Annotated in this window: 59 protein-coding genes and 1 riboswitch (1 of these 60 cut by a window edge); of the genes, 27 read left to right on the top strand and 32 right to left on the bottom strand. The window is 61.3% G+C overall.

The genetic code is table 11. From position 1 onward, the window contains the following. Nucleotides 1–214: 214 nt before the first annotated feature. The 7 genes from EB809_RS12820 to EB809_RS12850 form a co-directional block, all read right to left on the bottom strand. Nucleotides 215–538 carry a hypothetical protein gene (locus EB809_RS12820; RefSeq protein WP_123635221.1) on the bottom strand — a complete coding sequence of 108 codons (324 nt, stop codon included), beginning with the start codon at nt 536–538 and terminating at the stop codon, nt 215–217. A gap of 96 nt (nt 539–634) precedes the next feature. Continuing rightward, nucleotides 635–1,210: a hypothetical protein gene (locus EB809_RS12825; protein WP_123635222.1), complete on the bottom strand. Its 576-nt coding sequence runs from the start codon at nt 1,208–1,210 to the stop codon at nt 635–637. 86 nt (nt 1,211–1,296) lie between these two features. Continuing rightward, a complete protein-coding gene (locus EB809_RS12830; protein WP_123635223.1) occupies nt 1,297–2,310 on the bottom strand; it encodes a DUF4917 family protein in 1,014 nt (337 codons plus the stop codon). Between the two features lie 117 nt (nt 2,311–2,427). Further along, nucleotides 2,428–2,919, bottom strand: a complete 492-nt coding sequence (locus EB809_RS12835; RefSeq protein ID WP_123635224.1) for a hypothetical protein — start codon at nt 2,917–2,919, stop codon at nt 2,428–2,430. A 514-nt stretch (nt 2,920–3,433) separates the two neighbouring features. Beyond that, nucleotides 3,434–3,769, bottom strand: coding sequence for a hypothetical protein (locus tag EB809_RS12840; protein WP_123635225.1), 336 nt, complete (start codon nt 3,767–3,769; stop codon nt 3,434–3,436). 469 nt (nt 3,770–4,238) lie between these two features. Then, a complete protein-coding gene (locus EB809_RS12845; RefSeq protein ID WP_123635226.1) occupies nt 4,239–5,174 on the bottom strand; it encodes a carbohydrate kinase family protein in 936 nt (311 codons plus the stop codon). Nucleotides 5,175–5,421: 247 nt separating this feature from the next. Then, a complete protein-coding gene (locus EB809_RS12850) occupies nt 5,422–6,240 on the bottom strand; it encodes a hypothetical protein (protein WP_223807955.1) in 819 nt (272 codons plus the stop codon). Between the two features lie 229 nt (nt 6,241–6,469). Here EB809_RS12850 and EB809_RS12855 point away from each other — a divergent pair, with 229 nt between their 5' ends. Further along, entirely contained in the window at nt 6,470–7,588 is a 1,119-nt protein-coding gene (locus EB809_RS12855) for a hypothetical protein (protein WP_123635227.1), read from the top strand. A gap of 21 nt (nt 7,589–7,609) precedes the next feature. On the opposite strand, the gene EB809_RS12860 is transcribed toward EB809_RS12855, so the two are convergent. Both EB809_RS12860 and EB809_RS12865 read right to left on the bottom strand, forming a co-directional pair. Further along, a complete protein-coding gene (locus tag EB809_RS12860) occupies nt 7,610–8,014 on the bottom strand; it encodes a lysozyme inhibitor LprI family protein (protein WP_123635228.1) in 405 nt (134 codons plus the stop codon). A 75-nt stretch (nt 8,015–8,089) separates the two neighbouring features. Next, a complete protein-coding gene (locus EB809_RS12865) occupies nt 8,090–8,857 on the bottom strand; it encodes a helix-turn-helix domain-containing protein (protein WP_123635229.1) in 768 nt (255 codons plus the stop codon). Between the two features lie 392 nt (nt 8,858–9,249). Between EB809_RS12865 and EB809_RS12870 the strand changes: the two genes are divergently transcribed. Further along, nucleotides 9,250–9,519: a YiaA/YiaB family inner membrane protein gene (locus tag EB809_RS12870; RefSeq protein ID WP_123635230.1), complete on the top strand. Its 270-nt coding sequence runs from the start codon at nt 9,250–9,252 to the stop codon at nt 9,517–9,519. A gap of 5 nt (nt 9,520–9,524) precedes the next feature. After that, entirely contained in the window at nt 9,525–10,241 is a 717-nt protein-coding gene (locus EB809_RS12875; RefSeq protein WP_123635231.1) for a PspA/IM30 family protein, read from the top strand. A gap of 341 nt (nt 10,242–10,582) precedes the next feature. On the opposite strand, the gene EB809_RS12880 is transcribed toward EB809_RS12875, so the two are convergent. The 4 genes from EB809_RS12880 to EB809_RS12895 form a co-directional block, all read right to left on the bottom strand. Then, nucleotides 10,583–11,062 carry an acyl-CoA thioesterase gene (locus EB809_RS12880; protein WP_123635232.1) on the bottom strand — a complete coding sequence of 160 codons (480 nt, stop codon included), beginning with the start codon at nt 11,060–11,062 and terminating at the stop codon, nt 10,583–10,585. A gap of 134 nt (nt 11,063–11,196) precedes the next feature. After that, a complete protein-coding gene (locus EB809_RS12885; protein ID WP_190294894.1) occupies nt 11,197–11,721 on the bottom strand; it encodes a DUF4124 domain-containing protein in 525 nt (174 codons plus the stop codon). An 84-nt stretch (nt 11,722–11,805) separates the two neighbouring features. Then, entirely contained in the window at nt 11,806–12,735 is a 930-nt protein-coding gene (locus tag EB809_RS12890; protein WP_123635234.1) for a cation diffusion facilitator family transporter, read from the bottom strand. A gap of 96 nt (nt 12,736–12,831) precedes the next feature. Continuing rightward, nucleotides 12,832–13,161: a TraR/DksA family transcriptional regulator gene (locus EB809_RS12895; protein WP_123635235.1), complete on the bottom strand. Its 330-nt coding sequence runs from the start codon at nt 13,159–13,161 to the stop codon at nt 12,832–12,834. A 197-nt stretch (nt 13,162–13,358) separates the two neighbouring features. On the opposite strand from EB809_RS12895, the gene EB809_RS12900 reads away from it, so the two are divergent. Beyond that, nucleotides 13,359–14,363, top strand: a complete 1,005-nt coding sequence (locus tag EB809_RS12900) for a ChaN family lipoprotein (protein ID WP_223807956.1) — start codon at nt 13,359–13,361, stop codon at nt 14,361–14,363. A 22-nt stretch (nt 14,364–14,385) separates the two neighbouring features. Here EB809_RS12900 and EB809_RS12905 read toward each other — a convergent pair whose 3' ends face one another. After that, nucleotides 14,386–15,057: a glutathione S-transferase family protein gene (locus EB809_RS12905; protein WP_263316990.1), complete on the bottom strand. Its 672-nt coding sequence runs from the start codon at nt 15,055–15,057 to the stop codon at nt 14,386–14,388. Nucleotides 15,058–15,289: 232 nt separating this feature from the next. On the opposite strand from EB809_RS12905, the gene EB809_RS12910 reads away from it, so the two are divergent. Further along, a complete protein-coding gene (locus EB809_RS12910) occupies nt 15,290–15,712 on the top strand; it encodes a DUF4399 domain-containing protein (protein ID WP_123635236.1) in 423 nt (140 codons plus the stop codon). Nucleotides 15,713–15,737: 25 nt separating this feature from the next. Here EB809_RS12910 and EB809_RS12915 read toward each other — a convergent pair whose 3' ends face one another. Continuing rightward, nucleotides 15,738–17,492, bottom strand: a complete 1,755-nt coding sequence (locus EB809_RS12915) for an alkaline phosphatase D family protein (protein ID WP_123635237.1) — start codon at nt 17,490–17,492, stop codon at nt 15,738–15,740. A 416-nt stretch (nt 17,493–17,908) separates the two neighbouring features. After that, a riboswitch (guanidine-I (ykkC/yxkD leader) is annotated at nt 17,909–18,010 on the top strand. A gap of 79 nt (nt 18,011–18,089) precedes the next feature. Here EB809_RS12915 and EB809_RS12920 point away from each other — a divergent pair. The 7 genes from EB809_RS12920 to EB809_RS12950 all read left to right on the top strand — a co-directional run bounded on the left by EB809_RS12920 (nt 18,090) and on the right by EB809_RS12950 (nt 27,012). Continuing rightward, complete coding sequence (locus tag EB809_RS12920) at nt 18,090–19,142, top strand: putative urea ABC transporter substrate-binding protein (protein WP_123635238.1); 1,053 nt, start codon at nt 18,090–18,092, stop codon at nt 19,140–19,142. Nucleotides 19,143–19,210: 68 nt separating this feature from the next. Next, the gene (locus tag EB809_RS12925) at nt 19,211–20,029 is read left to right on the top strand and encodes an ABC transporter permease (protein ID WP_123635239.1); all 819 of its coding nucleotides are present in this window, start codon (nt 19,211–19,213) and stop codon (nt 20,027–20,029) included. Nucleotides 20,030–20,040: 11 nt separating this feature from the next. After that, nucleotides 20,041–20,826, top strand: a complete 786-nt coding sequence (locus EB809_RS12930) for an ABC transporter ATP-binding protein (protein WP_123635240.1) — start codon at nt 20,041–20,043, stop codon at nt 20,824–20,826. Nucleotides 20,827–20,847: 21 nt separating this feature from the next. After that, nucleotides 20,848–21,588, top strand: a complete 741-nt coding sequence (locus tag EB809_RS12935) for an urea amidolyase associated protein UAAP1 (protein ID WP_123635241.1) — start codon at nt 20,848–20,850, stop codon at nt 21,586–21,588. 9 nt (nt 21,589–21,597) lie between these two features. After that, nucleotides 21,598–22,242: an urea amidolyase associated protein UAAP2 gene (locus EB809_RS12940; protein ID WP_411711072.1), complete on the top strand. Its 645-nt coding sequence runs from the start codon at nt 21,598–21,600 to the stop codon at nt 22,240–22,242. Nucleotides 22,243–22,338: 96 nt separating this feature from the next. Next, nucleotides 22,339–25,929, top strand: a complete 3,591-nt coding sequence (uca, locus tag EB809_RS12945) for an urea carboxylase (protein ID WP_123635243.1) — start codon at nt 22,339–22,341, stop codon at nt 25,927–25,929. A 255-nt stretch (nt 25,930–26,184) separates the two neighbouring features. After that, the gene (locus EB809_RS12950; protein ID WP_190294895.1) at nt 26,185–27,012 is read left to right on the top strand and encodes a substrate-binding periplasmic protein; all 828 of its coding nucleotides are present in this window, start codon (nt 26,185–26,187) and stop codon (nt 27,010–27,012) included. Nucleotides 27,013–27,046: 34 nt separating this feature from the next. Here EB809_RS12950 and EB809_RS21175 read toward each other — a convergent pair whose 3' ends face one another. Next, a complete protein-coding gene (locus tag EB809_RS21175) occupies nt 27,047–27,172 on the bottom strand; it encodes a hypothetical protein (RefSeq protein WP_263316991.1) in 126 nt (41 codons plus the stop codon). A gap of 97 nt (nt 27,173–27,269) precedes the next feature. Here EB809_RS21175 and EB809_RS12955 point away from each other — a divergent pair, with 97 nt between their 5' ends. Next, complete coding sequence (locus EB809_RS12955) at nt 27,270–30,125, top strand: HD domain-containing phosphohydrolase (RefSeq protein WP_223807957.1); 2,856 nt, start codon at nt 27,270–27,272, stop codon at nt 30,123–30,125. A 3-nt stretch (nt 30,126–30,128) separates the two neighbouring features. Here EB809_RS12955 and EB809_RS12960 read toward each other — a convergent pair whose 3' ends face one another. Next, a complete protein-coding gene (locus EB809_RS12960) occupies nt 30,129–30,308 on the bottom strand; it encodes a hypothetical protein (protein ID WP_123635245.1) in 180 nt (59 codons plus the stop codon). A 211-nt stretch (nt 30,309–30,519) separates the two neighbouring features. Here EB809_RS12960 and EB809_RS12965 point away from each other — a divergent pair, with 211 nt between their 5' ends. Both EB809_RS12965 and EB809_RS12970 read left to right on the top strand, forming a co-directional pair. Then, complete coding sequence (locus EB809_RS12965; RefSeq protein ID WP_123635246.1) at nt 30,520–31,413, top strand: substrate-binding periplasmic protein; 894 nt, start codon at nt 30,520–30,522, stop codon at nt 31,411–31,413. A 9-nt stretch (nt 31,414–31,422) separates the two neighbouring features. Continuing rightward, complete coding sequence (locus EB809_RS12970) at nt 31,423–31,989, top strand: gamma-glutamylcyclotransferase (protein ID WP_123635247.1); 567 nt, start codon at nt 31,423–31,425, stop codon at nt 31,987–31,989. Nucleotides 31,990–32,013: 24 nt separating this feature from the next. Here the strand turns inward: EB809_RS12970 and EB809_RS12975 are convergent, their stop codons facing one another. Continuing rightward, a complete protein-coding gene (locus tag EB809_RS12975) occupies nt 32,014–32,469 on the bottom strand; it encodes a DUF4124 domain-containing protein (protein WP_190294896.1) in 456 nt (151 codons plus the stop codon). 171 nt (nt 32,470–32,640) lie between these two features. On the opposite strand from EB809_RS12975, the gene djlA reads away from it, so the two are divergent. Beyond that, entirely contained in the window at nt 32,641–33,420 is a 780-nt protein-coding gene (djlA, locus tag EB809_RS12980) for a co-chaperone DjlA (RefSeq protein ID WP_123635249.1), read from the top strand. 20 nt (nt 33,421–33,440) lie between these two features. On the opposite strand, the gene EB809_RS12985 is transcribed toward djlA, so the two are convergent. The 4 genes from EB809_RS12985 to EB809_RS13000 form a co-directional block, all read right to left on the bottom strand. Further along, nucleotides 33,441–33,752: an AzlD family protein gene (locus tag EB809_RS12985; protein WP_123635250.1), complete on the bottom strand. Its 312-nt coding sequence runs from the start codon at nt 33,750–33,752 to the stop codon at nt 33,441–33,443. Continuing rightward, on the bottom strand, nt 33,742–34,464 hold the full coding sequence (locus tag EB809_RS12990; protein ID WP_123635251.1) for an AzlC family ABC transporter permease: 723 nt from the start codon (nt 34,462–34,464) through the stop codon (nt 33,742–33,744). The genes EB809_RS12985 and EB809_RS12990 overlap by 11 nt, the downstream gene beginning before the upstream one ends. 61 nt (nt 34,465–34,525) lie before the next feature. Then, nucleotides 34,526–35,404: a hypothetical protein gene (locus tag EB809_RS12995; RefSeq protein WP_123635252.1), complete on the bottom strand. Its 879-nt coding sequence runs from the start codon at nt 35,402–35,404 to the stop codon at nt 34,526–34,528. Next, complete coding sequence (locus EB809_RS13000; RefSeq protein ID WP_223807958.1) at nt 35,401–36,006, bottom strand: methyltransferase family protein; 606 nt, start codon at nt 36,004–36,006, stop codon at nt 35,401–35,403. The genes EB809_RS12995 and EB809_RS13000 overlap by 4 nt, the downstream gene beginning before the upstream one ends. Before the next feature lie 170 nt (nt 36,007–36,176). Between EB809_RS13000 and EB809_RS13005 the strand changes: the two genes are divergently transcribed. After that, nucleotides 36,177–37,610 carry an amidase gene (locus tag EB809_RS13005; RefSeq protein WP_123635254.1) on the top strand — a complete coding sequence of 478 codons (1,434 nt, stop codon included), beginning with the start codon at nt 36,177–36,179 and terminating at the stop codon, nt 37,608–37,610. Here the strand turns inward: EB809_RS13005 and EB809_RS13010 are convergent. Continuing rightward, nucleotides 37,596–39,458, bottom strand: a complete 1,863-nt coding sequence (locus tag EB809_RS13010) for a diguanylate cyclase (protein ID WP_123635255.1) — start codon at nt 39,456–39,458, stop codon at nt 37,596–37,598. The two genes, EB809_RS13005 and EB809_RS13010, sit on opposite strands and share 15 nt — an antisense overlap. Before the next feature lie 158 nt (nt 39,459–39,616). Further along, nucleotides 39,617–40,039, bottom strand: a complete 423-nt coding sequence (locus EB809_RS13015; RefSeq protein ID WP_123635256.1) for a secondary thiamine-phosphate synthase enzyme YjbQ — start codon at nt 40,037–40,039, stop codon at nt 39,617–39,619. A gap of 169 nt (nt 40,040–40,208) precedes the next feature. Here EB809_RS13015 and EB809_RS13020 point away from each other — a divergent pair, with 169 nt between their 5' ends. The 5 genes from EB809_RS13020 (at nt 40,209) to EB809_RS13040 (ending at nt 44,979) form a co-directional block, all read left to right on the top strand. Beyond that, nucleotides 40,209–42,059: a putative bifunctional diguanylate cyclase/phosphodiesterase gene (locus tag EB809_RS13020; RefSeq protein WP_123635257.1), complete on the top strand. Its 1,851-nt coding sequence runs from the start codon at nt 40,209–40,211 to the stop codon at nt 42,057–42,059. An 84-nt stretch (nt 42,060–42,143) separates the two neighbouring features. After that, nucleotides 42,144–42,740: a GNAT family N-acetyltransferase gene (locus EB809_RS13025; RefSeq protein WP_123635258.1), complete on the top strand. Its 597-nt coding sequence runs from the start codon at nt 42,144–42,146 to the stop codon at nt 42,738–42,740. Nucleotides 42,741–42,788: 48 nt separating this feature from the next. Further along, entirely contained in the window at nt 42,789–43,547 is a 759-nt protein-coding gene (locus EB809_RS13030; protein WP_123635259.1) for an amino acid ABC transporter substrate-binding protein, read from the top strand. A gap of 14 nt (nt 43,548–43,561) precedes the next feature. Then, on the top strand, nt 43,562–44,236 hold the full coding sequence (locus EB809_RS13035; RefSeq protein ID WP_123635260.1) for an amino acid ABC transporter permease: 675 nt from the start codon (nt 43,562–43,564) through the stop codon (nt 44,234–44,236). Further along, on the top strand, nt 44,233–44,979 hold the full coding sequence (locus EB809_RS13040; RefSeq protein WP_123635261.1) for an amino acid ABC transporter ATP-binding protein: 747 nt from the start codon (nt 44,233–44,235) through the stop codon (nt 44,977–44,979). Before EB809_RS13035 ends, EB809_RS13040 begins: the two co-directional genes overlap by 4 nt. Here EB809_RS13040 and EB809_RS13045 read toward each other — a convergent pair. The 4 genes from EB809_RS13045 to EB809_RS13060 all read right to left on the bottom strand — a co-directional run bounded on the left by EB809_RS13045 (nt 44,967) and on the right by EB809_RS13060 (nt 47,682). Beyond that, complete coding sequence (locus EB809_RS13045) at nt 44,967–45,389, bottom strand: hypothetical protein (RefSeq protein WP_148079183.1); 423 nt, start codon at nt 45,387–45,389, stop codon at nt 44,967–44,969. The two genes, EB809_RS13040 and EB809_RS13045, sit on opposite strands and share 13 nt — an antisense overlap. Before the next feature lie 99 nt (nt 45,390–45,488). Then, nucleotides 45,489–46,313, bottom strand: a complete 825-nt coding sequence (locus EB809_RS13050; RefSeq protein ID WP_123635263.1) for an acyl-CoA thioesterase — start codon at nt 46,311–46,313, stop codon at nt 45,489–45,491. Next, nucleotides 46,310–46,918, bottom strand: coding sequence for a 2-hydroxychromene-2-carboxylate isomerase (locus EB809_RS13055; RefSeq protein WP_123635264.1), 609 nt, complete (start codon nt 46,916–46,918; stop codon nt 46,310–46,312). The genes EB809_RS13050 and EB809_RS13055 overlap by 4 nt, the downstream gene beginning before the upstream one ends. 11 nt (nt 46,919–46,929) lie before the next feature. Continuing rightward, on the bottom strand, nt 46,930–47,682 hold the full coding sequence (locus tag EB809_RS13060; RefSeq protein WP_123635265.1) for an SDR family oxidoreductase: 753 nt from the start codon (nt 47,680–47,682) through the stop codon (nt 46,930–46,932). Between the two features lie 129 nt (nt 47,683–47,811). Here EB809_RS13060 and EB809_RS13065 point away from each other — a divergent pair, with 129 nt between their 5' ends. Beyond that, nucleotides 47,812–48,297, top strand: a complete 486-nt coding sequence (locus EB809_RS13065; RefSeq protein WP_123635266.1) for a winged helix-turn-helix transcriptional regulator — start codon at nt 47,812–47,814, stop codon at nt 48,295–48,297. 97 nt (nt 48,298–48,394) lie between these two features. Here EB809_RS13065 and EB809_RS13070 read toward each other — a convergent pair whose 3' ends face one another. After that, complete coding sequence (locus tag EB809_RS13070) at nt 48,395–49,153, bottom strand: pseudouridine synthase (RefSeq protein ID WP_123635267.1); 759 nt, start codon at nt 49,151–49,153, stop codon at nt 48,395–48,397. A gap of 104 nt (nt 49,154–49,257) precedes the next feature. Between EB809_RS13070 and EB809_RS13075 the strand changes: the two genes are divergently transcribed. Both EB809_RS13075 and EB809_RS13080 read left to right on the top strand, forming a co-directional pair. Next, nucleotides 49,258–51,162, top strand: coding sequence for a putative nucleotidyltransferase substrate binding domain-containing protein (locus tag EB809_RS13075; RefSeq protein WP_123635268.1), 1,905 nt, complete (start codon nt 49,258–49,260; stop codon nt 51,160–51,162). Nucleotides 51,163–51,176: 14 nt separating this feature from the next. Next, nucleotides 51,177–51,896, top strand: a complete 720-nt coding sequence (locus EB809_RS13080) for a 3'-5' exonuclease (protein ID WP_123635269.1) — start codon at nt 51,177–51,179, stop codon at nt 51,894–51,896. Between the two features lie 7 nt (nt 51,897–51,903). Here the strand turns inward: EB809_RS13080 and EB809_RS13085 are convergent, their stop codons facing one another. Continuing rightward, complete coding sequence (locus EB809_RS13085; RefSeq protein ID WP_123635270.1) at nt 51,904–52,311, bottom strand: thiol-disulfide oxidoreductase DCC family protein; 408 nt, start codon at nt 52,309–52,311, stop codon at nt 51,904–51,906. A gap of 131 nt (nt 52,312–52,442) precedes the next feature. Between EB809_RS13085 and EB809_RS13090 the strand changes: the two genes are divergently transcribed. Both EB809_RS13090 and EB809_RS13095 read left to right on the top strand, forming a co-directional pair. Further along, nucleotides 52,443–53,408 carry an alpha/beta fold hydrolase gene (locus EB809_RS13090; protein ID WP_123635271.1) on the top strand — a complete coding sequence of 322 codons (966 nt, stop codon included), beginning with the start codon at nt 52,443–52,445 and terminating at the stop codon, nt 53,406–53,408. 116 nt (nt 53,409–53,524) lie between these two features. Next, nucleotides 53,525–55,045, top strand: coding sequence for a methyl-accepting chemotaxis protein (locus tag EB809_RS13095; protein WP_123635272.1), 1,521 nt, complete (start codon nt 53,525–53,527; stop codon nt 55,043–55,045). Nucleotides 55,046–55,450: 405 nt separating this feature from the next. On the opposite strand, the gene EB809_RS20955 is transcribed toward EB809_RS13095, so the two are convergent. Beyond that, nucleotides 55,451–55,618 carry a hypothetical protein gene (locus EB809_RS20955; protein ID WP_190294897.1) on the bottom strand — a complete coding sequence of 56 codons (168 nt, stop codon included), beginning with the start codon at nt 55,616–55,618 and terminating at the stop codon, nt 55,451–55,453. Nucleotides 55,619–55,795: 177 nt separating this feature from the next. Further along, on the bottom strand, nt 55,796–56,044 hold the 3' portion of the coding sequence (gene cynS, locus EB809_RS13100) for a cyanase (protein WP_123635273.1). The gene runs 192 nt beyond the window's last position; only the last 249 of its 441 coding nucleotides appear in the window; the start codon falls outside the window, past its right edge; the stop codon is at nt 55,796–55,798.

Genomic DNA, 56,044 nt, shown 5'->3' on the forward strand with positions numbered 1-56,044 from the left:
GGATTGGGCTTCCTCCAGACCCCACCTCGCGATGACGCCCTTGCCCTTCTCCTAGCCTTCGGCTCTGCGAACACCTGGCAGGAGGACTTTCACCTCCCTAGTTCTGTGCCATGCCCGGCACACACGCTGAAGCTTAGCGGCGCCACTTCAGTGGCGTCCGGTGGACGGCCCCGGGCCGGGAACGGACTACAGTCACTTGTTAGAATTTGATACTTCAACGCCCATGCTTGCCTGCCACCAACAGGTCATAGCCCCATTTGAAAGTTGCAGCAGGAAAAGCCCTCTCGAATTGCTGCCTTACCTTCGGCATATCTTGATCCTGAATCCTGTCATCAGCGAGCTCGATCGCGGCCACATTTATGTATTTTGATAATCTACCTAACAGGTTCTCTATCCCATAGTAGCTGAAGCACTTGGCACCAACCCTTAGTGACGTCACTTCAATTGGATTTACTGTGTACTCTGCCTTCTGAAGATCCTTTTCATCCCAGAGAAACAGCCTTCCACCATTGAATATCTTTTCTGGATCAATCTTCATACTGTTCTAACGCCTCAAACACCGGCATGGTGAAGTTGGCGGCTTTTTTGGAACAAAAAAGGTGACAGCTTTACCATGTCCGAGTGCTTTGACTTGTTACACGGCCACTGCACCGGCCAAGGTTACTGTCTCGGCACACTGCATCACAGGCATCGGGCCGACCTTTTTATTTGAATTTTTCTTTATGAAATTATTTAGCTTACGCGATGCGCTTGAGACAGCTTTCCAATCCCACTCGGATGGCGAACCCATAACATCACTATAATTAGGCTCCCAAGCAGTAGCACGCTTTTCGGTATTATGGTTGGTATGGCTATATTGCAAACCAGCTTTGTTGATGCCTTTTAGCTCAAGAGATATAAGCCCCCAGCCATCTACACGATATCTGTGAGTAGCCCCTCGGCACTTTTTAGGGTTTAGCTCAATTCGATTTACCTTCACATTTAACGATGCTTTAACAGGCCATAGCATGAGAGTTGCAGAGCGATTTTGGCAATTTGAAAACTCATCTAATTGATAGTACTCGACAACTTCTTTTGTGCTTAAAAATTCAACAAGCTCTGTTTCGTATGCGGAGTATGATTCGAAAACTCTGCATCCCATTTCGTCAAAGACGAAATCGAGTATCTCTAAAAAATCATTGTCTATTGCATAGAAATTACAATTTGGCATCTGCTCGATATTTCCTTGCCGTGTAACGCCCGCCACACGGGCAAAGTTGAAGCGTAGCGTAAACTTTGTCCCCGTGCTGGCGATTGTTATGCATCTTCGTCTCGAACATTGAGGCCTGCTGAAGCAAGGGGATGGCTTTCCGAACTGAAGAAATATAGCTCCTTACCTTTCAAATCGATGGTTAGCCGAGATTTCAGGGCGATAATTTCCTCTCCATCTTGATGCGGCCATACGCCGATTGCTACTTTACTGGACTCGCTCTGCAGGATCGCATCAATAATGTGTTGGTCATAATCTTTATGTAAAGAGTGCCCAATTACCACCAATCCATTCTTGCTGCTCGCAAGCTTTTCGTAACAAAATCGGAGATAGTCATTCCGTTTGATCCGCGACAATTTCCACTTAGAGCTGCCTTCGGTGATAAATAGAGGAAACTGCTCTGGATGGTCCAAATCGAAGAGTTCTGATAGCCTGTTCAGACCATTTGCTGTTAGCTTTTTAGTCCTCCCATTCGGAAGCTCTACGAGGTGGATAGCTCCATGCAGGTAATGGAGCTTTGTTCTGTCTGCAGGAACAGCTGTATCAGATGAGTCAAAGCAACCATCTTCACCCCAGAAATAATCTTTAAATCTCCATGTATCAGAATCCATAATGGCCCAATATGGGATTAGATCATAGTTCGTGGTAAAAACGTTCTTGTAACTCCTAAGCCTTGCATTAATCTCAGCGACGTCAGCAAGTGCTGGCGGTATGTGGGCAAAGTTAACAGCTGAACCCAAGGCATTCTTAGCGCCTTCATACAGAGCTGTAATCTCCGCATCTTGAGGACTACCAAGCTGCTCATCTACGAGCTTCGCGTGATATAGGATTCTCAAAACGTCTTCAAAGTTAGCGCTGCCAACATGCTCAAAAAGGGCAAGACTTTGCGCGGTGAGTTGATGGTCTATATCTTCCCTCTGAGCAACCTCAAACAGTGTTCCATACCCAAATCGGCTCCAAATATTGATGCTGAAACCATTTCCAAGAAGCAGGTTTTTCCACTCCAACTCGGATAGCTCTTCCCACTCAACTAAGTTTTGATCAATTTTAATCTCTGGCATCGATACTCCGTTCCGAGAAACCATGAAATGCATAACGCCTGGGCTCAGCGGCCGATTTGGAGGCGCAGCGCGCCGGAAAAGCGGTCCGCTGCAGCCCCTGGTTAGGGCTTTTCGCGTTCATAGTGTTTGCCGGAATTTGGAGATCATGCTATCTGTGCACTCCCTATACCTTTCAAACAAACGCATTAGCCCAGATATGTTTGGCAGCCTTACTTTTTCTGCGAATTCGATTGCTTCATTTATCTCCTTATCTGAGCCGCCAGACTCCCAAGTATGAAGTTCAATCATCATAAATATCGCCTGGTCTATTGAGTCGACCAACTCATACTCATCAGGAGATTCAGTGTAAAAAGAAACTACTTTTTCGGACAACAAATCTAAGGCAAAGATTTCTTCGGAATACTCCCAGAGAGGAAGAAGCTCTCTATTCCCAACCTCGGGCCAATCTCCCGGTTTATCTGGATAGCCCTTTGAATAAAAATATTCTGGTTCCTCAAAATAACGAGAAAAGGGTCCAAAATCGTCATTCTTCAGCAACAGGTCAACGACCTCCGGCCTGAGTTTCAAGCCCCTTATCGTCGCTTCCCTTTCGTGCAGAGGTACGCTCATAATTCCTCTTGGGCCCTAACGCCTGAATTAAGGCGCCGACCGCTGGCGTAGCCAGTGGGCGGTCGGCTTGAATGAGTTGTTAGGCGCCAATGATTGCACGCAAGGCGTCCTCCGCATAAGCATGGCCAGCAGTGAGCTCTGCGCGCACAAGCGACTCAAGAGGGCTTGCGATTTTGCCTAGCATGCGAATAGTGACGAGCGAGCAGTCTACTGGCATGCCCAAACGACGGTAGGCGACTCCAAACTCATTTTTTGCCTCTCCACTGAGAATCGAGCGGAGGACAGGAACAGCGTCCTGGCCATGTGCCGCCAGTTCATGGGTTGCAGCCGCGCGGTCTCGAGGGCTGAGAAAGGCCTCGCAGAACTGGCTAGCTACGACTAGATCTGATTTGGACATGAGGTTGGTCGGCTTGGTGCCTAACGCGGAGCTAAGCGGCCGGTTTGGAAGCGCAACTGCGCTGGCAAACCGGTCCGGTGGAGGGCCGCCAGGCCCGGAACGTACTTGAGCGGCTTGTTATGCGTTTTTGTCATTGAATACTTCAGCCCTCAGATTCTCTTTGACCTCATCTGGCTCAAAGGCATGGCGCAATATTTCTGCCGGGTAAACTCTTCCTGTCTCACGAGCTCGAACTATTTTCTCTATATCCGAGACGGAAGTGTTCTCGTTCACTAGTGCCACAGAGACACTAGATATTTCAGCGCGCTTGGCCATGAAGGTGTGCAGTTGCTCAATGCTTAATCCCGCGTAGTATCCAGCGACAATGCACGAGGCGATATCTTTTGGGAATGCGCCCTCGAACTCAGCCGCCAGCGTTCTTCTATATTCCTCGTAGTATTCTCCAAGTTCCAATGATTTACCTCCGTGACGCATAACAGCGATTAGACCGCGTTCCGTAATATTGAATATACGAGAATTCTTCATAACAGCAGGAACGAGCCAATGCCACCATAAAATTACTCCATAAATATCAAACAGTTATATAAAAAAGCAGCGGGCACCTGCAATATCGCGACTTCTACATTTTGTCATCCCAATATAACTGTATAAAAACGCAGGCAGCCAAGCCGTCGGATTTTTACGTTCAGAATCAGCAAGGCAAACGCCTAAAATGGCGCTCAGAGGGAGAGGTAACAGGCAGGCAATCAAAGAAGGAAAACACCACACTCATCCCTGACCACAACCACCGAGCAACATCCCAGCCACCGGCACACAGACACAAAAACGCCCTGCCAAAAGAGTGTAGCGTTCCGGCAGGGCGTTTCTATGCGCTCTTACAAGCTTTTACAAATTGGCCTGGTCGATGTCATCAAACCCGGATTCAGAGATCCTCAGCCGTCGGCAACGCAACAAACGCCCCATACCGCGACACGGCCACCGCCCCACAGCGGCAGGCGTATGTCAGCGCTTCCTCGAATTTCTGATCATTGACCCAGCTTTCCAACTTGTCCCGGGCGATCCCTTGGGCCGCCATCTGATGCAACAGCCCGGCAACGAAAGCATCGCCGGCCGCGGTGCTGTCGATCATGTCGGCGGCGATGGGGGCGACCTGGGCGTTGCCGTCGGACCAGTAGGCGTTGAGGGGGTTGCCGCCGTCGGTGATGAGGACGAGTTTGACGCCGGCGTCCAGCAGTTGTTGGACCAGTGTTTTCTCGTCGCCGTAGAGGGCTTCGAGTTCTTCCCGGCTGAGTTTGACCAGGTCGGAGGCGACCATGGCGTCCCAGATGGGTTCGGCCGGGGTGGTGCCGTTGGGCCAGAGGTTGTGGCGGTAGTTGACGTCGAAGCTCACCAGGCAGCCGGCCTCGCGGGCCTGTTGCATGAGGTCGAGGGTGGTGTTGAGGATTTCGTCGTCGGTCAGGGTGTTGGAGCCGCAGTGGAAGATGGCGGGGCTGTCGAACACGGTGTCCGGCAGGTACTCCACACGATACAGCAGGTCGGCGCTGCGATTGCGGTAAAACGCGAAACTGCGCTCGCCGTCGGGGTCGAGGCTGACGAAGGCCAGCGCCGTCATGGCGGCCGGCGTCTGGTGCAGGGCGGAGGTATCCACGCCGTAACCGCTCATCGAGCGCACCAGCAGGTCGCCGAACATGTCCTTGCCCACCTGCCCCACAAACATCGCGTCGCCACCGAGCTTGGCGACGCCGACCGCGACGTTCGCTGGGGCGCCGCCCGGCTGTTCGAGGAACTTGCGTTGGCCGGCTTCGGGCAGGGCCAGCATGTCGATCAGGGCTTCACCGAAGGCGATGACCTTCATCATTATTGTTCTCCTGTTGTCTGCAATCCTTTTCCACGCTCAAGCGATGTTGGCACGGTTGGATGGGGAATCCTTTTGGAGGAAAGTCTAACCGTTGGGAGGGGTTGGGGGATATGGAGGGATGATGGGGATGGCGCCGGGCTCCAGCCCCCTCTCCCCAAACCCCTCTCCCGCCAGGGGCGAGGGGCTTAAAATGTGCAAACCGGGAATCTGTTCAGGAGGATCGTGCAGGACTATGCCGCGACGGGACTCAATCGAACTCGTGGTAGGTATCCAGTCGCTTCAGCCAGCCGGGCAGCCAGCGTTCCCGTTCGATCTTTTTGGGCGCGTTCTTCGCGCGCAGGGTCAGCACCTCGGCCGCGGCGTTGCGGAACTGGTCGAGGGGCGTGTCGCCGTCCACGCGGCTCATGCGCTCGAGCACCTGCAACAGGCCCCAACCCTGCCCCTGGTAGCGCTCGGATGGTGACAGGCCTTCGCCCTTGAAGTTGACGTAGTCGATCAGCGCGTAGGCGCCGCCCGGCGTGGCGCTGAGGTTCTTGATGTGCTGGCTGATGGTGCCACGGCGGGCTTCCGGGGCGGCGTCGACCACACGCGCCAGCGCGGACTGGGCCCGCTTGAACATGAAGGCGGCCTGGACGTCCTGGGTACGGTTGAGGAACTGGCGCAGGGATTCGACCCGTTCGCTGTCCTGCTGCGCCAGGTAGGCCTTCCGGTTCGGCCAGGGGGCGTCTTCGGGGTCGCCCTCCGCCAGCCAGCCCGGCAGGGTTACGCCCTGCTCGTCCATGTACTGGACCAGTTGCGGGAAGCTCTCCACAAACAGTCCTTCCACATCCGCCGGGTACCAGATGAAGTGCCCGATCCCCAGGGATGGAAACGCCTCCCCTTCGTTCCAGTGCACCAGGCACTCGACCTTTGCGGCGCATTCATTGCGGAAGATCTGCTGCCCGACCCGCTCGAGCTGGGCATCCGTGAGTTGGAGATCAAAATCCGGGGTGGGCTTGCTGCAGCCGGTGATGAGCAATGTGGCGGTCACGAGCAGGCCGGCGATTTGGGGACGAATGTGGGTCACTGCGCTCTCGGTTAGCGGGTCGGTTGAAAGATGCCGGGAGGATAACGCAATCCGCCCCCTGATTCGCTTGCCGTCTTGTCATACAGACCGCGTCACAAGGCCGAGATGACCTAAGGCATGATCATTTTGCGACCAACCACAGGCTGTGGAATGATCAGCTCAACCGGGCCGCTGCGGCCCTATTCCGGTCCGGAAATGGACCTTATCTTCCCGACAAGGAGTTCAGGGTATGAAGACCCGCCGTCTGGGGCTGCTGGCAATGTCCGCCGTCGCACTCGCTGGTTGTGCATCCACCGATTCCGGTTACCAGCCACCCAAAGTCGACAACACCCCCACCCACACCACCGCCGTCATCCATGCCACGTCCCGCATTGAAGGCAGTATCCTGCCCAATTTCCACGGCACGGAAACCGCCTACACCCGGGCGGACCGGCGCACCATCGACAACGAATCCAAGGTGGATTCCTGGTGGGCCAAGATGATGATGGACGACCTCCATACCGCCGACATGTTCCGCATGGACCAGAACCGCGCGATGAAGGTCAACTACAACAACCAGACATACTACGAGTGCGGCATCAGCCAGTGCCCGAGCGTGATCAACATGCTCAACGCCGCCAGCAACGAGAGCGCGGACAAGGGAGAAGACACCTACGATCCGGAAGGCTCTGAAGCCTGCCCGCTGCAGCTGGTCGAGCATGAGTTCAATGTGGTGGATACCGGCCAGAGCAAGACGCTGCACGGCTACCCGGCGCATCTCTACCAGGCCACCTGGGACCTGATCTACGAGGACGACAACCGCCAGCAGAACACCAACAAGCTGGTGATCGAATTCTGGACCACCCCGCCCACCGGCGAGATGAAGCAGATCTGGGCGATTCACCAGAAGGCGACGGATGCCTATGTCGAGCAGGCCGACCTGGATCACAATCCACTGGCCCGGTTCCTGCCGGAAGACGTCTTCCGCGCTGTGTCGGCCTTTAGTGGCGATACCGACAGCAGTACCCAGCAATGGCACAACGAAGTGACCCGGAAACTGGCCACCATCCAGGGCTACCCGCTGAGTATTGAGCTGGACTGGTATCTGGAAGCCCATGCCTGCGAGGAGGCCGCGCCGCAAACGGCCTCATCAGACAATGCCAGCGATCCGCTGGGCGCGCTCAAGGACATGGCCAGCAACGTGGTGGGCGATGCGGTGAAAGATCAGTTCGCCGGCGACGAAGGCGCCCCGATCTTCAGCTACCGCTATGACGTGCAGAGTGCCAGCATCGCGCAGGTGCATGACAGCGTCTTCACCGTGCCCAAGGGCTTCCGCGAGAAGCCGCTGCCGGACTGGGTGCAGAAGTAGGTTCGTACCCTGCCGGGGCCTTTACTGGGGCTCCGGCAGGTCGGGCGAGGTATTGTCGTCGTCGGCCAGGAACGATGTCCAGATTTCATGGGTGCGCGCCCTGGTCAGGCGAAGCTTGCACTCACCGCGCTTTTGCACCCGTATGGTGTCGTCACCCCACCGGCGGAAGACGGTATCGCAGTGCTTGGTGCGATAGGCTTCCCAGGCTTCCTGGGATTCGTTGATCAGTCGGATCGTGGACTCTTCGTCCTTGTTGCGCTGCAGGCTGGCCTCGAGGTACTTGTCCATCTCCCCTTCCGCCTGGTCCACCGCTTTGGCGTTGCACAGTTCGATGTCCATCGTGGAGACCGGGTTCTTGCAGTCGTCGCCGGCGGCCAGCGCAAGGCTGGACGCCCCCAGTAGCAGCAGTGTGATCAGAAGTCTCATGGTTTCCTCCCTTTCAGTGCCTGTTCATCAAGCCCGCTATGGGAAATGAAATGCCACCCGGATCGCAAGGGCGGATCAGCGTGTGGCATGCCCCGGGTAAACTTTTTCCGCGTCGGGGCGGCGATAGTCGCGGAACACACCAATCTCCCAGGGGCGAATCGCCAACATCAGGCTCATGCCGTAGCGCTCGTCCAGAGGCAACGATAAATCTTCCTGATGACAGTGGCGGAAGTCCAGCGCCAGGCGACGCAGCTTCTGTTGCATGATGTCGTTCGAACGGGGCGACAGCATGCCGTTGAGGAACAACCGCAGCTCACCGGGCCGGTTAAAGCGGCAGTGGAAGAAGTCCCCCTGCACCTGATCCTCGAAAAAGCGCTGGATCGGACCGTTCTTCTGCCAGTGGAAATCGTGGGTGATCAGCGGCTTGATGCGATTGCCCGGCAACAGCTCGATCAACCCCATGCGGTCCAGTTGGGCCAGACGGTTGATGACGTCGTGTTCGCTGAGCGCGTACGCCGCCAGGATCTGCTCGAAATGCCACCGGTTCAGCGCGCAGATCGCCACGATGAGCAGCGGGATGTCCGACACCAGTTGCTGTTCCTGCTCGATCGTTAACGCATCCACCCGGGCCTCCGGCTCCAGTCGGCGCATCAGGTCGCTGATCTCCAACCCCATTAACGCGCAGACCTGATCCAGGCGTTTCAGCGAAAACTGCCTTTCCGCAAACAGCCGCTTCACGCTGGCTTCCGACAACGACAGCTCGGCGGCCACCTGCTGGTAAGTGAGACCGTGCTCCCGCAGGATTTTCTTGAGGGCGTCGATGATGGCGGTGGTCTGGGCCATAGGGTTTGGGTCTCCGGATTGCGAGTGGTTGAAGGCAGCTCAAAGCTACCCGCATGCCTGTGGTTCGTAGGTTGGGCTGACGCAGGAAGCCCAACGATCACCTGTACAGATGCCCCTTCCATGCCGGTTAAACACGGCCACGCTTGTTGGGCTTCCTGCGTCAGCCCAACCTACGATTGAGTCTTGATCGGGCACCTTCGGCGCCTCAGAAGCAGAAGCGTCTGCTACATGGAACGGCGAATCTCTCGGCATATAGTATCGCCAGGTAATACCCCATAGCCAATCCCATGCAACTATTTGGCTTTTTCTGGTGCCCATCGCCCCACCCAACCACAGTGTCTCCAACAGCGGCACACGCCGCATTCAACAAGAAAGCACGAACCGGAGGCTGTATGGATAACGAACTCAGTAGCAACTCGACCGGCTGGTTGTTCTTTGTGAAGGCATCGTTCGCGATTGCCCTGGTGGCCACCGCGGTGGGCATTGTGTTTACGCCCACCGACCTGCTGGTCAAAGGCTACATGGCGATCTGTGCCCTGTTCCTGGTGAGCACCACCATCACCCTGTCCAAGACCATGCGCGACGAGCACGAAGGCAAACGCATCCACAATCGGATCTCCGAGGCCCGGGCCCAGCAGATCCTGAAAGAATACGGGGAGTGAGCGCCATGATGATCTGGAGAAAAGTCGGCACCCTGTTCCGCGCCTCCGCCTGCGAACCGGCGGAGAGACTGGTGGACACCAACGCCCTGCGCATCATGGCGCAGGAGCTTCGAGAGACGGAAGACGCCATGATTGTCGCCCGGCGCGAACTGGCCGGGCTGATGGCCGAATCCAAGCAACTCGCCCGCAGCAACGACCAACTGGCCGAGGGCATTACCCGCCGTGAGAATCAGGCGCGGGAAGCCCTCGATAAAGGCGAAGACGCGTTGGCCGGCGAGTTGGCCGAGCGCATCGCAGATGATGAAAACACCCTGGCTGAACAGCGCCAGCATGCCCAACACCTGGCGCAGCAGGAGCAGACTCTGCGCAAGCAACTCTCCGCAGCGGCCCGACGCCTGCAGCACTACAAACGGGAGCTGAGTCTGGCCAAAGCCAACCGCAACGCAGAGCAGGTGTTGAAGCAACTGGGCAGCCACACTACCGGACTGAACAGCCGGATGAGCGACCTGGCGTCTTCCGCCGACCGCATTAAATCACAGCAGACGCGGAATGCGGATGTGAATGAGAGTTTGCGGGAGCTGGCTGAAGAGGACGAGGGCCAGGATATTGATCGCAAGCTGGAGAGTGCGGGGATCAGCACCGGGAAGCATGATGCGAAAGCGGTGTTGGCGCGGTTGCGGGGTAGTGAGGCGCGCTCGGCGCCACCTTCCGGCCCCGAGTAAATATGGGCGCCTGACGGCGCCTCAGAAGCTGAAAAGAGCGTTGCAAAGTCCCAGTATTCCAAAAGTGGCGTCGTAAACTCCCTCTCCCCTCGAGGGAGAGGGCCGGGGAGAGGGGGAGGCGCCGTCAGGCGCCCTTCAAAAACAGGCGATCATGTCCGGTGAGGCTTTCGCCTCGCCCCCTCTCTCCAAACCTCTCTCCCGCCAGGGGAGAGAGGCTTTTACCCGAAAGCTTTTGCAACTCCCTCCGATGCATCTGCTACATGATCGGGTTAACTGAAAATGTAGCCGATGCTTTAGCTTCGGAGCAGCCTGCAAGGCCGCCAGAGAACGCACGCACCCTCTCAGGGCTCGGGAAAATACGCCTCTTCCTGGCTCAATTGCTTGCGCAACTCCATCAGCCGTTTGGCCGAATCCCGCAGCTTCAGATCGCGAGGTTCCTTGGGCACCCATTCCGGGACCGGGGTGGGATTTCCTTCTTCATCGACCGCCACCATGATGACGGTGCAGCGGGTGGTCAGGCTGCGTTCTTCCCGGGTCGGGTAGCCGGCCCTCACTTCCATGGCGATGTGCATGGAGGTGTTGCCGGTCATGATCACCTTGGCGGCGACCTCAACCAGCTGCCCCACCAGGATGGGTTTGACGAAGCGGATGCCGCCGGCATAGGCGGTGATGCAGTACTTGCCGCTCCACCCGGCCGCACAAGCGTAGGCCGCGAGGTCGATCCAGCGCATCACGGCGCCGCCGTGTACCTTGCCACCAAAATTCTGGTCCCCGGGTTCCGCCAGGAAGCGCAATGTAATCTGTCGTTCAGTTCCCGGCATACCGGCTCCAATCCATCACCCAACAAAAGACTACTGTCTCAACTTCCGGGGCGAATGACGAGCATTTACGGGGCAATTTAGACCAAGAGCTAACGGCTGGCTGACCACCAGGGGTACAACAACGGTCGGCGTGACTAATCCACTCCGGGGTATTTGGGCCGCGGTACGGGCGTGCAGTGCTTGAACGCCTCACCCTTGGTGCCTCCGCCCACGACTTTGTACGGAGCAAAGCAGCGCTGGCTTTCCCGGTAGCGTCTCATTTGGGCTTCGTACCGTTCCTGCTGTTGCTCATGGGTCAGCCGGGTTCCGGGACCGGGCGATTCGGGGAGCGACTGGGGCTCGGCTTGTTGGGGCTTCACTTCAGCCGGTTTTGCGCCAGCTTCTTCGGCACGTTGCTCTTGTTCGTGCCGATATGCCCTCGCGGCGTCGGCTGCCTCGCGAGCCGATTCGGCGATCGCCTCGGCCGACTTCCGCTCGCTGGCCGACGGATGACCGCTATCGATATCGAGCGTTTCACCCTGCGCTTCGTAGGCCTTCGGGATATGATCCCCGAAATGGACGTTGCCATCCTTATCCACCCAGCGATAGACCTCTGCACTGACCAGACCAGGCATTGCGCATAAAAAACCGATCGCGACGACGAATCTCCGGGACCCCATGACCAACATCCTTTTGCCGGGACAACCATTCCGTTATCCCGAACTATAGACCATGGACCCGCTCTGCCCAGCGACCCGGTTCTGTCAACAGCGATGAGACACCGGACAAGCGTCGCTGTCCCGCTCCCACTGGATGGTGACGTGGTTGATGTTGAAGTCATGGCGCAGCTTGCCTTCGAGAGTTTCCAGCAGGGCGTCGTCGGAGGCCGGGTCCGGCTTGACCAGATGGGCGGTCAAGGCATTCTCGGTGGTGCTCATGGCCCAGATGTGCACGTGGTGGACGCCTTCCACGCCCGGCAGGTCATTGAGCACCGTGTGGACCTCATCCGGGTCGATACCGGAAGGCACCGCGTCCAGGCTGAGGTTGAGCGATTCCTTGAGCAGTCCCCAGGTGCCGATCAGGATGACGGCGACGATGGCCAGACTGACCACGGGGTCAATCCAGGTCTGCCCGGTCCACAGGATCACCAGGCCAGCCACCGCGACACCCAGCGACACGCCGGCGTCCGCCGCCATGTGCAGGAAGGCGCCGCGGATGTTCAGGTCTTCTTTCTGACCTGCCATGAACAGCATCATGGTCGCGGCGTTGATCACCACGCCAATCAGCGCCACGACGATCACGGTCATGCCGGCCACTTCCGGCGGATTGGCGAAGCGGCGGATGGACTCCCAGGCGATGCCGCCGATGGCGACCATCAGCACCAGCGCGTTGATCAGCGCCGCCAGGATGGTGGTTTTCTTCAGCCCATAGGTGCGCCATTTGGTTGCCGCACGCTGGGCCAGCCAGGCCGCGCCCCAGGCCAGGATAAGGCCCAGTACATCGCTCAGGTTGTGCCCGGCATCCGCCAGCAGGGCCATGGAATCCGCCAGTACGCCGTACACCGCTTCCACCACGACGAAAAACACATTGAGCAGAATGCCGATGGCAAACGCACGGTTGTGAGCCATCCCGTGCGCGTGTCCGTGGGCATGGCCGTGATGCGAGTGACCGTGGTGGTGATGGGCGTGAGACATGGAAACGGGCTCCTTGATGATGGTTGACGCTATTAAAAACCCTGAAGTGGTTACAGGGTCAAGCCATCACACACGTCGGGAGTCAGCGGCCCGTCTTCAGCCCGTTTGTTCTTCGGCACATTCCACGCAAATGGTGGTCTGGGGCAGGATCTTGATTCGCTCGGGGTTGATGAATTCACCGCAGTATTCGCAGATGTCGCCCTCACCTTCTTCAATGCGACGAAGCGCCCGTTCCACTTGTCGCAACTCTTCACGGGCCTCGACATCCAGTCCGTCGACAACTTCGTCATTCTGTCGCTGGACGGCCTGCTCGGCGAAATCCGCTTCCAGGGGGCCACCGTCGCGGTGTTGGTGGGCGGAATACTTATCGATGCGCGCTTTGAGTTCATGGCGCAGGTCGGTCAGGAATTCGGTGCGATCGGTCATAGGGGTACCTCGCTCAATCGAGAACCGTACTCTAACTATAGGCGTTTACGTATTAACTCACGCAGGACAATAGTTAGACCGTAAGATCGCCGTTTTGTCCCCCAAGTCGGCCTGTCGCTGGAACTGCGCTAAAGTCATCGGGTAACCGTCCCCGCTTTTTGCCCACTGTGCGCATCGCCACGCCAAGGAGTTTGCCCGTGTTCCATCGCCTGCTTCCGATCTGCGGCCTTGTCCCGCTTCTGCTTGTCGGTTGTGCTCACTGGACGCCGGAGCCGGACTCGCCGCCTTCCCTGCCGCCCATGCATTCCATCCTGAATACGCCGGTGATCGACAGTGACACGGGCCAGCCCATTACCGTGGAAGCGTTGGCGGCCAAATGGCGGGATGCCGACGTGGTGGTGATTGGCGAGCTGCACGGCCATAACGGCGCGCACCTGCTGGAGGCCCGCATGCAGGCGGCCCTCTATGCCGAGCATCCGGATCAGGTGTTGTCGCTGGAGCCGTTCAACGTGGATCACCAGCCGGAACTGGACCAATACCTGGCCGGCAAGCTGGGCGAAGCGGAGATGATCGAAGACGCCGAAGCATGGGAAAAGTACCGGGCGGGCTACCGGCCGCTGGTGACTTTCGCTGCGGAACTGGGCCTGCCGGTGGTGGCCGCTAACGCGCCGACATTGGCCGTCCGCTGCGTGGGCCGGGAGGGTCCGACGGCGCTGGACCGGCTGGATCCGGATCTGCAGGCACTGCTGCCGAAGCAGCCTTTCCTGAGCGACCCGAATTATCGCGAGCGTTTCTTCGCGGCCATGGGCGGCCACGGTAGTGGCAGCGGTGGCGACAATCCGCTGGAGAACCGTTACAAGGCGCAGCTCCTGCGGGACAACACCATGGCGAGTCGCATCCTGCAGGCACTGAAAGCCCATCCCGGCGCCCAGGTGCTGCATGTTACGGGGGTATTCCACAGCGAGGGCCGGCTGGGCACGGTAGCGTTGCTGCAGGCCCGGGATCCGGATCTCAAAATACGAGTCCTGACGCCCGTCATGGTGAGCAACCCGACACATCCCACCTACAGCGCCGACGACCTGAGCGGCGGGGATGCCGTTTACCTGCTGGCCCCGCTGCCGCCGGAATACGTCGATCAGTCCCGCATGATCGACGCGATACGCCAACAGTTCGCGGACGCCCGGGACATGGAATGCCCATGACCGGGCGCCCGTCAGCGCTGCGTTAAAGCCGGGCGCCGGGGATATCGCTGCCGGCTTCGTCCTCCGGGACGATCTCGGTTTCGGCGAGGGCACCGGCGAGCCAGCGCTCCATGGATTCATGATGGCGCAGCCGCGCCGCGTACTGCTGGGCGCCGTCCGACAGTGGTGTGCCGTAGGTCAGGAAGCGCCAGGCCACCGGCGCGTAGAAGCAGTCGGCGATGGAGAAATCACCGAACAGCCAGGGGCCGTCCTCTCCGTAACGGGTGGTGCAATCGGTCCAGATACGGTCCACTCTTTCGACATCCGCCTTGGCGGCCTCGGACAGTTCAATCAGGCGACGGGCGCGGCAGTTCATGGGCATTTCCGAACGCAGGGCCGACAGGCCGGAATGCATTTCCGCACAGATCGCCCGCGCATGGGCCCGGGCCCGCAGATCCGCCGGCCAGCCACGGCCGTCCAGGTAGGCTTCGGACACGTATTCGCAAATGGCCAGCGAATCCCAGACGGTCAAATCGCCGTCGATCAGGACCGGCACACGGGAAGTCGGTGAATAACGCCCGAGCCGAACCTTCAGGCCCTCCTGCTGGAGCGACTCTTCGATCTCTTCAAACTCAAGACCGAACGCCGACATCAGGAGCCAGGGTCGCAGGGACCAGGATGAGTAATTCTTGTTGCCGATGACCAGTTGCATCATGACCTCCCCTTTCTGATCTGCCGAGTGAGCCCCGACAACAGGCCTAACGCCATCCATGACCGCTGTTGGAGTCGTCTGAATATAGCATTGATCCCCGTATCAACCCATGACCCCTGGTCTCCGTTTGGGGACCGTCCGATGGGCGGCGATCTGTGCAGGAAATCGATATGTTCAATCCGGTGGAGGCTTCCTATGCTGATGGCTGAACCCTCAGCAAAAAGGAGATTGCAGAATGGGCGTTCAACCCAAGTGGTTACCCGCATTCGCGCTGGTGATGGCAACCGGACTGGCCCAGGCAACGCCGGCACCCGACGATGCATCGGTCTATTTCATCACGCCCGAGGATGGCGCGACGGTCAGTTCCCCGGTGACCGTGCGGTTCGGTCTGTCAGGTATGGGCGTGGCGCCGGCCGGCACCGACAAGGCGGCCACCGGCCACCACCACCTGTTGATTGACGCGGACAGCCTGCCGCCGAAAGGCCAGCCGATCCCCGCCGACGACCACCACAAGCACTTCGGCGGCGGTCAGACCGAAACCCGACTGGACCTCTCACCCGGCCAGCACACACTCCAGTTATTGATGGGCGACCAGAATCACATTCCCTTCGATCCTCCGGTGGTCTCGAAGAAAATCACGATCACGGTGACCGAGTAACCCTTGGCCCCATCAATCCAGTCCGTCAACTGACGGGCTGGAGAACCCGGTTTGATGGTGTGGTTTTGAACGCCGTGTTGCTGTCGGCATCGATGGTGTAGCTGTCGGCTTTCACCGTGTCGACAAAGCGCCAGTCGGAGCGAGCCTCGTCCTGGGTCAGGGTGAGTTTGAGGTAGCCTCGCTGGTTGGCGTTGCTGTATTCAAGGTCGTCGATCAGGGTGACGAGTGCGGCCTCAACGTCCTCAATATTGTCGGACGGGATCTGCAGATACGCTTCCAGTCCCGGCGAGCTAACTGAGGCGGTGGCAAATTCCACCCCAACCGCGGCACCGCCGTTATCGTCGTCCAGATGCAGGTTGTTCGCCCAGGCATTGTGGGTGTCCCCGGCCAGGACGACCAGGTTCTTGTCGGCGTCATTGAATATCTTGAGCACCTGCTCCCGCTCGTAGTAGTAGCCGTCCCAGGCGTCGAGGTTGTAGGGCAATACATTGGTAATGCGAGTTTCATCATCAGGGCTAACGGAGCCCGGATCAGCTTCATAAGCCAGCTTGATCTCTACCAGTTGTTTAATGGCCTCCACGATCGCCAGCGTATCCCCACTTTCATAAGCCACCAACAGCTCCGCCGGGAACAGCATTCGCCCCATCAAAACCTGCTGGCCCAGAACCTGCCAGCGGGCGTTAGATAGCTGGACTTTATTGCTTAACCAGCTGAACTGCTCAGCCCCGATCATCTCCCGGTTCGGATCTTCGACGGCCGCCTCGAACGCCCCCTCATCAATGCCGCCAGAACCATCCAGATAGTTGTCGTAGTCCAGTTGCTCATCCCGGGCAATCAGCCGGGTATCGAGCATATAAAGGCTGACGAGGTCGCCAAACTCAAAGCTGCGATAAATGGTTTCCGTGTTATCCGCACTGGCCGGGCGCACCGGCATCCACTCGAAGTAGGCCTGGAGCGCCTGCATCTTGCGATCCTGATAGTCGCCTTCCGTGGAGGGCTGGTGATTTTCGGCCCCGTTCTCCCAGGCGTCGTTGGCCACTTCGTGGTCGTCCCAGACCGCGATAAGCGGCCAGCGGGCATGCACGGCCTGGCAGTCGCTATCGGCCCGGTACAGCGCATAGCGAGCCCGATACTCGTCCAGGGTGATCGTTTCCGTGTTGCTGCTGTCGGGCAGCGCGCGACCGATGGCTTCTGCACCGTCGGTGCCGTACTGACCCTCACCGTACTCGTAGATGAAGTCGCCCAGATGCAGGACCGCATCGAGGTCGGTTTCCTTGGCGATTTCCGCGTAAACGTTGAAATAACCCGCCGGGTAGTTGGCGCAGGAAACGACGGCAAACGCCGCCTGGTCGACGACGCCTTCCGGCAAGGTTTTGGTCTGTCCCACCGGCGACGTACCGGCGTCATTGGACTTGAAGCGATAGAAATAGGTGGTGCCGGCAGACAGGTTCAGTACGTCCACCTTCACGGTGAAATCGTTGTCCGCCGTGGTCGTCGTGGTGCCGGAATGCACCAGTTGGTTGAAGTCCTCGTCCTCGGCCACTTCCCAGCCTACGGACATGGCGCTGGTGTTGCCGTCGTTCGGGGTCAGGCGGGTCCAGAGCATCACGCGGTCCTGCAGCGGGTCGCCGCTGGCCACGCCGTGGTCGAAACTGATCGCGCGTTCACGATCCTCTTCGGTGGACCCGGACAGGCAGCCCGACAGACCAGTGGATACGGCAACCGCGCCGGCACTCAGGGCCGAAACGCGCAGGAACTCGCGACGGGTCAAACGCTTCATGACAAATCCTTTTGTAGTGGAGTCTGTTTATTGTGAAGTCTTTTATTCGAGGCCGAACTTACGCTCGAAGAATGACAATCCGATGGCGACCGCTTCCTGCCATAGTTCGCAAAACACAAAGAATACCCAAGCCGTCCCCCGCAAAAACAGTGCCGTATCCGGCGTCAGTCATTGAACCTGACAGGTTGGCACCGCACCAGGACGGCCAACGATGCCCACTTACGCACCAAACCAGTGCATTTATGACCATCAGGCCAGCCGGAATCCAGCCGCTGACTTCAACGGGCAAGGCGGCCTGCGGGCATTTGGATGAGGTTGGCACTCACTTTGCTCTCTCGTGAGTGTGAGGAATCAAATGGCCAGTCGCCATTGAGGGAGGCGGCAGCGTCCCCGATTCACGACAATCTGACGCAACACCAATAGACAGCTAGGGTTCCGGTCGGCCACAAGCCGACGCCTGGTCCGAGAGCGGTCGACCTTCTTGCAAGGTTACACGGCGGGACAAAAGCCCGGGAGGACAATCAATGGCGCGCTCGCCATCTGATTCCTCTCGCTGCTTTACGAATCACTCGACACCCGCTTGCCAAGGAGGTCACGATGACCCGTAAGCTGTACACAACGATCACCCTGCTCTTCTCTCTCGCGTTCACACCCGTGGCGTTCGCCAAGGACACCTTCAACGTCTGCTGGTCGATCTACGTCGGCTGGATGCCCTGGGGCTATGCCGAGGACTCCGGCATCATCGACAAATGGGCGGACAAGTACGGCATCGACATCAACGTCGTGCAGATCAACGACTACATCGAGTCCATCAACCAGTACACCGCCGGCCAATATGATGCCTGCGCCATGACCAACATGGACGCGCTGACCATCCCCGCCGCCGGCGGCGTGGACTCCACCGCCCTGATCGTGGGCGATTTCTCCAACGGCAACGACGGCATCGTGCTCAAGGGCAAGGACAAGCTCGAGGACATCAAGGGCCAGAAGGTCAACCTGGTGGAACTGTCCGTCTCCCACTACATGCTGGCCCGTGCCCTGGAAACCGTCGGCATGACCGAGCGTGACCTCACCGTGGTGAACACCTCCGACGCGGACATGGTCTCCGCCTACACCAGCGACGACGTCACCGCGGTCGCCACCTGGAACCCGCTGCTCAGCGAGATCAAAGCCATGCCGGACAGCCACCTGGTGTTCGACTCCTCCAAGATTCCGGGCGAGATCATCGACCTGATGGTGGTGAACACCGACGTGCTCAAGGAGAACCCCAAGCTGGGCAAGGCCCTGACCGGCGCCTGGTACGAAATCATGAGCAAGATGCAGGGCGACGGCGATGAAGCCATCAAGATCCGCAAGGCCCTGGCCGACGCCTCCGGCACGGACCTGGCCGGCTACGACAGTCAGTTGGACAGCACCCGCATGTTCTATGACCCGGCCAAGGCGGTGGACTTCGTCAACGGCACCGAGCTGAAAGAGACCATGCAGAAAGTGGCGGAGTTCTCCTTCGAGCACGGCCTGCTGGGTGAAGGCGCGCCGGATGCCACGTTCATCGGCGTGGAAACGCCGGCCGGCACCTATGGCAACAGCGGCAACACCCAACTGCGCTTCACCCCGGACTACATGAAGATGGCCGCGGACGGCGATCTCTGATCCCGCAACTCTGAACCGGCCAGTCCTTCGGGACCGGCCGTCATGAACCCGACGCCGGAACCTGTCCCATGAAGAAACTGATCAACCGACATCCGGGCATCGTGAGCCGCTGGGCGCTGGGATTGCTGCCCTTCCTGCTGATCGCGGTGATCTACACCGCCGCCTCGACCGCACGTCTGGAAGGGAATCCCAACGACAAGCTGCTGCCGTCGGCCAGCGCCATGGCCGACGCCATGCAACGGATGGCTTTCGAGCCCAGCAAGCGGACTGGCGATTACGTGCTCTGGACCGACACCGTCGCCAGCCTGCAACGCCTGGCCATCGGCGTCGGCCTGGCGGCGCTGGTGGGTCTGGTGTTCGGGATCGCCAACGGCGCCATTCCCCTGTTCCGGGCCGGGCTGTCGCCGTTGATCACCGGCATATCGCTGGTGCCGCCCATGGCGATGTTGCCCATCCTGTTTATCGCCTTCGGCCTGGAAGAGCTGGCCAAGGTCATGCTGATTTTCATCGGCATCACGCCCTTCCTGATCCGCGACCTGCAACAGCGCACCGAGGAAATCCCGGAAGAGCAGATCATCAAGATGCAGACCCTCGGCGCCAACACCTGGCAGATCATCGTGCGGCTGGTCTGGCCCCAGATCATGCCCCGCCTGATCGCCGCCGTGCGCCTGTCACTGGGCTCCGCCTGGCTGTTCCTGATCGCCGCCGAGGCCATCGCGGCCACCGACGGCCTGGGCTACCGGATCTTCCTGGTCCGGCGTTATCTCGCCATGGACGTGATCCTGCCCTACGTGGTCTGGATTACGCTGCTGGCGTTTGTCATCGACCTGGTGCTGCGCCGCTACTCCGCCTGGCGCTACCCCTGGTTCCACGGCCGCACCGCCTGAGGAGAGGACCGATGGCAACGCTTGAACTGAAAAACCTCTGGAAGGAATACGGCGACGACGTGGTGCTCGAACGCCTCAACGCCACCGTGGAAACCGGTGAATTCGTCACCATCGTCGGCGCCTCCGGCTGCGGTAAGACCACGTTCCTGAAAATGCTGCTGGGTACCGAATCCCCCACCCGCGGAGAGCTCTTGCTCGATGGCAAGCCGATCCCGGACGAACCGGACGAGACCCGCGGCATCGTGTTCCAGCGCTATTCCGTGCTGCCCCACCTGACCGCCGAGCGCAACGTGATGCTGGCCGGTGAGCTGGAATCCAGCCGATTCCTGGGCCGCGCCTTTGGCCGGATGCGTCTGGCCCTGCGCAACGAGGCCCGACAGATGCTGGAAGACGTGGGCCTCGGCCACGCCATGCACAAGTACCCGCACGAGCTGTCCGGCGGCATGCAGCAGCGGCTGGCCATCGCCCAGGCGCTGATGAAGAAGCCCCGCATCCTGCTGCTGGACGAGCCCTTTGGCGCGCTGGACCCCGGCATCCGCCGGGACATGCACAAGCTGGTGCTCAAGCTGTGGCGGGAACAGAACCTGACCGTGTTCATGATCACCCACGACCTCGAGGAAGGCTTTTTCCTCGGCACGCGGCTGTGGGTGTTCGACAAGGATCGCCTCGACCCCCAGGCCCCGGGTGCCTATGGCGCCCGCATCACCTACGACCTGCCGGTGGGCCGGGACGACGCCCACACACTGGATTCGATTGCGGACCGGGTGGACTCCACCGCCCGGGCCCTGAACGACTGATCACGCACGAGGAGAGACACGATGAGCGACGCGCTGATCTACAACACCACCCTGCCGGGCGGCCATCACTGGTCGTTCCGCATGCGCCGCGGGACCCGCCTGCGCCTCACCGATCTGGACGGCGGCGCCAACGTGGCCCTGCTGTTCTACAACCCGGAAAACCTGCTGGAGCGCTACAACGCGCCGGACACCCTCAAGGGCCAGCACACCTTCAAGCTGACCCGGGGCAACTGCCTGTATTCGGACATGGGCCGCAGCATGGCGTCCATCGTCGAGGACAGCTTCGGCTGGCACGAAACCGTCTGCGGCAACCTGAGCGACGCCGCCTGCCTGAAAAAGTACGGTGAGCACGGCTACCAGGCCAACCGTAACGACTGGTTCCTCAGCGGCGAGCAGAGCTTCCTGACCGAGCTGGCCAAGTACGGCCTGACCGAGCGGGACATGGCGGCCAACCTGAACCTGTTCTCGAAGGTCCACACCGACGACGCCGGCAACCTGGCCTACGACCCGACGGCCTCCGAAGCCGGCGCCCAGGTGACCCTGCGCTTCGACATGGACACGCTGGTGCTGCTGCACACTTGCCCGCACCCGCTCAACCCGGCCCGTGATTACCCGCGACATCCGGTGCGCGTCGAGTTCCTCACCGGCGAGCCGATGACGGCGGACGACATTTGCCTGAATCACCGGCCGGAAAACCGCCGCGCCCTGGAAAACACCCGACTTTACTACCTGGATCCGATCCAGAGCCTGGACAACGCCTGAGGAGACCGTCTGATGATTCGAGAAAGCCAACGCCAGATGGACGACGCCCACTTCCGCCAGGTGGTGCCCGCCGGCGATTACTTCATCCACCGGATCAAGGCCGGTGAAACGTTCCGTATCCTCGACCTGGAAGGCAACCAGGCGGCGGACACGCTGTTCTTCAACGCCGACGATCCGGCCGAGCGCTACAGCTTCATGGACACCACCCGCGAACAGGGCAATGTTTACCTGTCCGCCGGCACGGTGCTGATGTCCAATCGGGGTAACCCGCTGCTGGAAATCGTCGCCGACACCTGCGGCCGTCACGACACCCTCGGCGGGGCCTGCGCCAGCGAGAGCAACACCGTGCGCTACGCGCTGGACAAGCGCTGCATGCATTCCTGCCGGGACAGCTGGATGCTCGCCATCAACCGCCACGACGAGTTTGGCCTGGCCAAGCAGGACATTACCCACAACATCAACTTCTTCATGAACGTGCCGGTGACCGCCGACGGCGGGCTGACCTTCGAAGACGGTATTTCCGGTGCCGGGAAATACGTGGAGCTGGAAGCAAAAATGGACGTCACCGTGCTGATCTCCAACTGCCCTCAGCTCAACAACCCCTGCAACGGCTACAACCCGACGCCGATCGAAGTGGCCATCTGGTCGGCCTGACGACCAGCGACCCGGCTCCCCTGCGAGCCCCGTGAGGGACGACCCTGACGGCCGGATTATTCAGGCGGGACGACCCGCCCGTCCAGGATCACCACCATGTTCAACAAGGTACTGATAGCCAACCGGGGGGCCATCGCCACCCGCATCATCCGCACCCTGAAGGCCCTGAATCTCACCAGCGTGGCCGTCTACGCCGACGCGGACGCCGATTCCCTGCACGTGCGTCAGGCCGACGAGGCCTATCCGCTGGGCACCGGGAACGCCAGCCAGACCTACCTGGACCAGGACAAACTGTTCGCCATCATGCGCGAGGCGGGCGTGGATGCCGTACACCCCGGCTACGGGTTCCTGAGCGAGAACCCGGGCTTCGTGGAACGCTGCGACGCCGAAGGCATCGCCTTTATCGGCCCCACGCCGGACCAGATGCGGGACTTCGGCCTGAAACACACCGCCCGCCAACTGGCGGAAGCGGCCAACGTACCCCTGCTCCCCGGCACCGGCCTGCTGACCGATTGCGACCACGCCCTGTCGGAAGCCAACCGCATCGGTTACCCGGTGATGCTCAAGAGCACGGCCGGCGGGGGCGGCATCGGCATGCAGGTGTGCGCCGACGCCGAGGCGCTGACCAAAGCCTGGGACAGCGTGCGCAGGCTCAGTGCCAACAACTTCGCCAACGACGGCGTGTTCCTGGAGAAATACATCGAGAAGGCCCGCCACATCGAGGTGCAAATCTTCGGTGACGGTGCGGGTCAGGCGATCGCGCTGGGCGAACGGGACTGCTCCGCCCAGCGCCGCCACCAGAAAGTCATCGAGGAAACCCCGGCCCCCAACCTGCCGGACGACGTGCGTGCGACTCTGCACGATACCGCCGAGCGGCTGATGGCCTCGGTGAATTACCGCAACGCGGGCACAGTGGAGTTCATCGTCGACCAGGCCACCAATGCCTTCTACTTCCTGGAGGTGAATACCCGCTTACAGGTGGAGCACGGCGTGACCGAGCAGGTCTTCGGCGTCGACCTCGTGGCATGGATGGTAAAACTGGCCGCCGGCGAGCTCACAAACCTGACAGAGTTGGCCGAAGGGCTGGCACCGGAAGGCCATGCCATTCAGGTGCGCGTCTACGCCGAAGACGCCAACAAGGACTTCCAGCCCTGTGCCGGCCTGCTGACCACCGTGCGCTTCCCCGAAGCGGACGGCGAGGCCACCCGCATCGACCACTGGATCGAGGCCGGTCTCGAGGTGTCGCCGCTCTACGACCCGATGCTGGCGAAAGTGATTGTTCACGCCGCTGACCGGAATCAGGCGCTGTCTGCTCTGGACCGAGCGCTCTCGGAGACGGTCATCGAGGGTATCGAGACCAACCGGGATTACGTGCGCGACGTGCTGGCCGATGGCGCTTTCGCGGATGGCCTGATGACCACCCGCTACCTCAATGATTTCCTTTTCAAACCCGCCACGCTGGATGTGCTGGCGGCGGGCACGATGACCACCATCCAGGACTATCCGGGCCGCTCCGGCTACTGGCCGGTCGGCGTGCCGCCCTCCGGCCCCTTCGACAGCCTCAGCTTCCGGCTGGGCAACCGGCTGCTGGGCAATGACGGCTCGGCGGCGGGCCTGGAATTCACCCTCAACGGCCCCACCCTGCGCGTCAATACCGATACCGTGATCGCGCTGACCGGCGCCGATATGCAGGCCACGCTGGATGGCGAGGCCGTGGAGCGATTCTGTGCCGTGGCGGTTCAGGCCGGTCAAACCCTCAAGCTGGGCAAGGTGCAGGGCCAGGGTGCCCGCGCCTACCTGGCCATCGCCGGCGGCATCCAGTGCGAGCCGTACCTGGGCTCGCGCAGCACCTTCACCCTGGGTCAGTTCGGCGGCCATGGCGGCCGGGCCCTGCGCACCGGTGATGTGTTGCACCTGTTGCCGGACCAAACGACGTCATCCGAAGCGCTGCCGGCATCGGTCCGACCGGCGCTGAGCGATCGCTGGACCATCCGGGTGACCTACGGCCCCCACGGCGCCCCCGACTTCTTCACCGAAAACGACGTCGAGACCTTCTTCGCCACCGACTGGCAGGTGCATTACAACTCCAGCCGCACCGGCATCCGCCTGGTGGGCCCCAAGCCGGATTGGGCGCGACGGGACGGCGGTGAAGCGGGCATGCACCCGTCCAACATCCACGACAACGCCTACGCCATCGGCACCGTCGATTTCACCGGGGACATGCCGGTGATCCTGGGGCCGGATGGGCCATCACTGGGCGGTTTCGTGTGCCCGGTGACCACCATCAAGGCGGATCTGTGGAAACTGGGCCAGCTCAAGGCAGGCGATCGCATCCGCTTCCAGCCGGTCAGTCTGGACGACGCCGACCGGTTAGCGGTCGAGCAGGATCATGCCATCGACAACCTGGCGCCGGCGACGACAGAGGTGAGCGATCACCGACCGGCAACGCCGGTCCTCAAGCGGCTCGACGCGTCGCAGGCGGGCGTCGACGTGGTCTATCGGCCGGCCGGCGATCGCTACTTGCTGATCGAATACGGCCCGCTGGAACTGGACCTGCGTCTGCGCTTTCGGGCCCACGCGCTGATGCTGTGGCTGGAGGACCAGGCGCTGGACGGCATACTGGAACTGACGCCGGGCATCCGGTCGCTGCAGGTGCATTTCGATCCCGCCTTGCTGCCCCGGGCCAAGCTACTGGCGACACTGGAAGCGGCGGAGGAACACCTGCAACAGCAGAAAGACCTGGAGGTGCCTTCCCGCATCGTCCACCTGCCCCTGTCCTGGGACGACGAAGCCTGCCGGCTGGCCATCGAGAAGTACATGCAGTCGGTGCGCAAGGACGCCCCCTGGTGTCCGAGCAACATCGAGTTCATCCGCCGCATCAACGGGCTGGACAGCATCGACGAGGTCAAACGCATCCTGTTCGAGGCCAGTTACGTGGTGATGGGCCTGGGGGACGTGTACCTCGGCGCGCCGGTGGCCACGCCCTACGACCCTCGCCACCGTCTGGTGACCACCAAGTACAACCCGGCCCGCACCTGGACCGCGGAAAACTCCGTCGGCATCGGCGGCTCCTATCTCTGCGTCTACGGCATGGAAGGTCCGGGGGGCTATCAGTTTGTCGGCCGGACGATGCAGATGTGGAACCGGTATCGCACGACAGAGGCCTTCACACAGCCCTACCTGCTGCGCTTCTTCGATCAGATCCGCTTCTACGAGGTCAGCGCCGAGGAACTGGTGCAGATCCGTCGGGACTTCCCCAAGGGCGACTACCCGTTCCGGGTCGAGGAGACCACCTTCAGTCTCAACGAGTATCAGGCTTTCCTGGAAGAGAACGCGACGGATATCGACGCGTTTACCGCCGATCGCAACGCGGCCTTCGAAGAGGAACTGGAGCGCTGGGTCGCCAGCGGTCAGATCCACTTCGAGTCCCAGCAGGATCTGGCGGAGCACGACAGCGACGGTTTGCCGGACGGCACCCCCGTGGAATCGCCGGTGGCGGGCAGTCTGTGGAAGCTGTGCGTGGCCCAGGGCGAGTCCGTGACCGAGGGTCAGACGCTGGCGATCCTGGAATCCATGAAGATGGAGATCGAGATTCCTGCGCCCGCCTCCGGCACCGTTCTGGCCATCGCCCGCGCCGAAGGCCAGCAGATCAACGCCGGCCAGGCCTTGATGGTGCTGGAGGCGTAGGTATCAGGAGAGTGCGGGAATCTCCCGCACTCTCCTGGGGATCGCTTCGAGACGGTTTTTCAATTCGTCCTGCAAATCGTTAAACAATGCAATTATTTGTTCAAAACAGGGTGCCATACTCAATGGCGCCTGATAGCTTAGACGACAGGGATTTCCCTACTCACACAAGGACGTTCGACTGAAACGTTCGACCCTATGTCGTTGATGCTGCCATTCCGTATTCTGTTACGGAAAACTGCCCTGGTATGGGCATTGATGTCGCTGGCCACCTGCGGTGCTGCCAGCCCATCGACCATAAAGCTGACCAGCGGCACGTGGGCGCCTTATCTTGAAGAGACGCCGTCACGAGGCATTATCGGGCAAATCATCGATGAAGCGTTCGCCGAGGAAAACGTGACCGTTCGCTGGGGATTCTTCCCCTGGGCGCGTTCCTACAGGCTGGCCCAAAAAGGGCTCTGGGATGGATCTGCCGCCTGGGCATGCACGCCCGAACGGGCCCCCTACTTTTACTTCAGCGATCCCATCATCCCGGTCAGGCTGGCCTTCTTTCACCGCCGTGACAAGCCGATCGACTGGACGACCCTCGACGATCTGCGAGGTCTGCGCATCGGCCTGTCCCGGGACTATTATTACGGCACCACCATCAACCAGGCGATCGCCGACGGTATCCTGGAAGCGGACGTGGCCCGGTCCGACGTCATCAACTTTCGTAAACTGCTGGCCGGTCGCATCGACCTGTTCCCCATTGATGTGGCCGTCGGTCGCCGGCTGCTGGTTGAGACGTTCAGCAATGAGGACATCGAGCAACTGGCAGTGCATCCCCACGTTGTTTACGCCACCCAGCTTCGTCTGTTGCTGTCACGCCAGATCCCGGGCAACGAGGCACGGATGAAGCAATTCAACCTGGGGCTGCAACGTCTGAACGCCCGGGGCCGGGTGGACGCCATAATGGCCGAGGCCGCCAAGGACCTGCCCTACCCGGTCACGCTTTACGGCGACGGCCCGGACCCAGCCGAATGCGACTTTGCCAGGGCGTCGACACCCGCACCGGTCAACCCAACCGAAACGGGCGACATCCAGTAACCCGAACGAAGCAATCCTGGCACGCGCTGTCCTATCACGGCGACGGACAGATCGGCGTATCCAGACGTTTGATCCACGCCGAAACCAGCGCCAGGCCTTCCTCATGCACCACGGTCCGCCCCAGCTCGGGCATCAAATCGCCGGGCTGCGTCGAGGCCATTCGGTAGTGCAGTATCGAGTTCTCAATATCCCCCCCAACCGGCTACCCTTAAGCAGAGAGCCCCACTTCCATAGCTGGTTTCAGAAGGATCTGACAGATGACACGCACCCCCAGGCGTTTTCCCCTGGCGCTGCTGATCTCACTCGTGGTGACACTGGGCATGCTGGTGTTGACCGCGACGCTGATCTTCCAGGCGCACCGGGGAATGGAGTCCGCCAAGCTCGCGGCGACGTCGGATTCGGCCGAAGAGCTGGTCCATGCGGTCAACGACCGGATTCACGCCATCACCACGCCGCCGATGACAGCCCTGCTGGTGTTGCGGGACAGCTCCCTGACCGCGGAGCGCACGTTGGAGGAGCGTCTGGGGCGACTGTCGGTGCTGGCCGATGTGCTGCGGGTCAATGCCATCGTGGGCGCCGTCTACGTCGGTTACCGGGACGGCGATTTCTTCCTGCTGCGGCGGGTGCCGGACGATCATGGCAGCTTGCCAGTGGACCTGCCGAAAACCACCCGTTACATCCTGCAGACGGTGTCCGTGGACGCCGGCGGTCAGCGTCAGGCGGATCTTCGTTACTACAACGAGCACCTGCGTCTGCTGGACCAGCGCCCTAACCCGGACCAGGACTACGATCCCCGCACCCGAGGCTGGTATCAGCGGGCCCTGGCTTCGGACGGTATGACCCTGACCCGGCCTTACGTGTTCTACACCACCCACGCCATCGGCATGACCCTGGCACAGGCGGCGTCCAACGGCGATGCGGTGGTCGGCATCGATGTCACCGTCTCAGCGCTCAGCCACCAGCTTGAAGACCTCAAGCTCACGCCGCACACCGAAATTGCCATCGTGGACCAGAAGGGACAGGTTGTGGCCTATCCCGATCAGGATCGCATGGTTGTCGGCAGTGCCGACGCACCGGACCTGGCAAGGCTCAGCGATCTGTCGGTGCCCGCCCTGGATCAGGTTGAAGCGCTGCCGGTCAGCACGCAGGCCCGCCAGTTCACCAGCCAGGGCAGCGAGTGGTTCGGAATTTCAGCGGATTTGCGGTCGATCCACACCGCCGGGCTGCGCATGCTGATCGCCATCCCGGCCGACGAGTTGATGGCCGATGTCTGGCAGCTGGTGCGGGATCAGCTGTTCATCGCCCTCATCATCGTTCTGGCATTACTGGTGCTGGGCGCCCTGCTGGGCCGCCAGCTGGGTCGTCCGTTGAAACGCCTGGCCGGCGAGGTGGAAGCATTGTCGCGGTTTCATTTCGATACGCCGATCAGCAGCGGCTCCCGCATTCGCGAAGCCCACAAACTGGGGTCGGCCCTGACCGACATGTCCGGCACCATCCGCAGCTTCCAGTCCATTTCGCTGACGCTGAACCGGGCGCGCGACCTGTCCAGTCTGCTCAATGGCATCCTGAACGAGCTGATCAGCATCCTGAACGAGAAGCACGGCCGCATCTTCCTGTACCGGGAGCCGACCCATGAACTGGAGATAGCGGCCGCCGTAGGCCCGAGCGAACGCCAGCGCATCGACAACATCCAGCCCGAACAGACCGACCACGACATCATCCGCACCCTGCGCCACACGGTCACCGACCACGCCGTCTATGCGGTGCTTCGGAACCGGGAGCAAGCGCTGGTGGGCGTGCTGATGATTGATCTTGACGACGTGCACTTTGAAGCCATGGACGAGCACCTGATCCGCTTCGTCCATGAAATCGCCGGCTCCGCCGCAGTGGCCATTGAGACCCGCCAGTTGATCGAAAGCCAGCAAAGCCTGATCGAAGGCGTCATCCGCCTGATCGCCGACGCGATCGACGCCAAATCCCCTTACACCAGCGGCCACTGTGAGCGGGTGCCACAGCTGGCCAAGATGCTGGTGGACCAGGCCGAGCGATCACAGGAACCGCCCTTCGCCGACTTCAGCATGAGCGAACGGGAGCGATACGAATTCCACATCGGCGCCTGGCTCCACGACTGCGGCAAGATCACCAGCCCCGAGTACGTGGTGGACAAGGCCACCAAGCTGGAAACCATCTACAACCGCATCCACGAAATCCGCACCCGCTTTGAAGTGCTGCATCGGGACGCGGAGATCCGCTATCTCGATGCGCGCATCGCCGGCGCGGACGAAGCGGAAGCACGCCGGCAGCGGGACGCCACACAGGCCACGCTGCAGGAGGAGTTTGCCTTCATCGCCCAGTGCAACCAGGGCGGCGAATTCATGGCCGACGCCGACATTGCCCGGCTCGACGACATCGGCGACCGGCGCTGGAACCGGCATTTCAGTGACCGCCTGGGGCTGTCCCACGATGAGGCGCTGCGCTTCGAAGGACGCCCCGAGCCCGAACTGCCAGTGGAGGAGAAACTGCTGGACGACAAGCCGGAACACCAGTTGCCCTGGGCAGCGGGACGCCGGCCTCCAGTGACTCAGGACGACCCGCGTAATCGCTGGGGCTTCGATATGGTGCTGCCGGACGTGGCCTACGACTATGGCGAGCGCTACAACCTGTCCATCCGACGCGGCACCCTGACACCGGAGGAACGCTTCAAGATCAACGAGCACATCGTGCAGACCATCATCATGCTGGACGCCCTGCCGCTGCCCGACCGTCTGGCCCAGGTGCCCCGGTTTGCCGGCACCCATCACGAAAAAATGGACGGCACCGGCTATCCGCGCCGCCTGACCGGAGAGGCACTCAGCATTCCTGAAAAAGCCATGAGCATTGCCGATATTTTCGAGGCGCTGACGGCGGTCGACCGTCCCTACAAGGAAGGAAAAACCCTGACCCAGTCCCTCGATATCCTGCACCGAATGGCCCTTGAGGGGCATGTGGATCCGGAAGTATTCAACCTGTTCCTGCGCTCGGGCGTGTATCTGGATTACGCCCGGCGCTTCCTCGCCCCGCAGCAGATCGACGAGGTGGATATCGATCGCTACCTGGTCGGGGAACAGGCGTGACGATCAATGCCCTTTCACTTTCTGCTTGCCGCAGCGCTCGCAGCGGTAGACCGTAATCAGCTTGCCCGATTTCACATCGAACTGTTTGCCTTTACACACCACCCATTTATGGATGTCATGCTGGCAAAGGCCTTTGCGGGTCACTTTACCCGCAGGTTTTCGGAACGGAATAACGTCGCCCATGGCTGCTCACTCAGGTTGCCCATTTCTGAGCATACTCCGGCGTATCGAAAGCGGGAAGATGCCAGACTGACCTTTATAGAATAGTTAAATGATGTAACGGTTGTACGCTGAAGGATGCCGCCCCTGCGGAGAGCTGTTATCGTTCTGGCGGACCTGCGCCGCCCGTGGTGGACGACCGCAGACACATTACGGCAAGGAAGCGACATACGTCATGTTTCGCCCGGATTTGCGATCACATGTCAGCCAAAATCTGTGCGGCACGGTAGCCCTTCTGATCCTGCTGTGGAGCACTACCAGCAGCGCCGAAACCGTCCGCCTGACCAACGGCAACTGGCTTCCCTATCTGTCAGAACAACCGCCGCACGGATTCGTCAGCGACATCATCCGCCGCGCCTTTGCGCTGGAAGGCATTGACGTCGAGTGGGGATTCTTCCCCTGGTCCCGATCCTACCGACTCGCCCGGGACGGCCACTGGGACGGCACGGCAGCCTGGTCCTGCTCGCCCGACCGGGCCGCCAGCTTCTATTACAGCGCCCCGATTACCCCCATCCGGTACGTGTTCTTCCATCGGGCCGATCGCACCTTCGACTGGCAGCACGCCGACGATCTGCGCGGCCTGCGGGTGGGGCTCACCCAGGACTACGCCTACGGCGACGTCATCCAGCAGGCCCGGGATCAGGGTTGGATCGAAACTGACACGACCACCTCCGATGCGCTGAATTTCCGCAAGCTGCTGGCCGGTCGCATCGACCTGTTCCCCATCGATGTCCGCGTCGGACTGCAAATGCTGAAAAACGAGTTCACGCCCGAGGAAGCCCGACAGATTACCTATCATCCCCGCATGGTCCATGCCGCTTACCTGCACCTGCTGCTGACGCGTTCCCTCCCCGGCAACCGGGGCCGCATGGCCGCCTTCAATGACGGCCTTCGCCAACTGCGCGCCAACGGCATCGTCAGCCAGCTGCAACCGGTGCAACCGCTGCCCCGGCCCCTGAACCAGAAAACCGCGGAAATCGCCCGCCATTGCCGTTTCAACATCCAGACCGCCGGTCAACCAGCCACCCCTGAACGGCATGATATAGTGGACCCTGAATTCCAGAACTGACGTCACTCCATGTCCGCCAATACCATTGAGATCAATCGCCAGCGACACCGCTTCGACGGTCGCGAATCCGTCTGGCTGTTCGGTTACGGCTCGCTGATTTTCAAAGCCGACTTCCCCTACCTGGAACGCCGCCCTGCTTCGATCGAGGGCTGGGCGCGGCGTTTCTGGCAGGGCTCCCACGACCATCGCGGCACCGTGGAGTCGCCGGGGCGGGTCGTCACCCTGATCGAACAGCCGGGCGTGACCTGCCGGGGCATGGCCTACCGGATCTCACCGGAGGTGTTCGACCACCTGGATGTGCGGGAAAAGAACGGCTACCTGCGTTTCACGACGCCGCTGACGTTCGATAACGGTGAGCAGGTGGAAGGTCTGGTGTACATCGCCACGCCGGAAAACACGGCGTTCCTGGGCCCGGCCCACGAGCGCGATATTGCCCGCCAGATCGCCGGCGCCCACGGCCCCAGCGGCCCCAACGACGAATACCTGCTGCGTCTGGCGGATTCCCTGCGGGAACTGGCGGACGAGGACGCCCACGTGTTCGGCATCGAGCACTATCTGCGGAACCCGGACTACTAAGAGGGGCCCGTCACCGCACGCGAATTACCGGTCGCCGCAGCGTTCTTCGTAGGTTCGCCGGTATTTCTCGCGCATGCGGTCGCCCTCTTCATCGCTCAGGTAGACGGTCTCGCCCTGGTCGTTAAGGCGGTAGAAGCGGTTGATGGACTTCATGTGATTGAGTTCGGCCAGCATCTTGCGGCAGGCCGCATCGCGTTTTTCCCGGGCGGCTTCACGCTTGGCGGCCGCCTGCTCTTCCGCCTGCCGTTCCTGCTGCCGACGCTGGAAGAACTCGTCCAGCTCCTTGAGGCGGGTGGCGTTGTCTTCACCATCGCCATTGAGAGGCTGTGGCGACTGAATCTGTTTTTCGCGGGCCTGGGCGTTGGCGGGCGGCCGGTCGCCAAAATGGACCTGCCCCTGGGCGTCTGTCCACTGGTACACTTCGGCCTGCAACGGCATCGCAGCCAGCGCCAGTGTGGCCAGGGTCATGAGCTTGCGCATGTTCATCATCCTTGAAATTCGCTACACGGTGCCAATATAAAGCCATTCCAGACCGGAAAGCCGACCCTGTGTGACCTCATACGGCATCGCCGTTGGACAACACCTGCATCTGCCTGCAGATAAACGTATCGTAACTCCCGGCATGGCAAAAAACACGATAGGATTCAGTGCATGTTTTTCGCGATCTTCTTCGGGGCCCTGATTGGCTACCAGATTGGCCGCCTGCCGGGCCTGATCATGGGTGCCGCTGTCGGCTACTTCCTCATCAACGCCCTGCGCAGCAAGCTGCGTTCCGGCATTTTCAACATCCAGTCCCAGTTCCTGGAGAGCACGTTCGCCGTTATGGGCGCCATGTGCAAGGCCGACGGCGTGGTCACCGAGGATGAAATCCAGGTGGCGGAAACGTTGTTCAACCGCCTGCACCTCTCCGGTCAGCAGCGCGAAACGGCCAAGGCGGCGTTCCGGCGCGGCAAGGAAGCGGACTTCGACCTGGATGCGGAACTGGAGCAGTTGCTGAGCGTCACCCGCGGCAACCGGGCGCTGTTGCAGATGTTCCTGCAAGTACAAGTCTCCGCCGTGGCGGCCGACGGCGCCATTCACCCGGCCGAACACGAGATGCTGTTGCGCATCGCCCGCAAGCTGGGACTGCCGGAATCGCAAATCGATCAGCTCGAAGCCATGATGCGTGGTGCCTACAGCGGTGCCGGCGGATCAACCGGCGCCGGGCCGACCAGCGGCCAGAAGCTGGCCGATGCCTACAAGGTCCTGGGGGTTTCCGAGGAATCCAGCGACGCCGAAGTCAAACGCGCCTATCGCAAGCTGATGAGCGAAAACCACCCGGACAAGCTGGCCGGACGCGGTCTGCCCGAAAGTATGCGGGAAATGGCCGAAGAGAAGACCCGGGAAATCAGCAACGCCTACGACGTGGTCAAGGCAGCCCGGGCGGCCTGATCCCTCCGCTCACCGTCGATTCAGAAGAAGTAACGGGCCGCTGCCGCCGCCGCAATCCCCGCGGCAATCGACGGCAGCGGCTTGTGCAGCACCAGCATCATTAGGCCAGTCGTTCCCAATGCCACCCGGGCGCCCAGATCGCCGGTGATGGCCATTGGGGTGAGGATGGCGATCAGCACGGAACTGGCCATGGTGTTGATGAAGCTCTCGATGCGGGGATTGATGGTCACGTAGGACATCAAAAACGGCCCGCCCCAGCGGGTTGCCAGGGTGACCAGCGCCATGACGGCAATAATGGCCAGCACGCCCAGCGGCGATGTTTCAATGCTCATCGGTCTTGCGCTCCAGCCAGAAGAATCCCACCACACCGCCGGCCAGCGCCCCCACCACGACATGGGTATGCGGCGGCAACCACCAGTACGCGGCTATGGCTGCCGCCGCGGCCACGATCCAGGCCAGCAGGACCCGCGGGTTCTTGCGCCCGCCCAGGGCCATGGCCAGCAGGAAGCAGCCCAGCACCATGTCCAGACCATACTGCTCCGGATGCGCCAGCAGCCCGCCAAAGTAGACACCCAGCAACGTGCCGATCAACCAGGCCAGCCACAGCACAATGCCGCCACCGAGAATCACCTCCAGGTTGCGTCGGCCGTTCTGGTAATCCTGTGCGGCGATCGCCCAGTTGGCATCGGTGAGTACCAGCAGCAGTCCGTAGCGCTGTGACGTCTTCATATCCCGCAACATCGGGTAGAGGGAGGCGCCCATCAGGATATGCCGGGAGTTGATGGCAAAGGTAATCGCCATCAATGGCAGCAGCGCCACCTGATCGCCCCAGAGCTCCAAAGCCGCAAACTGGGAGGCGCCGGCGAACACCAGCACGCTCATGAACGTGGCTTCCAGCGGCAGGATACCCTTCTGCACAGCTGCCAGACCGAACGCCGTGCCAAAAGCAATGACGAACAGGGATATCGGCAGCAGCCGCAGGAATTCCCCGCGCACCCGGGCCGGATCAAGGCGATAAACCGCTGAAGAGGATGAATTATTCATTAAAGCAAGCTAATGAAACCCGTCTCGAGAACGTATAGGTACTTGCCGAAGGCGCGCCGTATCAGTCGCAGGCGACACCGGCGTTCGAGTGAATGATGCAGCGAATCCAGGACAGCGCCTCGGGATAGTCGGCAGCATTCAACACAAATTCCTGCCCGCGGGCGACGGCCTGCAGCACCACCCGGTGGGTTTCCCGCTGCCAGCGTTCGGGTTTGGCGTGGTACGTCAGGGGCACGTGCCCGTCACGGGGATAGAACCAGCGCGGCAACGCCCAGACGCCCGGCCGGGTGGCCCGGCGGTCCGTCAGCTGCAACGAGGCGCGGTGCCGCTCAAACCACCCTGCTCCGGGCAACGCCGGAGGATGGTCATCCAGCGTCAGGTGATCCGACGCCAGATAGAGGGTGTTGCCCGGATCGTCCTGCCAGCGGAAATGCGGATGGTAGCGCGCCCAGGCCATGTCGTCGGCCTCCAGCGCGTCCACGCACTGGATCGCACCGATCTGCAGCCATCCCCAGATCACGTGCCGGGCCGGTTCCGCGGGATCGAAGCACCAGCCGTTGGCCGTTTCAATCACCGGTCGAAACAGGCCGAAGAAAACAAACAGGTCGCCTTCCGCCACGCCCTGATTCTTGAGATGGCCCTGGGCCGCCCCACTCTGCCCGAAAATCGGCCGCCAGCCGGCCTGGCGTGGCAATGCTTCGGCGTTGAGATCCGGGTCGATATGCGCGCCACTGGTGGCCGACAGGCGTTGCCGGGTCAGCGGGCCGACGGTGTCGCCCAGGGACTGCCCGTGATGGACGATATCGCCGAAAGACACGGTCGAGCGTGCATCCGGAATCGGTAACGACAGCAGCCGCCCGTCAGGCAGGATGGGACTGGGACAACCGCCGGAACTGGAATCGAAACCCTTGCGGCTGAAGATAATGCGCCGCGGGGTCATAGCCAGCGCGGTACCCGGGCCTGGTATTCCCGGTAGGCATCACCATAGAGACGGGCCAGCGCGCCTTCCTCGGCCCTCGCCTGGCGGATGATCACGACCACGCCCACGATCAGGCAAATCAGAGAGAATACGCTGGGCAGCGCAAGGAAAAACCCCAGCTGGCCCAGGATGATGGCCATGAACAGCGGATTGCGCGAGCGCCGGAAAGGACCGCTGGTAATCAGGTGCCCCCGGTGCTGACTGTCGATGCCCGAGCGCCAGTCCTCGTGCATGTACGCCTGCACGTAATCGATCAACGAGAAAGAGGCCAGCAGCAGGATCGCCCCGGCGGCGAGGATAACCGGCTGGTAGAGCGTCGGGAACACACCGAGCCAGGGATCGATATCGACCACGATGCGTGCCACGCAAACGGCCAGGATACTGGCACGAAAGAGGTTGAAGATATGCCGGTGCCACCAGGTGTGACTGCCCCGGGCACCATAATGGATGTGGGAGAACCGCATGCGTTCGAACAGCCCCAGGCTGCGGCTCGTGTAGTGCAGGCCGATCATGAGGAAATAGATTCCCAGGAAGTGTTTCACCAGCAACTCAACCGAACTCATCCCGGACTTTTCTCCCACTGACAACGCATGTTTTGAACTGAAGGAATAAGAGCTTAGCGAGAAACGCGGCCGCCTGAAACCGGAATGACGCCACATGTTTCCTGATAGGACATTCAGTCACGTTCCGGGATCGGCTAGAGTTCAAAAAACACTCGATAACCGGACCAGCCATGACCGCCCAGGAATGCCCCACGCCGATCCATGCCTTTACCGACGACGCCCTCGGTAACCACGATGCCACCGCCCTCGCCCGTCTGATCCGACAGGGCGAGATCAGTGCGCGCGAGGCCGTGAGCGCATCGATCCAACGGGCACGCGCCATGGCAACGCGGCTGCACGGCATCGCAACCCCCGACTATGAGAACGCCCTGCGACAGGCCGCTCATCCCGGTGATGGCGTTTTTGCCGGGGTGCCGACCCTGATCAAGGACAACACCGACGTCAAAGGGTTGCCCACTGGGCACGGCTCCCTGGCCGTGCCGTCCAAACCGGCAATGCACACCAACGCCTTTGCGGCACAGTACCTGGCTCAGGGCCTGATCAGTATCGGCAAGAGCTCCCTGCCGGAATTCGGCTTCAACGCGTCCACCGAACCGGCCCATACCGACCCGACCCGCAACCCCTGGAACCCGGCCTATTCCTGCGGCGCCTCCAGCGGTGGGGCGGCCGCGCTGGTGGCAGCCGGCGTGGTGCCCATTGCCCACGCCAACGACGGCGGTGGTTCGATTCGCATTCCGGCGGCCTGTTGCGGACTGGTGGGACTCAAGCCGACTCGCGGCCGGCTGGTGGATAGCGAGGCGGCGCGATCCCTGCCGATCAACATCATCGGCGAAGGCGTGGTCACCCGCAGTGTGCGGGACACGGCCCACTTCCTGGCCGGCGCGGAGCGCTATTACCTGAATAAACGGCTACCGCCCATCGGCGAGGTGCTGGGCCCGGGCAAGCGGCGGTTGCGGGTTGGTCTGGTGCTGGATTCCATCACCGGCGACGCGACCGACGCCACCACCCGCAACGTGGTCGAGACGACCGCCAGGCGTCTGGCCGAGCAGGGCCATACCGTGATGCCGATCGATATCCCCATCGCCGCTCGCTTCGCCGACGACTTTGCGCACTATTGGTCCTGCCTGGCGTTCCTGATGGCCCGCTTTGGCCATCGCATCCTGGACCGGGATTTCGACCCGCAACGCGTTGACGGCCTGACCCGGGGTCTGGCCGAGCGTTTCCGCCGTAACCTGCACCGCACGCCAGGCGCGCTTTGGCGGCTGCAGCGTAGCCAGAAACAGTATGCGGAGGGGTTGGAAAAGATGGGCGTGGATGTTGTGCTGTCCCCGGCGCTGGCCCACACCACGCCAAAGCTGGGCTACCTGAGCCCGGAGCAGTCTTTCGAGGAACTGTTTGCCCGGCTGCGCCGCTACGTGGCTTTCACACCACTGGCCAACGCCACAGGGGCGCCGGCCATCAGCCTGCCCGGTGGCCAGACGGCCGACAACCTGCCGGTGGCCGTGCATCTGTCGGCCCGGCACGGTGGCGAGCGCGACCTGCTGGAGCTGGCCTTCGAACTGGAAGCAATCGCCCCCTGGCCGTTATTGTCAGACCGGGCTTAGTGCCGTCGCCTCATCGGGCCGATAGACCGATACCCGGTTGCGACCGGCACCCTTGGCTTCGTAGAGGGCTTCGTCGGCGCGGGTGAACAGTTGCTTGGTGGCGTCGGCTTGCTCCGGCACCAGGGTACAGACACCGATGCTGACCGTCAGGCGCAACATCTCGTCCGAGACCCGGAAATCGGTGGACGCGATGTCCCTGCGAATTTTCTCGGCGACCTGCACCGCGCCCTCTTCCGGCGTATCGGGCAGCAGAACCACGAACTCCTCACCGCCATAGCGGGCCGCCAGATCCTGCGGACGCGTGACGAACTGGCGAATACCCTGCGTCACCATCTGCAAACAGTCGTCCCCGACCAGATGGCCGTACTTGTCGTTGAACTGCTTGAAGTGATCGATATCCACCACCAGCAGCGACAGGGGCTGGCCAAAGCGATACGCCTTGACGCAGGCCGACTGGAACGCGCGATCGAAGTGACCACGATTCTTGAGGCCGGTTAAGGCGTCGGTGGCACTGAGCTCCATCAGGCGCACATTGAGGTCTTCCAGATCCCGGGTACGCTCCTGGACCCGCTCCTCCAACAGCGCATTGGCTTCCTGCTGCACCTGCAGGCTCTTCTCCTGGGCCAGACGGGCCTTGCGTTCTTCCCGGTAGAGCTTTTCCTGGGCGGCGAAGGTCCGCTTCTTCTCCTTGTTCAAGCGGTCCGCCAGGGCAATGGACAGCAGGATCACGCCCAGGGCCGATCCCACCTGGGTGGCGTTCTCGGTGAACACGTTCTGCGGCAACACGGTGAACTTGTTCAACGCCAGCACCACGCCACCAAACAGCATGAAGAACCAGGCTACCCCGAAGTATCGGGCGGCAGGGTCTTTCTTCAGCCAGCGAACCACGCCCAGCACCACCATGCCGGTGCAGCCGATCGCCGCCAGGATGATCGTCGGGTGGATCATGTACTGGTAGGGCACCACCAGTGCCGCGAGGGCAAACAGCGCTGACAACGCCGACACGATGATCGTTGCCCAGGCCAGCACCGGATGAATCCGGGGCAGCACCGACAGAAAGCGCATGGCAAAAATGCCGCCGAAGGTAACGGTCAGGTTGAGGAAGAAAATGATGGCCTGGTCGTTCCACCAGGTCGCTTCCGGCCAGAGATACTGGAAGGCCATGCCGTGCAGGCTGGCCAGGAACAGCGGCATCGCGGTGATGTAGCCCACGTAGTAGAGGAAGCTGCGCTCCCCCACGGCCAGGAACACGAACAGGTTGTACAGGATCATCACCACGACGATGCCGTAGTAGATGCCCTCCAGGAGCAGTCGCGGCTGCTCGGAAGCGTAGAAGGCGTCCTGGGTCCAGAAGGTCATGGGCAGCTGCAGCGAACTGGTGGTGCGCACGCGCAGATACAGGGTGGTTTCCCCCTGCGACGGCACCTCCACCGGCACCAGGAAATTCCGGTTGTGAATGGGACGGGCGTAGAACGGCTGCTTGTCCCCTAACGACCAGGATTGGCCCACCACACCATCGGTGATCTGGTAGATCTCGATATCATCGAGCACCGGATAGCCAATCTCGAGCAGGTTATCCACCGGCTGCAACTGCGGGTTTTCAATGGTCAGACGGAACCAGTAGGCACGGTCCTGATAGCCCAGATTGATGTCTTCGCCGGTGTTCCGGGTCCAGTCGGCATCGCTCAGTGTCAGCACCTGCTGCAGGGAGACCTCGTCCTGACCTTCGGCCCAGTAACTCACATTCGAGGCCAGATCTTCCTTCTGGGTAAAGGGCGACAGGATAAGGGGATCCGCGGATGCGGTTCCGGTCACGAGAAGTGCAATCAGTAAAAGCCAACGAACCATAGGCCGCCTGTGTCATTCTTGTTATGCGATCGACGCGTTTTATTACAGACTTAGTATGGAGCAGCTGACAACCTGAAATAGCTTGTTTTTGTAATAAGTTGTTTTATTGGACAACAGAAACGTCAACCAAACGCAAAATGGGCGTCCTGAGGCCGCTTTTACTCCCCCTGCAGGGTCGCCACGATCCGGCGCGCGCCGCCGTGGTCCCGATGCTCGCACAGATAAATGCCCTGCCAGGTACCCAGCACCGGCCGGCCATCGCGAACCGGCAGGGTCAGGGAGGGTCCGATCAGCACGTTTTTGATGTGGGCCGGCATGTCATCGGGCCCTTCCATCGTGTGCTCGTAGTGCGGCGCGTTCTCCGGGACCATCACGTTGAAATGCCGCTCCAGGTCGCCACGTACGTCCGGATCCGCGTTTTCGTTGACCGCCAGCGACGCCGAGGTGTGCTGGATGAACAGGTGCAGCAGGCCAATGCGGCAATCCGGCAGCGCCGGCAGCTGCGCCAACACATCGCGGGTCACGAGATGAAAGCCGCGTGGCTTCGGGTCGAGCGTGATGGTGGTCTGGTGCCAGCCCATAAAACCTCCTGACGTATTGTGAACGGCTACACTTGAGACTTGAGCGCCCCGGTTGGACAGACCGTGAGGGCATTGCCATTATTAGGACAATTGTGAACCCCATAGCCTGGTGTGTCAGCAAAGAGCAGCACAATACCCGGTTTTAGAATCTGGTGCTGGTAACGCATTGATGTCCCAGAATAAAACATTCATTGAATTTCACGAAGCGCTATTGAAGCTCAGCCACAACCCGGACTTCATCGGCGACAACCGCAGCCGGAAGCTGGCTTCACTCAGCGACCTTGCCGGCCAGCTGTTACAGGTCGACCGGGTCAGTATCTGGCAGATGAATGCAACGGGCGACCGCATTGACAGCGAGGCCCTGTACCGGCTGGAAGGCGGTCACGACTACCAGCCGATCGCGTTGGTGGAAAGCGACAACCCCGCCTACTTCCGGGCACTCAGGACCGCCCGTGTCATTGATGCCAGCGAGGCCCACAGTGACCCGCGCACAGCCGCGTTCAACGAAACCTACTTCGAGCCGCTGGGGATTCATTCCCTGTTGGATGCACCGATCTTCGACGGTGGCCGGCTCAGCGGGGTGATTTGCCTGGAATCCCTTCGACGACGAACCTGGACCCTGCCCGAAATCTCATTCGCGACCGCCATCGCCGACACCATCAGCCTGATCAATACCCACGAAGCGTGGATCCGCTCCCAGAAGCAGCTCGCCTACGTGACCCACTTTGACAGCCTGACCGGCCTGCCCAATCTGCAGTCCTTTCGCGAGCGTGTGCTGCACCTGATCCAGAAAATGCGGCAGCGCGCCGGTGAGGGATTCACCCTGATCTGGATTGATCTCGACCGGCTCAAAAGTGTTAACGACGGTATGGGGGCCGCCGGCGGTAACCGGGTTATCGCCGAGATTGCCAATCGGCTGCGCAGCCTCTACCTGAACGGGCGTGACAAGGTCGCCCGGGTCGGTGGCGACGAATTTGCCGTACTCATCCGCACCAACACGGACAGCGACCGCATCGATTACGTCATCCACCAGATCCAGCATTGCATCAGCGACCCACTCGTCATCGATGACCGCACCCTGCGCATGACCGCCAGCCTCGGCGTTTGCCGTTACCCCGAGGACGGCGGCGATACCGAGTCGTTGCTGCGCAGTGCCGAAGCCGCCATGTATCACGCCAAAGAAAACGGTCGGGCGCGGATGCAGGCCTTCAGTTCTGAAATCCATTCCACCGCGCGGTCCCGGTTCGTACTGGAAGGCGAGCTGCGTCAGGCCATCCAGAACAACGCGCTGGACGTGTTCTATCAGCCCATCGTGAACACCGCCGACGCCCACATGGTGAGCATCGAGGCCCTGGTGCGCTGGCACCACCCCGAACAGGGCTGGATGGCGCCCATCGAATTCCTCGACGTGGCCCGCAACGCCGGCTTGATGCAGGATCTGGGGGAGGTCGTGCTGCGACGCGTCTGCCAGGACCGACAACAAGCCGCCAGCCGCGGTCACCCGTTGCCTATTACGGCGATCAACCTGGCGGCCGAACAGGTGATGGACGATCGCCTGCCGCGGCAGGTCCAGGAGATGCTGGAACAGTACGGTGTTGCCGGCAGTGAACTGCAGTTTGAGGTCACCGAGGACGCCATCAAAGGTGACTCCAAGAGCATGCAGGCCACCCTGAATGAGCTGGTCGCGCTGGGCTCCAGGCTGTCCATCGACGACTTCGGAACCGGCTACTCCTCCCTGTCCCGTCTCAAGCATCTGCCCTTCTCACGGCTGAAAATCGACCGGTCTTTCATCCGCGATATCCCCGACGATGCCGACGACATAGCCATCACCCTGTCGATTCTGGGTCTGGCCCGCGGTCTCGGTATGGAAGTCGTGGCGGAAGGGGTGGAGACGGAAGACCAGCGTCAGTGGCTACAGCAGCAGGGTTGTGAACTGCTGCAAGGCTACCTGTTCAGCAAGCCGGTGCCCATTGACCAACTGCGGTCGCTTCACTCAAATCCCCTGCGATCGGCGCTCTAAAGGGTTGAAACCCAGGACACGCGCTATCACATCCATGGCTAGTGCACTGGACACCGATTCAACCGGATGGAACGGGACCGACCAATGGCCGTAACACTCGAGACACTGCAGGGCGCCGACCTGCTGGACCACCTGGACGCGCTGGCCGACCTGCGCATGACCGTCTTCCGCGATTTTCCCTATCTCTACGACGGCAACGCCGACTACGAGCGCCAGTACCTGCGCACCTACGCCCGCTCTGCTGGCTCGATTTGCGTGATTGCCCGTGACGGCGAACGCATCGTCGGCGCTTCCACCGGCATCCCCATGGCCGATGAGGACGATGCCTTCCGCCAGCCGTTTGTTGATGCCGGCTGGAATCCGGACGATATTTTCTACTATGGCGAATCCGTCCTGCTCGGCGATTATCGGGGACAAGGCTTGGGCGTGGCTTTCTTCGATGAGCGCGAGCGGCATGCCCGCGAGGCCGGTTTTCGCCAGGCCGTTTTCTGTGCCGTTGTCCGGCCACAGGACCACCCGGCCAGGCCTGCAGATTACGGACCGTTGGATGCTTTCTGGCAACGGCGTGGGTATTACCCCGTACCCGGGCTTGAAACCCGCTATACGTGGACGGATATCGGAGACCCCGGGCCAACCGAAAAGCCCATGCAATTCTGGTACAAAGCGCTCCAGGGCTCGTAAATCTGACGTTCGCGTCTTTTTCTGCCGACAAGGAATAGGGAGAACACCATGAAAACTGTATTGCTGAGCCTTTTGGCCGCGGTGGCGCTCATCGCCAGCCCCATGACCTTTGCCCAGGACAAGGATCCACTGAGGGTCGGCATGTCCGGCCGCTACTTCCCCTTCACGTTTGTGGAAAACGACAAGTTACAGGGCTTTGAAGTGGACGTCATGAACGCCATCGGCAAGGAACTGGGACGCAAGGTGGAGTACCGCACGGCGGCGTTCTCTGGCCTGTTCGGGCTGCTGGAATCCGGTCGCATCGATACCGTTGCCAACCAGATCACCATCACCGACGAGCGCAAACATAAGTACGTCTTCACCCAGCCGTACGTCTACGACGGCGCGCAGGTGGTGGTCAAGAAAGGCAACGACAGCATCCACAGCGTGGAAGATCTCAAAGGCAAGAGCGTGGCCGTCAACCTGGGTTCCAACTACGAAGCCCTGCTGCGCGACCTGCCCTACTCGGACCAGATCGACATCCGCACCTACGAAAGCAACCTGGGGCAGGACACCGCCCTGGGCCGTGTCGACGCCTTCGTGATGGACCGCGTCAGCGCCAGCCAGATCATCAAGGAAAAGCCGCTGCCTTTGGCCCTGGCCGGCCCGACCTTTTCCAGCATCAGCAACGCCTATCCGTTCCGCGATACCGAGGATGGCCGCGCCCTGCGGGACGAGGTGGACCAGGCCATCACCAAACTGCGGGAAGACGGCACCCTGAAGGCCATCTCCGAATCCTGGTTCGGGACCGACATCACCACACCCTGAACCGGGACGGTTGAATGAATGTTCTAGATTTCGACTACATGCTGGGGCTGATACCGGTACTGCTGAAGTATCTGCCCCTGACCCTGGAGATGGCCGCCGCCGGCATGGTGCTGGCGCTGATCCTTGCCTGCCTGTTGGCGGTCATCCGGGTGTTGAAGGTGCCGGTACTGAACCGGTTCACCATGTTGTTCATCTCGTTCTTTCGCGGCACTCCGCTGCTGGTGCAGCTGTTCCTGTTCTACTACGGCCTGCCCCAACTGGTCAGCTCGCTGACCGCCATCAACGGCATTACAGCGACCATCATGGGCCTGACCATGCACTTCTCGGCGTACATGGCGGAGTCGATCCGCGCGGCGATCGTCGGCGTGGACCGCAGCCAGACCGAAGCAGCCCTGTCGATCGGCATGACCAACGCCCAACTGATGCGGCGCATCATCCTGCCGCAGGCGACCCGCATTGCCGTGCCGACGCTGATGAACTACTTCATCGACATGATCAAGGCGACCTCGCTGGCCTTTACCCTGGGCGTGACGGAACTGATGGGCGCCACCCAGAAAGAGGCGGCCGGCAGCTTCCTCTACTTCGAGGCGTTCATCATCGTCGCCATCATCTACTGGGTGATCGTGGAAATGCTGTCCTGGCTGCAGCGCTATCTGGAACACCGACTGAACAAGGCCTATAGCCGATGATCCAACTGAAAGGACTGCGCAAGGTGTACGGCAGACAAACCGTGCTCGACGGGATTGACCTGGACATCGCCAAAGGCGAGATCGTGGTGGTGATCGGTCCTTCCGGCACCGGCAAGTCGACCCTGCTGCGCTGCATCAACTTCCTGGAAAAGCCGACGGCCGGCGAGATCACCGTGGGCGACCTGACTGTCGACGCCTGCTCCACCTCGCGCAAGGACATCCTGGCCCTGCGCCGCCGCACGGCCTTCGTGTTCCAGAACTACGCCCTGTTCGCCAACAAGAACGCGCTGGACAGCATTGCCGAGCGACTGATCGTGGTGGACAAGTGGCCCAAGGAAAAAGCGCGCGAGAAGGCCCGCGAGATTCTCCAGCGCATCGGCCTGGGCGACAAGGCCGAGGCCTATCCGGCGTCCCTGTCCGGCGGCCAGCAACAGCGGGTCGGCATCGGCCGGGCCATGGCCACCGGCGCCGAGGTTATCCTGTTCGATGAGCCCACCTCGTCTCTGGATCCGGAATGGGTCGAGGAAGTGCTGGGCCTGATGAAGCAACTGGCCAGCGAGCACCAGACGATGGTGGTGGTCACCCACGAGATGAGTTTTGCCAGAGACGTGGCGGACCGGGTGATCTTCGTGGACGGTGGTCGCATCGTGGAACAGGGGCCGCCGTCGGAGCTGTTCTCCAACCCGCAGGATCCGCGAACGCGGGATTTCCTGCGCAAGGTGCTGCCGGATCAGACCGTCTGACAGACGGCGGTGACCTGGCGAAACGCCATCCGCCGGGTGACCTGCACGGTCTGGTTGAAGGTTTGCGGGGTTTCCGGGCGCGCGACGGCGCTACCGTTGCCCCCGGTCGGCGTGGTGATGACCCCGGCGGGATAGGAGACGGATACGGGTACGTTACGGGAAAATTCATTCCGACCGACATCGACCAGCCGCAATGAATCCACGGCCCGGCCGGTCTCCCGGGCGCAGGCCGCCAACGCGCCTTCCTCAAGAATCTGCCAGTCCCGGGTGATGGCGTCGGTGTAGGAGACTCGCCATGCCCCGGACTCGTACTCGAACGTATAGCCCACCGCGCCGTCGAAAGGACGCACCCCGGCGGTCTGGCAACCGGCCATTACCAGTCCCGCCGCCAGGGCAACGGTCATCCTCATCGTCGGCCCAGTTGAGCCGGTTCTCCGCCGGACGCTGCCCATAAGCCGCTTACCTCCGGCCATTTGGATCATCTGCCGCTGCCGCGGTTCCCCGCGAACCTACCCTTTGTAATAGACGATCTGATGAGTCGTGGCCAGCAACTGCCCGTTGGCGCCCCAGAGCTCGGCGCTCTGGTCGAAGTAACTCTTGAAGTAACGCTGGGCGCGGGCTTCGGCCAGGATGGGCTGCTCGCCCTGCTGGGCCAGCGTCTCGCCATCGGCGTGGAAATAGGTGGTCAGGGAGACGGTGCCCGCCGGCATCCGTTCCTGGCGTCGTATAAAGATCCGCGGGAAGAAGCAGTCACTGATCGCCATCAACGAGGCGAAATCCAGCGGTCGGGCCGGCTTGTCCCGAACCCAGAGGCGTGAGGCGCCGTGGGGCTGCTCCGGGGTCTTGCCGGTGGGATCGAAACCGCCGTCGATGATGCGCAGATCGTAATTGGCCACCCAAGGCAGGCTGAGGCCGGCATCGAACGGCTCCACCTGATCGAATGGCGGCACATCGTCCGGCATGCCGACATCGCTGCCTTCCCAGCTGTCCCGGCGAACACCGGTCAAGACCGTAGCGGTCACGGCCGTTTCGCCGCCCTGGGTCAGTTCGATCATCCAGTGCTGGGTGGAGCGGTTGGTGCGACAGGGTCGCGTCACCACGTCGAAATGATCGTCCGCGATGGGGCCGGCGAAATTGACGGTCATGGACACCGGATCCCCCAGGCGATCGGGATGGTTGAGAACGCCGTTCAGCAGGGTCGCGGCAATCACGCCGCCAAACGGCCCGACCATGTTCGCGTACGCCGGCGGGAAACGCCCCTGCCAGCGGTCGTCGCCGGTCCGCTCCAGGGCAATGGATTGATCGAAAACATGGGAATAGGCTTGTTCAGTCATGAATGGTCCTTCTCGGTAATGCTCTGGAGGACCTGCTCGACCTGCCAGAGCCGGTCCTGCCCGAAAAACATCTCGTCCCCGACAAACAGCGTCGGCGCCCCGAAGATGCCCTTGTCGATCGCCTCGTCCGTCATCGCCTTGAGCCGCTGTTTGACGGTCGCCGCTTTGCACTGATCCATCACCGCCTTCGGATCAAAACCCGCGTCCGACCAGACGCTGGCCACGATGTCGGGATCGGTCATGTTCTTCCGGTCGACCCACATCGCTTTGAACACGGCGGTCAGGTAGTCATCGAACCGCGTCGTGTCGAGAAAAGCAACCGCGCCGCGCATCAGGGTCAGGGTGTTGATCGGGAAATGGGGGTTCATGTTGAACGGCACGCCATAGCGGTCGGCAAATCGCCGGAAGTCCATGTGCATATAGCGCCCCTTGGCCGGAATCATCACCGGTGACTGGTTACCGGTGGCCTGGAACACAGCGCCCAGCAGCATGGGGCGCCAGTTGAGGCGAGCCTGGTGGCGGTCTGCCAGGGTTGGCAACTGGGTCCAGGCGAGATAGCTGGCCGGGCTGCCGATATCGAAGTACACGTCGATGACGGGATTCATGGTCAGGTTCCTCAAAAGGTTTCGATCCAGGGGCGCAGGTCCAGCTCATGGGTCCAGCAGTCCCGGGGCTGGCCGTGCAATTGCCAGTACTGGTCGGCAATGTGCTCGGGATTGAGAATGCCGTCCTGTTCTTTCAGTGCATAGCGCTCGGGGAAGTTGTCGCGGATGAAGTCCGTGTCGATGGCGCCGTCGATGACCGTATGAGCCACATGGATCCCCTGTGGCCCCAGTTCCCGGGCCATGCTCTGGGCCAGCGCGCGCAAAGCGAATTTCGCTCCGGAAAACGCCGAGAAGCCGGCACCGCCCCGCAGGGACGCCGTGGCACCGGTGAATATGACGGTTCCCCGGTGGCGCGGCAGCATCACCCGGGCCGCTTCCCGACCGGTCAGGAAACCGGCAAACGCAGCCATTTCCCAGACCTTGCGATAGACCCGGGCGCTGGTGTCGGTGATCGAGTAGCGAACGTTGGCACCGATGTTGAAGACGACAAGCGCCACCTCACCGATATCGACCTCAATCCGATCGAACAGTTCGACCATGGCCGTCTCGTCACGGGCATCGCAGCCAAAGCCGTGGGCCGCTCCGCCGGCTTGCCGGATGTCCTCCAGCAGCGGATCCAATGCGTCGCGATGGCGACGGGTGGCGACCACCGTCAGCCCCTCCCGGGCGAAGCGTTTGGCAATGGCACCGCCGGTCGCATCGCCGGCGCCGATGACCACGGCGACCTGGGGGCGCGTGTTGTCCTGTCCAGTGTTCGGTTCCATATCGATTCGCCTCCGGGGCTTTATTGTCTGTTTTTGTAGGTTCTTTTTTGGAACTCGATCAATAGTCAGTTCCATTACAGAACTTGTCAAGTTATTCTGCAGGCACCTGTCACCAAAGGATATTGCTCGATGCGTTGGGAAGAACTGGATCAACAGCCCTGTTCACTGGCCCGGACCCTGTCCGTGGTGGGCGATCGCTGGACATTGCTGATCCTGCGGGACTGCTTCCTGGGCGTACGCCGGTTCGAGACCTTCGAGCGCCGCCTGGGCATCACTCGTCACGTCCTGACCGATCGTCTGAAAAAGCTGGTGGAGCACGATGTGCTCTGCAAGTCGCCTTACCAGGAACGTCCCCGCCGGGAAGAGTACCGGCTCACCGAAAAGGGCCTGGATCTGCACACCGTGATCCTGACCCTGGTGAACTGGGGCGACAAGCACATGACCGACGAGCGGGGCGCGCCCGTCAAGCACATCCACAAGGGGTGCGGTCATGCCATGCACCCGCAGATGGTCTGCTCCGAATGCGGCGAGCCGATCACCGCACGGGATATTCGGGTCGAGGCGGGCGACGGCTGGCAGGACACGGCGCCGCTTTTAGGATCGGATCGGTCCTGACGGGTGACAATGTCATCCTGACGGCGGCGTTCCAGAGCCGTCCGGGGGGGGCCGGGCGATGACGTGTTGTCACCTGGAGACCGTTACACAGGCGCGGCTACTGAGACAGGGGCAAGGGTTCAGTGACCAGCGTTTCCCAGCCGACGGCCGTGGCAACACGTGCAAAGCTGGCTTCCGGAGCGGTGCTGAGCACCAGGGACTCACCGGTCAGCGGATGGGTCAGGCTCATGCCGACGGAGGCCAGGAAGAGCCGGGCTTCGCCAAAATGTTGGGCAAAAAACCGGTTGTGCCGTCCCCGGCCGTGATTGGCGTCGCCGATGATGGGATGGCTGATGTGCTTCATATGGCGGCGCAGTTGGTGACGTCGTCCGGTACGGGGATACAGCGCTATCAGCGCATAGCGGCTGGTGGGATAGCCCTCCACTTTATAGGGAATCTCGCTGATGCCGAGGCGCACATAATCCGTGATCGCCTCCTGCACCGCCATGGTTTGCCCCTTTAAACGGCGATCCGTCGGTTCCTCCCTGAGCGGGTAATCCACCGTGCCCTGCTCTTCCGGCCAGCCCCGGACAATGGCCAGGTAGGTCTTGTAGATCTCGTGGGCCATCATCTGCGCGCCCAGCAGACGGGCCACCTCCGGATCCTTCGCGAACAGCAGCAAACCAGACGTCGGACGGTCCAGTCGGTGGACCGGATAAACGTGCTGCCCGCCATTCAGGTCACGGGCGTACTGCAGCGCAAACTCGGTCTCGCGCTTGTCGATGGGGCTGCGGTGCACCAGCAGGCCAGCCGGTTTGTGCACGGCCAGCAGCTCGTCGTCTTCGTACACCAGACGGAGGGGATTGGATTGGGTCATGGCTGAAGACCCGGTGGTCCACCGGGCGGTGACTCCCTGATTTGAGTCCGTTTCAAAAACTCTGCCAGAATAATGGCTACAGCAACGTCAGGATCGAATGCCTCATGGAAGTCGAACAGATCGAGATCAGAGATCACATCAAACGGTTCGCCCCGTTCGATGACCTGCCGGAAGACACCATCGACCGTCTGGCGACACAGGTGGAAGTCGCCTACTACCGCGCGGGCTCGACCATCCTGACCTATGGCGAACCCATCGGCGACCTCTATTTCATCCGCAGCGGCGCGGTGGAAGTCTACCGGCGCAACGGTGAACTCTACAACCGTCTCAGTGAGGGCGACCTGTTCGGCCAGCTTGGCCTGATGATGAACAAGAAGGTGCGCTACCCGGCCACGGCCATCGAAGACACACTGATCTACCTGATTCCGGACGCCCTGTTCCAGGAATTGTGGGAAGCCGGCGACCATTTTGCGGACTTTTTCGACATTGAAGACCAGGGTCGCCTGCGTGCCGCTGTCTCCAGGCAGGAGAAAGCCAACCCGCTGATGACCTCGCGGGTCCGGCGGCTGATTACCCGAAAGCCCGTTTCCGCAGAGGCCACCGTCTCCATCCGGGACGCCGCGCGACTGATGACTGACGAAGGCGTTTCGGCCCTGATCCTGACGAATCCCGGCGAACAGATGGATCAGGAATGGAAACCCGGCGACAACCCGATGGTCGCCGGCATCATCACGGATCGCGACCTCCGCACCCGGGCCCTGGCCGAGGGACTCGACTACGACACGCCGGTCAGCGAGATCATGTCCACGGATCTGGTTTATATCCGGTCCGACAAGTATGTCTTCGAGGCCATGCTGACCATGCTGCGCAGCAACGTGCACCATTTGCCGGTGCTGCATCGCAACAAGCCGGTGGGCGTGGTAGCGCTGTCGGACATCGTCAAGTATGAGTCCCAAAGCGGGCTCTACCTGGTCAGCAACATTCATCATCAGGTGGACGTTCGGGGCCTCAAACGCCTGAGCCGGGACAAGGCGGCGACGTTCGTGCGCATGGTCAACGAGGACGCCAACTCGCACATGATCGGCAGTGCCATGGCGGGTATCGGACGGGCCATTTCCCAGCGTCTGCTCGAGTTGGCCGAAGAACAACTGGGACCGCCGCCGATCCCCTACTGTTTCATGGCGCTGGGCTCCATGGCCCGGGACGAACAACTGATCGTGACGGACCAGGACAACGCCCTGGTGCTGGACGACAGCTTCATCCCGGAAGAACACGACGAGTACTTCAAGGCGCTGGCCAAGTTTGTCAGCGATGGCCTGGCAGAATGCGGCTACACCTATTGCACCGGCGACATCATGGCCACCAATCAGGCCTGGCGTCAGCCGCTGCGGGTCTGGAAGGAATACTTCACCGAGTGGATCGAGAAGCCCGACGCCAAATCATTGCTTAACAGCGCCATATTCTTCGACCTGGATGGCATTGCCGGGAACACCCAGTTCGCCGAGGTGCTGAAAGACCTGATCGCCACCAAGGCCCGGCGTACGCCGCGATTCCTGGCCTACCTGGCCCACGCGGCCCTGAATCGCAAACCGCCGCTGGGGTTCTTCCGTGACTTCGTCATGGAGAACGACGGCAAGCACAACAACTCGATCAACCTGAAGCGCCGCGGCACCGCGCCGCTGTCGGATCTGGTACGGGTGCATGCGCTGGCCTGCGGCTCCCGGGCGCAGAATACCTTCAACCGAATCAATGCCATCGAAGAAACCCAGCTGCTGGCCGAGGGCGTGGCCAACAACCTGCGCGATGCGCTGGAGCTGATTGCCATCGTGCGCATCCGCCACCAGGCCCTGGATATCGAGGCCGGCCGGGATCCGGACAACAACATCGAGCCGGAGAACCTGACCCGCTTCGAACGTCGTAACCTGAAGGAGGCCTTCCAGGTCATCAGCAACGCCCAGAAATTCCTGCGCCACCGTTATCACGCCAGTGGCGGCGGATCGATCAACTGATGGGGATCGCAGCCATGCCCGGTTCGACAGCCGCCGCCCAAACCTTGGACTGGCCGACCCGCTTCGAAACGCTTGCGGCAACGGCGCACACACCGGCGTTGCAGCGGTACTACGCCGCTGGCGCGCCGGCAGGGGATACGCCCATACGGGATGTGCCCATGGTGGCCCTGGACTTCGAAACCACCGGTCTGGATGCCGACACCCACTCCATCGTCAGCATCGGCCTGGTGCCGTTCAACACGCACCGGATTTTTTGCCGTGATGCCCACCATTGGGTGGTTCGCCCGGTGCTGCCGCTGCACCGCGAATCGGTCACCTTCCACGGCATCACCCACTCGGAAGTGCGGGTGGCACCGGATCTCCGGGAGATCCTGGACGAACTCCTGGAGGCGCTCGCCGGGCGCATTGTGGTCGTCCACTTTCGCCACATCGAACGGGCATTCCTCGATGCCGCCCTGCGCTGGCGCCTGGAGGAGGGCATCGAATTCCCGGTCATCGACACCATGGAACTGGAAGCCCGCTGGCACCGGCAGAAGCCACCCAGCCTCTGGGACCGGCTGCGCGGACGCAAGCCGGAGTCCATCCGCCTGGCCGACAGCCGCACCCGATACGGACTGCCCTACTACGCGCCCCACCATGCCCTGACCGACGCCCTCGCCACGGCCGAACTTCTGATGGCGCAGTTGCAGTACCGGTTTGATCCGGACACGCCGCTAAAGGAGCTTTGGCAGTAAGAACCGCTCAGCCGTCAATGAACCGCTTCCGGTCTTCCGGAGCCGGAACCGGGCAGGTTTCATAACGACCGAACCAGCGGTAGCGGTGGCGGCCGATCCAGTCGTAGAGACCATCCCGCAAGGGCCGGGGCACCCAGCGGAACACCGCAAGCCAGCGCCAGGGCCACGGCAGCCCCGCCAGGATCCGCAGAACCGCGTCACTGCGCCGAAACGCACGTTGGCCGTCGATCAGTACCACGCTGTCCATCGCCTCTGACGGCACCTTCATTTCCCGGCACAGCGCCTGCCCGGCCTCCGACTGCAAGGTTCCCAGGCGGAAACGATGGGCCCGGTCGTGACGCAGCACAAACCGCCCCCAGAACTGGCAGAAAACACAAACACCATCGAACAGAATCACGGGGTGTGCCCGTTCCATTTCGCCTCCCGATTTGCCCGCGAAGGTTTGGCCCTGACGGTAAACAACGCGGCCCCTGCGGCCATCCAAGAACGACGGCACGGACGCTAGAGTAGTGCTTTATCCGAACCCGTCGTCTGCAGGAGTCACCCATGGCCACACAACAACACATTCAGGGTTGCGGGGTACAGCTTTTCACCACCACCCGGGGCAATCCCGAAGCGCCGGCCATCGTTCTGGTGCACGGCTACCCGGACAACCAGCAGGTCTGGAACGGGGTGGCCGAACGCCTCGCGTCCGACTGGTATGTCGTCACCTACGATGTCCGTGGAGCGGGTCTTTCCGACCGGCCCGCCCGGACACGGGACTACCGCATGTCCCTGCTGGCGCGGGATCTGGAAGCCGTGGTCGATGCCCTGTTGCCCGACCGCCGCTTCCACCTGGTCGCGCACGACTGGGGGTCCATCCAGAGCTGGGAATCGGTCACCGGCCGCCCCCTGCAGCATCGCATTGCCTCCTTCACCACGCTGTCCGGTCCCTGCCTCGACCACGTCGGTCACTGGATGCGCGCCCGCCTGGCCCGCCCCACACCGCGCCGGGTCGGCCAGCTTCTGCGACAGTTGGGCAGCTCCTGGTATATCTTCGCGTTCCAACTGCCCTGGGTCGCGCCCACGCTGTGGGAAACCTTACTGGTAGAGCGTTGGCCGGCCTACCTGAATGCGAGCGAGGGCATTGCCGAGGAGACGCCCAACCCCCACCAGACGGCCGACGGGCGCGATGGCACCCGCCTGTACCGGGCCAACATGCTGCCCCATCTGCTCAGCCCCCGTGTGCGTTATGCGCACTGCCCGGTGCAGTTGATCGTCCCCAGACAGGACCGCTACGTGGGCGCCCAGCTGTTCGAAGACCTGCACGAGTGGGTCCCCGCCCTGTATCGCCGGGACATGGACGCGGGGCACTGGGCGCCGTTGAGCCATCCGGACGAACTTGCTGAAAGCATCGCCGAATTTGTACAAAGCGTTGAAGGCGGTGACCCCGATTCAGCGCTGGCCTCCTTGCGGATCCACAACGTGACATCGCAAACCCGCCACAGTGCCACCGTCCTGAAAACGGTGTAACACGGCACGCCACAAACGGATCTTAATAAAACTGTAATCTTTCTTTCATAGACTTGTGCGCCAGTCGGGTCGGAACAACCGATCCGACCCTTATTGTCTTGTTTGAGGGTTAACTGATGCACTGGTACACCCGGAGTATCCTGAATCGGGTGCTGACGATTATTATCGGCGCCAACTTGGTCATCGCCATCGTTGCGGGGCTTTACTTCAGCTATTCGCTGGAGGTCAAGGATGAGTTCTACACCCTGGGATCACGGGATCTGGGCCAGGCCATGGAAGTGCAGGACATACTGAGTGAATTCAAAACTCAGGTGCAGGAGTGGAAGAATACGTTGATGCGCGGCCACAAGGCCGACGATCGGAAGAAGTACTGGCAGCAGTTCCAGGATCAGGAAGACAAAGTCCAGGCCGCGCTGAAGGATTTGCTACCGCGCCTTCACAATGACAAGGCCCGGGATATCCTGACCCGCTTCCAGGCGGCGCATCAGCAAATGGGACAGGCCTACCAAAAAGGCTATCAAGCTTTTGTCGACTCCGGCTTTGACCACAAAGTCGGCGATGCCGCCGTCCGCGGCATAGATCGCGAGCCCAGCCAGCTTATTGAGAAAGCCGCCATGGATATCCGGGCGGATGCCGTGGCTGACCTCAATCGCCTGGAACAGGATGTCTCCAGTCGCGCCCATACCCTCGGTGCTGTTCTCCTGCTGGCGATCCTGTTGGGAACGATGGGCTGCGTCATCGTTCTGGTGCGGGCCGTTATCCGCCCCACCCAGCAACTGATCAACAATATCCAAAGGCTGGGTGATGGCGACGCCACCCAGGCTGCCACCCTTGAGCGCCGGGACGAACTCGGCAAATTGGCCGATGCGGCCCGACAGCTGCACGGTTTCCTGGTCGAGACCAGCCACCAGCTCAGCCGCAATGCCGGCCAGTTGGAAGGCACCCGGGATACCATCCGCACCAACGCCAATATGGTGTCGGACCGTGCCGAAGACGCTCACCTGCGAATCGACCAGATTGCGACGGCCATGAACGAAATGTCCGCCACGGCACAGGATGTGGCCCGCCATGCAGCGACCGTCGCCAGTGAAGTCAATGAGACGGCCCGGCAGACCGATGATGCGGACAACCAGATCGAGTCCGCCGTCGACAGCATGGAACGGCTGGTTGCCCAGATCCGCAGCTCCAGCGACACCGTGTCCAAGCTTGCCGATGATGGCCAGAAAGTAGGCAAGGTGATGGAAGTGATTCGGGAGATTGCCGACCAGACCAACCTGCTGGCGCTGAACGCCGCCATTGAGGCGGCACGGGCCGGCGAAGCGGGCCGTGGCTTTGCGGTGGTGGCCGATGAGGTGCGTACCCTCGCCTCCAAGACACAGGACGCCACGGTAGAAATCGATCGCATCATCGGGACGATTCAATCCGGCTCCCGCGATGCGATGGAATTCATGCGCGCCAGCGAGGTGGTCGGTCAACAAAGCAGTGAAGCGGTCTCGACGGTCAGGGCCAGCCTGGGAGATATCCGCCAGCGAATGACCCAGGTGAATGATGCGACGACGCAGGTGGCCACCGCCGCGGAAGAGCAGACCAGTGTCTGCTGGTGTCCCTTAACAAACGTTCGTCGCCTGTCAGCGTGACTGTGCAGCGCCCTGGCAAGGCGCGCTGGCGAAGGTTTGGTGGTTCCAAATCGAGTCAGCGCAACGTAGCCAGGGCGCTGCACAGCCGCGCCCGGAGGGAGCCTCACAGCGCCATCCTGTCTGCGTTGCGCACCTTGGAAAGGGAATGACCCTTCCCGGCGGTACCCGCCTTGCCAGGATGGCGCTGTGAGGCTCTGACATGCGACGAACGTTTGTTAAGGGACACTAGGATATCAACCGGAACGTGGCCGGCGTGGCTGAAATTTCAGAAGCCATGAGCAAGGCGGCCCAGAACAACCTGGCCACCCTCCCGGAACTGGAGAGCATGGCCGGCGAAGCCAATCGACTGGCCGACCGTATCCGCACCTGAAAACAGCCGGGCCCGTGACCGGGCCCGCAACAACATCAAAGGACGCCGCCGGTCGCCGACAGCAGGCCGGCGACGAGCGCCACACCCAGCGCAATACCGGCGACCTTGAGACCCTCGAGTATTTCCCGGTCACGCGGCTCGGTTGTCTCCTTCAGCAGCCCGGACTTGCTGGCAAAACTGTTCTTCCTTAACAGCAGCTGCATGGTCAGCCCCTCTTTGGACAAAATCGATCAATGCCATTGGCATTTACAATATGAGAATAATTCTCATTTGTAAACCATTTTCCTATAGCACTTATTGATACCGATCCAAATCGTGATTGAGGCTGCCATTCCGGCGGGGCAGGCAACCCTGCCAAGCCCACCGGACAAAGGCCGATGTCACCATTTCTTGTAGGGCAGGAACTTCCCGTTCATGGTAACCACAACCCGGTCGCCCGCCGGGTTCTCCTCCTTGTCTACCGACAGGGTGAAGTCGATGGCGCTCATGATGCCGTCACCGAATTTTTCATGGATCAGTGCCTTCATCGTATCGCCGTAGACACCCGTCACCTCGTAGAAACGGTAGATCAGCGGGTCCTTGGGGACCGTCCAGTCCCAACTCTTATACGGGCAATCCTGCAGCGCCGC

The organism is Marinobacter sp. R17 (assembly GCF_003789045.1).
Lineage (GTDB): Bacteria > Pseudomonadota > Gammaproteobacteria > Pseudomonadales > Oleiphilaceae > Marinobacter_A > Marinobacter_A mangrovi.

Bases quoted from the DNA above. Each gene is read 5' to 3' on its own strand.
- EB809_RS20955 (WP_190294897.1), bottom strand. From the start codon at position 55,618: ATGCAGCTGCTGTTAAGGAAGAACAGTTTTGCCAGCAAGTCCGGGCTG.
- EB809_RS13075 (WP_123635268.1), top strand. From the start codon at position 49,258: ATGGAAGTCGAACAGATCGAGATCAGAGATCACATCAAACGGTTCGCC.
- EB809_RS12890 (WP_123635234.1), bottom strand. From the start codon at position 12,735: ATGTCTCACGCCCATCACCACCACGGTCACTCGCATCACGGCCATGCC.
- EB809_RS21175 (WP_263316991.1), bottom strand. From the start codon at position 27,172: ATGGCCTCGACGCAGCCCGGCGATTTGATGCCCGAGCTGGGGCGGACC.
- EB809_RS12950 (WP_190294895.1), top strand. From the start codon at position 26,185: ATGTCGCTGGCCACCTGCGGTGCTGCCAGCCCATCGACCATAAAGCTG.
- EB809_RS13085 (WP_123635270.1), bottom strand. From the start codon at position 52,311: ATGGAACGGGCACACCCCGTGATTCTGTTCGATGGTGTTTGTGTTTTC.
- EB809_RS12905 (WP_263316990.1), bottom strand. From the start codon at position 15,057: ATGATGCAACTGGTCATCGGCAACAAGAATTACTCATCCTGGTCCCTG.
- EB809_RS12955 (WP_223807957.1), top strand. From the start codon at position 27,270: ATGACACGCACCCCCAGGCGTTTTCCCCTGGCGCTGCTGATCTCACTC.
- EB809_RS12925 (WP_123635239.1), top strand. From the start codon at position 19,211: ATGAAGAAACTGATCAACCGACATCCGGGCATCGTGAGCCGCTGGGCG.
- EB809_RS12885 (WP_190294894.1), bottom strand. From the start codon at position 11,721: ATGGGGTCCCGGAGATTCGTCGTCGCGATCGGTTTTTTATGCGCAATG.
- EB809_RS12985 (WP_123635250.1), bottom strand. From the start codon at position 33,752: ATGAGCATTGAAACATCGCCGCTGGGCGTGCTGGCCATTATTGCCGTC.
- EB809_RS12870 (WP_123635230.1), top strand. From the start codon at position 9,250: ATGGATAACGAACTCAGTAGCAACTCGACCGGCTGGTTGTTCTTTGTG.
- EB809_RS12860 (WP_123635228.1), bottom strand. From the start codon at position 8,014: ATGAGACTTCTGATCACACTGCTGCTACTGGGGGCGTCCAGCCTTGCG.
- EB809_RS13010 (WP_123635255.1), bottom strand. From the start codon at position 39,458: ATGGTTCGTTGGCTTTTACTGATTGCACTTCTCGTGACCGGAACCGCA.
- EB809_RS13035 (WP_123635260.1), top strand. From the start codon at position 43,562: ATGAATGTTCTAGATTTCGACTACATGCTGGGGCTGATACCGGTACTG.
- EB809_RS12855 (WP_123635227.1), top strand. From the start codon at position 6,470: ATGAAGACCCGCCGTCTGGGGCTGCTGGCAATGTCCGCCGTCGCACTC.
- EB809_RS13065 (WP_123635266.1), top strand. From the start codon at position 47,812: ATGCGTTGGGAAGAACTGGATCAACAGCCCTGTTCACTGGCCCGGACC.
- EB809_RS13080 (WP_123635269.1), top strand. From the start codon at position 51,177: ATGCCCGGTTCGACAGCCGCCGCCCAAACCTTGGACTGGCCGACCCGC.
- EB809_RS12915 (WP_123635237.1), bottom strand. From the start codon at position 17,492: ATGAAGCGTTTGACCCGTCGCGAGTTCCTGCGCGTTTCGGCCCTGAGT.
- EB809_RS12920 (WP_123635238.1), top strand. From the start codon at position 18,090: ATGACCCGTAAGCTGTACACAACGATCACCCTGCTCTTCTCTCTCGCG.
- EB809_RS12995 (WP_123635252.1), bottom strand. From the start codon at position 35,404: ATGACCCCGCGGCGCATTATCTTCAGCCGCAAGGGTTTCGATTCCAGT.
- EB809_RS12845 (WP_123635226.1), bottom strand. From the start codon at position 5,174: ATGATGAAGGTCATCGCCTTCGGTGAAGCCCTGATCGACATGCTGGCC.
- EB809_RS12970 (WP_123635247.1), top strand. From the start codon at position 31,423: ATGTCCGCCAATACCATTGAGATCAATCGCCAGCGACACCGCTTCGAC.
- EB809_RS12875 (WP_123635231.1), top strand. From the start codon at position 9,525: ATGATGATCTGGAGAAAAGTCGGCACCCTGTTCCGCGCCTCCGCCTGC.
- EB809_RS12975 (WP_190294896.1), bottom strand. From the start codon at position 32,469: ATGCGCAAGCTCATGACCCTGGCCACACTGGCGCTGGCTGCGATGCCG.
- EB809_RS12825 (WP_123635222.1), bottom strand. From the start codon at position 1,210: ATGCCAAATTGTAATTTCTATGCAATAGACAATGATTTTTTAGAGATA.
- EB809_RS13070 (WP_123635267.1), bottom strand. From the start codon at position 49,153: ATGACCCAATCCAATCCCCTCCGTCTGGTGTACGAAGACGACGAGCTG.
- EB809_RS13055 (WP_123635264.1), bottom strand. From the start codon at position 46,918: ATGAATCCCGTCATCGACGTGTACTTCGATATCGGCAGCCCGGCCAGC.
- EB809_RS13060 (WP_123635265.1), bottom strand. From the start codon at position 47,682: ATGGAACCGAACACTGGACAGGACAACACGCGCCCCCAGGTCGCCGTG.
- uca (WP_123635243.1), top strand. From the start codon at position 22,339: ATGTTCAACAAGGTACTGATAGCCAACCGGGGGGCCATCGCCACCCGC.
- EB809_RS13025 (WP_123635258.1), top strand. From the start codon at position 42,144: ATGGCCGTAACACTCGAGACACTGCAGGGCGCCGACCTGCTGGACCAC.
- EB809_RS12990 (WP_123635251.1), bottom strand. From the start codon at position 34,464: ATGAATAATTCATCCTCTTCAGCGGTTTATCGCCTTGATCCGGCCCGG.
- EB809_RS13000 (WP_223807958.1), bottom strand. From the start codon at position 36,006: ATGAGTTCGGTTGAGTTGCTGGTGAAACACTTCCTGGGAATCTATTTC.
- EB809_RS13045 (WP_148079183.1), bottom strand. From the start codon at position 45,389: ATGAGGATGACCGTTGCCCTGGCGGCGGGACTGGTAATGGCCGGTTGC.
- EB809_RS12835 (WP_123635224.1), bottom strand. From the start codon at position 2,919: ATGAGCGTACCTCTGCACGAAAGGGAAGCGACGATAAGGGGCTTGAAA.
- EB809_RS12935 (WP_123635241.1), top strand. From the start codon at position 20,848: ATGAGCGACGCGCTGATCTACAACACCACCCTGCCGGGCGGCCATCAC.
- EB809_RS12910 (WP_123635236.1), top strand. From the start codon at position 15,290: ATGGGCGTTCAACCCAAGTGGTTACCCGCATTCGCGCTGGTGATGGCA.
- EB809_RS12820 (WP_123635221.1), bottom strand. From the start codon at position 538: ATGAAGATTGATCCAGAAAAGATATTCAATGGTGGAAGGCTGTTTCTC.
- EB809_RS12965 (WP_123635246.1), top strand. From the start codon at position 30,520: ATGTTTCGCCCGGATTTGCGATCACATGTCAGCCAAAATCTGTGCGGC.
- EB809_RS12960 (WP_123635245.1), bottom strand. From the start codon at position 30,308: ATGGGCGACGTTATTCCGTTCCGAAAACCTGCGGGTAAAGTGACCCGC.
- EB809_RS13030 (WP_123635259.1), top strand. From the start codon at position 42,789: ATGAAAACTGTATTGCTGAGCCTTTTGGCCGCGGTGGCGCTCATCGCC.
- EB809_RS12830 (WP_123635223.1), bottom strand. From the start codon at position 2,310: ATGCCAGAGATTAAAATTGATCAAAACTTAGTTGAGTGGGAAGAGCTA.
- EB809_RS12930 (WP_123635240.1), top strand. From the start codon at position 20,041: ATGGCAACGCTTGAACTGAAAAACCTCTGGAAGGAATACGGCGACGAC.
- EB809_RS13095 (WP_123635272.1), top strand. From the start codon at position 53,525: ATGCACTGGTACACCCGGAGTATCCTGAATCGGGTGCTGACGATTATT.
- EB809_RS13050 (WP_123635263.1), bottom strand. From the start codon at position 46,313: ATGACTGAACAAGCCTATTCCCATGTTTTCGATCAATCCATTGCCCTG.
- EB809_RS13005 (WP_123635254.1), top strand. From the start codon at position 36,177: ATGACCGCCCAGGAATGCCCCACGCCGATCCATGCCTTTACCGACGAC.
- EB809_RS13090 (WP_123635271.1), top strand. From the start codon at position 52,443: ATGGCCACACAACAACACATTCAGGGTTGCGGGGTACAGCTTTTCACC.
- EB809_RS13020 (WP_123635257.1), top strand. From the start codon at position 40,209: ATGTCCCAGAATAAAACATTCATTGAATTTCACGAAGCGCTATTGAAG.
- EB809_RS12895 (WP_123635235.1), bottom strand. From the start codon at position 13,161: ATGACCGATCGCACCGAATTCCTGACCGACCTGCGCCATGAACTCAAA.
- EB809_RS12880 (WP_123635232.1), bottom strand. From the start codon at position 11,062: ATGCCGGGAACTGAACGACAGATTACATTGCGCTTCCTGGCGGAACCC.
- djlA (WP_123635249.1), top strand. From the start codon at position 32,641: ATGTTTTTCGCGATCTTCTTCGGGGCCCTGATTGGCTACCAGATTGGC.
- EB809_RS13015 (WP_123635256.1), bottom strand. From the start codon at position 40,039: ATGGGCTGGCACCAGACCACCATCACGCTCGACCCGAAGCCACGCGGC.
- EB809_RS12865 (WP_123635229.1), bottom strand. From the start codon at position 8,857: ATGGCCCAGACCACCGCCATCATCGACGCCCTCAAGAAAATCCTGCGG.
- EB809_RS13040 (WP_123635261.1), top strand. From the start codon at position 44,233: ATGATCCAACTGAAAGGACTGCGCAAGGTGTACGGCAGACAAACCGTG.